This window comes from Streptomyces sp. NPDC044064 (genome assembly GCF_056434245.1).
Genome location: NZ_JBWKFN010000001.1, coordinates 367,534 through 424,681, shown reverse-complemented (window position 1 = coordinate 424,681; position 57,148 = coordinate 367,534). Strand labels below are relative to the sequence as shown.

Here is a 57,148-nt window from a genome sequence, read left to right as displayed (position 1 = left end):
CGAAGAGCTGCCGGGCGGCACCTCCCGTGGGCATGGCCCAGGTGAACGAGATCGGTGTCGTACCGGAGGCATCGAAGGCGGCCTGGTTCAGCATGACCGGGGAACCGAGGTAGTCCCCTCCCAACCCAGGTTCGGTGAAGGAGTCGCCGAAGACGTAGCCCCAGGTGTTGTCGTGCTCCCGGTAGTAGGGGATGGCGAGATCCCCCGATCCCAGGCCCTGCGAGCTCGCCGAGTCGCCGGGCTGCTCGCACAGGGGTGCACCGCGCTGGGCCGCCGCAGCGCTGGGAGCGGCGGCGATCGAGCTGCCCAGCACGCCGGCGCCCAGGGTGACGCCCGCGCCTGCCCTGAGCAGCGATCTGCGGGTGAGCGGGAAGCGGTCGGGGCGTGGGGGGTTGGACATGGTCGGCCCTCCAGGGTCGGCTCACCGCGGCGAACGCGGTGTCAAGTCGGGGGATGCGGTCCGCGAGCGCTGTGCCGGGTGTTCCACGTGTTCTCCTCACGCCTCGGTCATCGCCGGGGCATCACACGGCGCCCGTTGCGCCACGGTTCCGGGAACGGCCCGGGCGGTCCGCAGCGGCACGTTCATCCTGGCGAGGGGCGTTGAAAGGACGATGAAATACCGGTTCACCGCCGGTGTGTGGGTGTCCGGCGGTGCGTCGGCGCATGGTGGGCTTGCGGTCCGGGCCGCGGTATCGCCTGCTCGTGCTCCTCCTGCCGGCGCAAGACCGCGGCCGACCGGGCCGCCGCCCGCGTCACGGGCCGGATCGGCCCGGCCGGACTGCGGCTGCGCCGCAAGCACCGCACACCATCGCGGACCCGGTCGCCGCGAGGGCAGCCGACCGGCTCTGCCGCAACTTCACTGCCGCGGTGGTGCACACGAAGTACGTCGTCGGCATCGCTCATCTCCCGCCGACCGGAGGCGAGTTCCGTTGTCCGGCCCCGGTCGTCGGCCTCGCCTCCCGGCGCCTGGTCGGCTGGGCGATCGCGGACCACATGCGCGCCGACCCCGTCGACGACGCCCTGGGGCGCGGCGGCATCATCGAGATTTCATCGCTTCTCCCTAGCCTGGCCGCGTCCAGACAAAGGCCGCTACCGCAGGGGAAGGACGGCTTGATGGTGCGGAGGAGATTCAGAGCGAGGCTGCCGATGGCGGTCATGGCCGCGGTCGCGATGCTGAGCACGATGGCGGCTACCGGGTCACCTGCCGCCGAACAGGGGCCGGACGAGCCGACGATCCGTTACACCGAATACGGAATCCCGCACATCATCGCCTCGACCTGGGAGGGGCTGGGAACGGGATACGGATATGCCGCGGCCAAGGACAACATCTGCACCCTGGCCGACACGTATCTGACGGTCAATGCCCAGAGGTCCCGCTATCTGGGGCCCGACGGCAAGGCGAGCCCCGGCGAGCACCAGAACATGACCACCAATCTCAACAGCGACCTGTACTTCCAGCGGATCAATGACAACCGGGTGGTGGAGCGGCTGCTCGAGCAGCCCGCACCCAAGGGGCCGGAGCCGGAGGTCAAAGAGGCGATTCGCGGCTATGTCCAGGGATACAACAGGTACTTGGCCGAGACCGGCGTGAACAACATCTCCGACCCGGCCTGCCGTGGCGCGGCCTGGGTGCGGCCCATCACGGAGCTGGACGTCTACCGGCACGCGCACGCCGAGATCATCATGGGCAGTGCCGATGCGCTGCTGGACGGTGAGGTGAACGCCGCACCCCCGGGGGCGTCGGCCGCCGCGCGGCGGGCGCCCTCCGCGGCGAAGACCGCGAAGAAAATCCGTGACGCGATGGCGGTGAGCCGCCAACAGAGCATGGGCAGCAACGCGTTGGCGGTCGGTTCGCAGGGCGTGTCCGGCGGCACCAGCATGATGCTGGCCAATCCGCACTTTCCGTGGCAGGGCAAGAACCGGATGTGGGAGAGCCAGCTGACGATCCCGGGGAAGGCCAATGTCTCCGGGGCCAGCCTGCTGGGGTTGCCTGCGGTGACCATCGGGCACAACAACGACGTCGCCTGGAGCCACACGATCGCCACGGTAGCGCCGTTCGGGCTGTTCGACGTGCAGGTGGATCCGCTGAACCCGACCAACTACCTGGTGGACGGCACCTGGCAACGGATGACCTCCCAGCAGGTCGGTGTCGATGTGCTGAACGCGGACGGCTCCATCGGCAAGGTCACCAGGACGTTGTGGTCCACCCGATACGGCCCGATCACCACTTCGATCCAGGGCGTCCCGTTGCCCTGGGCAGTCAGCGCCCACGCGGTACGCGACGTGAACATGGACAACCTGCGGGCCTTGAACACCTGGTTCCACCTCGACCAGGCCAAGGACGTCAACGACGTGGTGAACACTCTGGAGACCACGCAGGGCGTCCCCTTCTTCAACACCGTCGCCTCCGACCGCAAGGGCAACGCGCTGTACGCGGACATCCAGGCCACCCCGAACATCACCGACGAGCATGCTCGGTCGTGCCTCACCGAGACCGGAAAGATCCTGTTCAACCAGTCGCTACGCCGACCGAACGTGCCGCCGGTCTCCATCTTCGACGGCAAGCGCAGCGAGTGCGACTGGCCCGACGATCCGAACGCGGTCGCGCCAGGTCTGCTGGACCCGCACAAGCAGCCACGCCTCATCCGGTCCGACTTCGTGGGCAACGCCAACGACAGCGCATGGCTGGCCAACCCCGAGCAGCCGCTGTCCTTCCCCCGGGTCATGGGCGACACGGCGGCGCCCCGGTCGCTGCGTACCCAGGAGCTGATCCTGACCGCGCAGAACCGGATCAACGGCACCGACGGCCTGGCCGGCAAGGGCTTCACGCCGGAGAACATGCGGCAGTTGCTGTTCGCCGACAAGAGCAGGGCGGCCGATCTGGCCCTCAACTCCACGGTGACGGCGTGTCAGAACGTCCCCTTCGGGACCGTCCTGGTGGACGGCAACCTGGTCAACGTGAGCGAGGCATGTCCGATCCTGGCCGCCTGGAAGGATCACGCCTACACGGCGGACAGCCGCGGGTCCTGGCTGTTCGCGTACTACTGGTCCTACCTGGCCAGTGGGCAGCCTGTCGAGAATCTTCCGTGGCGGGTTCCCTTCGACCCCAAGGACCCGGTGCACACGCCCAACTCGCTGGACTCGGGAAGCTCCGCCGTCCGCGACGCGTTGGGCCGTGCGGTTCTCGCGCTGCGCAATACGGGCATTCCGCTGAACGCGCCGCTCTCGGACATCCAGAAGATCACCCGCAACGGTGAACAGATCCCGATCCACGGCTCGATCAGCGAACTGGGCGTGCTGAACGTGATCACTCCTGGCCAGGTCGACGGCAAGCTGGACGTCGTCTTCGGGTCCAGCTTCATCCAGGAGGTGCGGTTCACCGCAGACGGTCCGCCACAGGCCTCCTCCGTACTGGCCTATTCCCAGTCGGCCAACCCGAACTCGCCGCACTACGCCGATCAGACCAAGTTGTTCTCGGCGGGCCAGTGGGTGCCCGAGCGGTTCACCGAGGAGCAGATCGCGGCCTCACCGGCCTTGGAGGTCAAGGTCCTGGACTGAGATCGGCGTGTGAGCACGCCGGAACGCCGATGGCGGTCTCCGGCGTGCTCCCGCATCGGGATGCCACCACTTCCCGGTACATCTCGCGCCACGCAACCAAGAAGCTCACGAGGGGGCACGCTGTGACAAGGACATCGAAGAGTTGGCGACTGGCGGCGGTATGGATCGTCGCCGCCGTGGCCATGGTCATGCCCGCCGGACCGGCGCAGGCCGCCGACAGCACCACGCCGCCACCGATGACGAACGGATTCGGCCTCACCCAGGTCGACACGGCCGTCGGCGGTCCCACCAACTTCTACATCACGGTGACCACGCCCGAGGTCACGGGCAAGCACCACATCAAAATCATTCTGCCGAGCGGCTACTACGACGACCCGGACAGGCGCTACCCGGTGCTGTACTTCCTGCACGGTTCACCGGACGACCCGGTCCAGCAGACCTATCCGGCGCTGACCGAGTCGGACTCGATGATCACCGTCATTCCGGACGGCGGCGCTCGGGGCTGGTATGCCAACTGGCTCAACCAGAAGACTCAGCTCGGAGCCCAGAACTGGGAGAACTTCCACCTGAAGCAGGTGATCCCGTTCATCGACGCGAACCTGCGGACCATTCCCACCAAGAAGGCCAGGGCCATCGCCGGTGTCTCCATGGGCGGGTTCGGCGCCTTCCACTACGCCCAGGACCGTCCCGACCTGTTCAGCCAGACCGCATCCCTGTCAGGGGACACCGATCTGTCGGTCAGGTCCATGGACCTGAGGCTGGCCGTCGTCGCCTCCGTCACCGACACGCTCGGCGCGGTCTGCGGCTCGTCGTCCGGATACTGTGACCCCGACGACTCCCCCTACAAGCCCGGCGTGGACAGCGACGCGTTGTTCGGCTCGCCCTACCCGGTGTTCAACGCCGACTGGCGGTGGAACGAGATCGACCCTGCAGCGCACATGGACAAGCTCGCCGGCATCGGGGTCTCCATCTACGTGGGCAACGCAGGACTGGAGTTCTGGCTCGAAGGCGCGGCCAAGCACGCCAAGGAGAGCATGGACGCTCTGGGCATGCCCTACTACTACGTCGACTACGGCGACGGTTCCGGCTGGGGCACCCATTGCAACGGCGACCACAACGCCGGCTGCTGGGAACAGGACCTCAGGGACCTGATCCCCAGGCTGGAGAGGGCCTTCGCCTCCTGACCGCCCGAACGGCTGGAGGTGGGTGCGACATCCCGGGAACACGTACGGCTCGCCTCTGCCGGATCACCTGCCCGATCCGCCCTCCCGACGTCTCGGTCGCCCCGGCGCAGCGGTGCACATCCGCCGCGCCGGGGCCCACCGCGACGGCGTCATGTCGGCGTCCTCGGCCGGCCGGAGCCTCCGGGGCCCGGTTGTCCGTGACGCTGCAGGCCGTCGATGGTGCGGGCGAGTTCCCCGGAGTCGGTACGAGAACGGGCGACGGCCCGCTCGAACCGGTCGCGCGCCCGGGTGAGGTCTTCCGTCGCGGCGTGGCGCCAGCCCAGCCGGTTTCGGATCTCGGCCTCCAGCCTGGTGCCGGTGCGTTCGCCGACCGCCGCGAGCGCCCGGTAACGGAGTTCCGTCGCCCCGGCCAGGTTGCCCAGGCACTCCTCGGCGGCGGCCAGCCTGCCTAGGACCGCGGCGTACAGCGGAATGTCCCCCACACGCTCGGCGAGTCCGGCGGCCCGGCGGAGCGCGTCGGCAGCCTCCGCGTACCGTCCACGGTCGAGCTGGAGTGTCCCCATGCGGAACAGCGTCTTGCTCAGGATCCTGGGTCTGCCGATCTTCTCGGCGAGGACGACCGATGCCGCGTAGCAGTCGTGCGCCGTCTCGAGCTGTCCCACCTGATGGTGGATGGCGCCGACGTTGGCCAGGTACATGACCGTGAGCCAGTCGTCCTCCGCTGCTCCGGCAAGGTTCGCGGATTCCGCCAGGAGCGCGGCGGCCTCGGCCGGTTCCCCCGCCGCGGTGGCGAAGATCCCGAGGGAACCCAGGGCCCGGGCCTGCTCGATCAGGTCCCCGGTTCGGCGGCTGATCTCCAGGGCGTCCCTCAGCCAGCGGCGCGCCTGCTCGTACTGGCCCTGCAGGCCGTGCGCTATGCCCATGCAGGTGCGCAGCTCGGAGACCATCCGCTGGTCGGTGGCCTGCTCCGCGAGCGGCAGCGCGATCTCGATGGCCGCCCGGCACTCGTGGTACCGGCCTTGCCGGGTCAGGTAGTCGCACAGTCCCTCGGCGAGCCGGCAGGCGTCGTCCACGTGCTCCACGGCCGCCGCATGGGCGACCACGTCGACCAGCTCGCCGCCTACCGCGTCCAGCCAGGCCGACGCCTCCTCCCCGTCCGCGAAGGGCGCGGTGTCCGGCCGCGGGCCCGTCGGGAAGGCAGAGGGGCCCCAGTCGCTCGCGCGGCGAGCGGCCACCACGTAGAGCCGGGACACCCCGGTCCGGGCCGCCGCGACTTCCGCGGGGTACGCGGCGGCGACGCGCCGGGCGTAGACCGCGACCAGGTCGTGCAGGCGGTAGCGGCCCGTGGCCGCCTGCTGGACGAGACTTGCCTCGACCAGGCTCTCCAGGGCGCGCTCGGCGTCGGGTGGTGTGAGGTCGAGCATGGCGGCCAGCGTCAGCCGGTCGAACTCTACGGTCGGCGACAGGCCAAGCGCGCGGAACGCACACCGTTCGGCGTCCGGAAGCTGGTCGTAGGAGACCTGGAAGGCCGCCTCCACGCTGCGGTCCTCCACGGCGAGCTCGCCGAGCCGGTGCTCGTCGTCAGCTAGCCGGGCCGCCATGCGCTCCAGCGCCCACGACGGGCGGCTCTGTAGTCGAGCCCCGACGACGCGCAGGGCCAGCGGCAGCCGGTCGCAGAGGCGGGCCAGCTCGCGCACCGCCGCACGCTCGGGATCGGAGCCCGGACCGCCGACGATGCGGGTGAGCAGGGCCACCGCCTCGTCGATGTCCAGCGGCGCCAGCGAGATCCTGCGGTCGGCATCCAGTCCAGTCAGCCGCTGACGGCTGGTCACCAGCACGAGGCTGCCGGGACCGGCGGGCAGTAGGGGGCCCACCTGATCGGCAGCGGATGCGTCATCGACCACCAGGATCAGCCGGAGGACGGCGGTCGCGGCCCTCCATGACGCGGCCAGCCCGTCGAGGTCCTCCGACGACTCGTCGTCGCCTTCGCCGGTGTCGCCGACCGCCCGCAGCAGCCGGCGCAGCACGCGGTGCGGGACCGCTGCCTCCCGCCCGTCGCGGTGACCGTGGAGGTCCACGAACAGGCAGCCGTCCGGATAGCGCTCCGACATCCGACGCGCGGCGCGCACCACCAGCGCGGTCTTGCCGACCCCGGCCATTCCGTCCACGGCGCGGACCGTCACCATCTGCTCATCGGCCTGCGCGAGGAGCATGTCGAGTTCGCGGTTCCGCCCGGTGAAGCCGCCGACGTCGACCGGTAGTTCATTACGCACGCGTCGGGATGGGCGAGCGGCCGCGGGCGGTGGGGCCGCCGATCGGCGTGGCTGTGGCGATGCGCCGTCCGCCGACCGGCGCGGCCGTGACGACGTGCCGATGAGGAAGGCTTCGTCAGCGCGCAGCACCGCCTCGTGCACCCGCCGCAGTTCACCGCCCGGCTCCGCCCCCTGTTCCCTCACCAGACGGCGGCGCGTCCTGGTGAAGACAGCCAGCGCGTCGGCCTGCCGGTTGCCGGCGTAGAGGGCACGCATCAACAGAGCGGCCAGGGCCTCGTTGTGCGGGTGCGTCTCGGTCAGGGCGAACAGTTCTCCCACGACCTCGGCGTGGCGGCCCAGCTGCAGCTGGCACTCCACTTTGTCCCGCACCAACACGAGCCTGTGTTCCGTCAGCCGTAAGCGCTCTCCCTGGGCGAACGGCCCGGGAATCTCGGCCAGGGGATCGCCCCGGAACAGCTCCAGGGCGGTGGACCACGCGCCTGCTGCGGCGTCCAGGTCACCGGAGTTCCGCGCGGCGTGCGCCTCGGCGACGATCTCCTGCAGCCGAGCCACGTCCATAGAGAGGTTCTGCGGGTCGAAGCGGTAGCCACCCCGGTCGGTGACGATCACGGAGTCGGAAGGGCTCTCTCCCTCGGCGCCCAGACGTCTGCGGAGCTGGTGCACATAGACCGGGATCACCTTGGCGCCCGTGCCCGGCGGCTCCGGACCCCATACTCCGTCGAGCAGCTGCTGCCGGCTGACGGTAGTGCCCGGCCGCATCAGGAGCGCCGTCAGCAAGGCCTGCTGGCGAACCGGACCGAGCTCCAGCCGTACGTCACCGCGCCAGGCCCGGAGCGGACCGAGAACAGCGAACCGGAGCCGACTGCCGGCCGTCGATAACTCCCCCTTCGATGACACGCAGGGGAGTATAGGCCCAGGATCCTCCGTTCCCGGGGCCTTCGAGCCCTGATGGCCTGGAACCACTCACCCGCAGCAACTGGGCCGACGGCACACGGCCGTTGCCTTCCTGGCGCCTCCGGAGGCCCGAAGGCCCTTCGGCGCGGGGGCCTCATGTGTCAGCTCAGCGCACCCGACCCCGCGGTTTCAGCGGCACAGCCGGCGTCTCGGGCGCAGGCAACGGCTCCCCGTCGTACCCCTTCACCTCGCCGAACCTCGACCCGCTCATCCAGTCCGTGCGGGCCTGCTCGATCTCCTCCTGAGTGCGCGCGACGAAGTTCCACCATATATCGCACTACGTCGCTGTTTTCGCAGGTCAAGGGCCTGCGCGACTGCTCCTGGTCAGCAAAAGGTCAGAATCGGTCGCGAGGAGTCGGTCGGCCGTGGCGCGGGATCAGTTGGTTCGGGGGATGGGCCCGTTCTTCAAGGAGTGCGAGCATCCGCGGTCTCGGTGGTCAAAGTGCCCGCGCCCTTACAAGATCCGATACCGGACGGCGGCCGGGAACGAGGTGGAGGAGTCGGGGTTCGCGGACCGCGACAAGGCCATCGGGCGATTGACGGAGGTCTACAAGGAGAAGAAGGCGGCACCGCGTTCTCAGTCGAGGGCGGAACGCATCCAGAAGTACGGGACGATGCGGTTCGAGGAGTACGCCGAGGAGTGGAAGGCCGGACAACGACCTGATGAGCGGCTGTGGCTTGCGGAACGGCGAAGCGGCCGCCGTGAACCTAGACAACAAGCTGGCCCCGCCTATACGGACGGCCTGGCCCGGCAGCTCGCCGTGATCTTCGAGGGCGCGGCGGCGTATGCCGCGTCGTGCAACGACCCCGGGTAGCCGCCGACGCGCGCACCGCGACCGCCACGGTCATCCAGGCGGCCCTGGGCAGTACCGCCGCGTGGGCCGTTCGCGGGTTCAGCCTGCCAGCGTGTGGACGAGCTCCGCCGTGGTGACGATGGCGTGGGCGTAGGTGGGACCGTTCAGCTCGTGTGCGGCGTGCATCATGTCGGCGCTGTACGCCGCGGTCGCGTCGGTGACGAGGGTGACGTGGTAGCCGAGCTCCATCGCGAAGCGGCCCGTGGACTCGATGCAGGTGTTGGCGAGCAGCCCGATCAGGACGACGTACGTGATGCCGTGCTGCTTGAGCCGGAAGTCCAGATCGGTGTTGGCAAAGCCGCTCTGAGCCCAGTGCTCCTTGATCAGCAGGTCTCCCAATAGAACTTTAAGGGCTGAGGTTACGGCGGTTGGAGGTCGAGCCCGGTCTTGGAGATGAGACCTTCGACGAGGCGGGGACGGTACTGCAGCCCCTCGGCCTGGCCCCGGTGTACCAGCTCGTCGATCAACTGGTCGTCCACAGCCTTCGTCGACACGGTCGCCGTCGGCTCGACGGCCTCGTGCTCGGTCACGTTCTCACTGGTCATCGATGCATCTTCCATGATCGGGAGTTACACCGAACGATTTACAGTCCCGCTGGAGCCGTGTTCGGTGAGCAGCAGGGCGATGTCGTCGGCCCGGTAGGGGGAGCCGCGGGCGTGGTGCAGGAGACGGTCGGCGAGTTCGTCCAGTGAGTCCGCGCGGGCGTGGGCCAGTGATACTCGCAGGCGGTCGATCTCCATGCCGATGTCGGTTCCGGGTTTCTCCACCAGGCCGTCGGTGTAGAGGGCGAGGACGGATCCCGGCGGGAGATCGATACGGGTTGGAGTGTAGGCGCTGGCGTGGTCCACGCCGAGGAGCGTTCCGACGTCGAGGTCGAGGGCGCTTGTCGTGCCGCTGGGGAGGCGGAGCAGAGGGGCGGGGTGGCCGGCGGTGACTGCGTCGGCGTGATCGCGGTGGGTTTCGAGGCGGATGTAGCAGCAGCTGGCCAGCAAGTCGCTGTCGAGGTCGATGAGGGTGCGGTTGACGCCTGACATCACGTCGCCGGGTGCGTGGCCGGCGGCCGCGAACGCGCGTACCGCACTGCGCAACTGGGCCATGGTGGCTGCGGCTGCGATGCTGTGCCCCTCCACGTCACCGATGACGAGGCAGACCCCGCTGCCGGTGGGGATGACGTCGTACCAGTCCCCGCCTATGTCCATACCGCTGGTGGCGGGCAGGTACCGGGCGACGGTCCGGATGCCGGGGACTTTCGGCAGGCGGTGCGGCAGGAGCGCCTGCTGCAAGCCGTGCGCGACTGCGAACTCCGAGTCGTACAGCCGTGCTCGTTCCAGAGCCTGGGCGATCAGCCCGGCGAGTGCGGTCAGGACGCCGCGGTCCTTTTCCGTGAAGTGATGGGGCTCGTCGAAGCCGAGGACACAGGTGCCGACCGGGCGGCCGGAGGCGAGCAGGGGCAGATACACCCAGGAGCTCACCTGTCCCGTGGGGATCCCCGGGTAACCCCGCGCGAGATCCCTCTGGGACTCGATGAAGAGGGGAGCACCGGAGGTGAGGGCTTCCGTGCCCGGCAGACGGGCGTGCAGGGGCACACCCTGCAGCCAGTCGAGGAAGGTCTCGTGGTGGCCGGTGTGGTGGAGAAGGTGCATCGCTTTGTTGCGGACCACATAGATCGCCATTTGCTGGCCTCCGAAGGCCGGCAGGAGCTGGTCGGAGACGACTTCGCAGACTTGGCGTGTGGTGACTGCCTCGGTCAGCGCGCTGCTGAGCTGCAGGACGTGGTACATCGCGCCCAGGCGCGCTGGTGCGGTGGTGGGTGCAAAGGTCGGTGGGGGCGCGGGGGCTGTCCCGGCCGATGAGGGACGGGTTGTGGGAGTCACCCGTCCGGTCACCCCGTCGGGCTGCGGGTGGAGGGAGAAGGCGAGCCACTGGTCGGGCGGCCGGCTCACCAGGAAGGAGGACGGCGCCTGCGAGATCATTGCGGAGCGGTGCCGGTACTCGACGCTGGGGTCGGACAGCCACGGCAGCACGTCCCACAGGCACTGGCCCAGGACCTCGTCGGCGGAAACGTCCAGCAAGCGCAGGGCACGGCGGTTGGCGTAGGTGACCCGCCCGTCGGGGGCGAGGGAGAACAGCCCGTCCGGCAGCCGTTCGACTGCTGCGACGGCCGCAACCCCCGCCCGGGCATCCACGACCGCGCCCACCAGATGAGTGACCGCGCGCGCGTCGTCGCCTTCCGGTACCCGGCCCCACAGCTCGACCGCGCGATATGTTTCACCGCCGCCGCTGCTCTCGTGGACGCGCAGGCGCCGTGCGGTGATCCGGCCCTCGGCCGCCTCGCGCGCGCAGGCCCGGAAGGCGGCACCATCACCGGGGTGCAGGCACGCAGCAAGGGTTTCGGGACGTCCGTCGAAAGCGCCGGGGTCGAGACCGAAGATCGCGCAGAACACGTCATCGGCGCTGAAGATGCCGGAGCCGAGGTTCCAGTCGAACAAGCCCACCTGCACGGCCGCCGCCGAGTAAGCCGGGGCCTCGACGGCAACCGTCCCCGGTTCGCACTCCACCGGATCACCGGTACGGGCACGGAGTTCGGCCAGGGAATCACCGAGCCGGCCGGCGACGCTCCGCAGGTGGCGCCGCTGGGCCTTGGACAGCCCCTCGCTGCCCGGCGAAGCCGGCCACACGATCGCCAGCGATCCGAAAAGCTCCCCACCCGCGCGCACCGGCACCGAGCAGGAGCCGAAGGCATAAGGCAGAGCCACCGCGAGCTGCGGATAGCGCCGCATCGTCTCCTCGGCGTTTGCCAGGTGGACCGTGCGCCCGGACGTGTACGACACGGCGACCGGAATGGGACTGCTCGCCGCGACGAGGCGCCAGCCACCCAGCAGCGAGGGCGGCACGCCGCACGTCGCGACGAGAACGATCGACCGGCGGTCGCGGGAGCGAAGGAAGATGCTCCCCGCATACGCGCTCGTTCCCTGGACGGCCTCCATGACGGCGGCCGCGAGTACGTCCTCACGTTCCGCCGCCTCGCCGGCGGTCAACCCGCGCATACATCCAGTGTGCAGGTCAGAGCACGGCAGCCCAGCGGAGTGCAGTTTCTAGGGCAGACCTTGGTCTGTTGCCGTCCTCGAAGTGCGGCACCGAGAGCGGCTGCCGCCGTAAGAAGCAGCAAAGGTTGTCGCATGCCCATGGCCCTCTCGGCCGGACCTGGCTAGGAGAGCGGCCATGACACCGTGCCGCCGTCACCGGAGAGCGCCGACACGTTCGAAGCATCGTGTCGCCCAGTCCGCGATCACACTCTGAGCAGGGACACGCCGCGCGTCACGCGTTTAGGGGGTTCATCTCGCCCCAGACTCGCGCGGCGAGACACGATCTTCGTCTGTGCCGCAGACGGATCTGTGCGCGCTCGACCGTCCGCCGCGAGGGGCCGGACGTTCCTCCCACTCCGCCTGAACTTGTTGGATACCCACAACCACCCGGGTGTTCGGCATTCGATGACGGGCCCCCAAAGTCAATCGATTCCGGAGGCGGATCAGCTGACAGCGGCATGCATTCGATCTATCCGTCTCGCCGGACTCCGAGAGACGACGGCACCGCATTCACTATGTCCTGACTGCCCGTCAGTAAAGTCAGCATTGGGGTCAGCATTCGTCCGGCCAAAGCTGACCTCACATGCCCACACCTTGGAAACGCGGACAGTCTTGGAGGTGTCCGTGCGGCAGCATCCAAGGGCCTCACCGCCAGAGATCCTCTGTGCAAGGCCGGCGGAGAGATCGCCTCGAGCTCCATGAACCGGAAGTCCGGATACTCCCAGGTCAGCGCACCCTTCCTCGTGGTTTCAGCGGTACTCCCGGCAGTTCTGGTGCGCGCAGCGGAGCCCCGTCGTAACCCTTCACCTCGCCGAAACGGGCCCCCTTCATCCAGTCCTCACGAGCCTGCGCGATCTCCGCCTGGGTCCGGGCCACGAAGTTCCACCACATGATCAGCTCCTCGGCGAACGGCTCGCCGCCCAGCAGCATGATCCCGGCGTCCGACTCGGCGCGCAGCGGAAGTTCGGTGCGGCCGCAGCCGAGGTAGAGCAGCGAGCCGGGCAGTACCGGCACGCCGTCCACGTGCACCTCGCCGGACATGGCCAGCACGCCGTACTCGAAGTCCGGTACGAGGGGCAGACGGAGGTCGGCGCCCCGGCTGAGGGCGAGGTCGGCGCCGACGATCGGGGTGAACGTCGTACCGGGGGAGGACGATCCGTCGAGGTCGCCGAGGATCACGGTCGCGGTCAGGCCGGGCGAGGTGACCGTGGGCAGTTCGGAGTGGTACTCGAACCTGGGGTCGGTGTGGCGGTGCTCGTCCGGGAGCGCGACCCACAGCTGGGCGCCGTGCAGGAAGCGGGCGTGCGACTTGGGGCTTTCCTCGGAGTGGCTGATGGCCCGGCCCGAGGTCATCAGGCCCAGCTGCTTGGGCCGGATCGTCTGGAGGCTGCCGGTGGAGTCCCGGTGCAGCACCTCGCCCTCGTGCAGCCAGCTGACCGTCTGCAACCCGAGGTGCGGATGCGGCGGGACCTGCATGCCGGGCTCGTCGGCGATGTCGTCGGGGCCGTAGTGGTCGACGAAGGCCCACGCGCCGATCATGCGCCGGCCGAGGTTCGGCAGCAGTCGGCGGACCTCGGTCGACTCCCCGAGTTTCACCACGCGGGGGCTCAGCAGCTCGCGGACGGGTTCGGCGACGACGAATCCGCGGCCGCCGCACACGCTCGGTACGGGAGCGCGGTCAAGGTTGCTCATGCCGCCCAACTTAGCGTCAGGTCGACTTCGTTGCCGAGCGTGTGGACGGGTGAGGCGCGAGGGGTGCACGGGGCGGAGAAATCCGGACCCACTTGGGTAAGTCAATCAACTGACTTGCAGTCAGGACTCGCCCGCACCGGGGCGTAGTTCACCGGACTACGGCGTCGGGGAGGCCGGGGTCGGCACGGCCGTGGACGGGCGGACGGGGCTGGGGACCGGGGAGGGGGTGCCGATCGTCGGCCGGGGGGAGCGGGCCGGCTCGGTCGGGTGGGTCGGGCGGCCGCGGACCGTGAAGAACACCAGGGCGGCCACCGCGGCCAGGGCCAGCAGACCCACCGCGGCCCGGCGCACGAGCACCCGGCGGGGGCGGACCGCCCCGGTCGGCGGGCGCAGCGGCCGCAGGTCGGCCGGGCCGACGGAGTGTGCCCGGGCGGCGAGGGCGGCCCGCAGCCGCTCCTCGACCGGCGTCGGCGCGGTCCCGGTGCCGGACTCGTTCATCGCAGACCCTCCAGACGTCGGCCGAGGGCGTCCAGCGCCCTGCTGGCGGTGGACTTGACGGCGCCGCGCGACAGACCGAGCGTCGCCGCGATCTCGGCCTCGGACAGGTGCGACCAGTAGCGCAGGACCAGCACCTCACGCTGACGCGGGGTCAGTGTCCGCAGGGCCGCCAGCACCTCACGGTGGTCCTCGTGGAGCAGGACGTCCTCCTCCGGTGCGGGGGCGTGCTGCTCCGGTTCGGGGGTGTGCGCCCGTACGGTCCTGCGCCGCCGCAGCACCGAGCGGGCCCCGTTGACGACACTGGTCCGCAGGTACGCCTCCGGGTCGTCCAGCGAGCCGAGCCGGTGACCGTGGCGGCGGAACAGTGCCGTGAAGGCGTCCTGCACGACGTCCTCGGCCGTCGGCAGGTCGTCCACCAGCAGCACCGCCAGGCGCACCAGGGACAGCCGGCGGTGGTGGTACAACTCCTCGATGCCGGGACGGCGTTCGGGGACGACCGCGCCCCGTGCCGCGGTGCCGTCACCGGCGTCGCGGGGTGCGGGGTCCGCGGTCGCACCGGCGCGTACGCGCGTGAGGACGCGGGCCCGCAGCGCATGCGTGAACCTGCGCCAGGCCGGTGCGGACTCCGGAGTACCGGCCCGGTCCCAGGGCAGGGCCGCCGCCGGTGGTGTCGCTGTCGTCATGGATCTCCCGACCGGGTGCGCGGGGAGCCGCACCGGGCGCCTCCCCGCACACCGGCATGCCTCAGTGGTGCTGCGGAACCGGCGAGGGCGTCGCGTACCCGGTCACGGGGACCGGGCTCGGCGACGCAGACCCGTGGCCGTGGCCGTGGGTGGGGCGCGGTACCGGCACCGGGGCCGGAGCTGCCGTGGACGGGACCGGTGAGGGGGTGGCCGGCACGGGCTGCGGCGTCCCCGGGTTCGTGGGGGACGGCACCGGAGTGGGAGTGCCTGTGTGGGGGACGGACGGCACCGGAGTCGGAGTGCCTGTGTGGGGGGCCGACGGCACCGGCGTCGGCGTCGCCGTACGGACCGGGGACGGCACGGGCGACGGCGTGGCATGGGCGCTGCTCTGGACCGCCTGGGCGGTCACGGTGCCGCCTACGGCCAGGGCCGCGCCCACGGCGGAGACCCCCAGGACGGTACGCAGCCTGCGGATGCGGCGAGGGCGGGGGACACGGTGTGCGGACATGTGTTCCTTCGGTTGCTCGGGTCGCTCGGACATCGGTCGAAGTGGAGGCCTCCACCCCGACAGACGTCCGGCCCCGGGCGAGGTTGCAGGCGACGGCCGACCAATTTTCCGCACATGTGGTCGGCCGCCGCTCAGCAGCGCCGCGGCATCGGCCCAGCCGCAGCAGCCGGCTGCTTCAGCTCAGCTTCTTCAGCAGCTCCTCGGCGACCGGTGCGGAGGAGGCCGGGTTCTGACCGGTGACCAGGTTGCGGTCGACGACCAGGTGGGGCGCCCACGGCTCGGCCACCTGGACCTCGACACCCGCCTCGGTCAGCCGGTCCTGGAGCAGCCACCTGGCCCGGTCGGCGAGCCCGCCCTGCGTCTCCTCCTCATTGGTGAAGGCAGCCACCCGGTAGCCGGCGAAGGCGTTCGAGCCGTCCGCCCGCACCGCCGCGAGCAGCGCGGCCGGACCGTGGCAGACCACCGCCAGCGGCTTGCCCGAGTCGAGGGTCGCGGTCAGCAGGCGGCCCGAGTCGGCGTCCACGGCCAGATCCTCCATGGGCCCGTGCCCGCCGGGGTAGAACACGGCGGCGAAGTCGTCGAGGTCGACTTCCGCCAGCTTCACCGGTTCCCGCAGCTCGGTCATCTCCTCCAGGGCGCGCGCCGTCCTGTCGGCCCCCTCCTGACCGCCGTTGAACTCGGGCGCGAGGCTCGCCCGGTCGACCGCGGGCACCACACCGCCCGGCGTGGCGACGACGACCTCGTGGCCTGCGGCCTTGAGGGCGCGGTACGGGACCACGGCCTCCTCGGCCCAGAAGCCGGTCGGGTGCCGGGTGCCGTCGGCGAGCGTCCAGTGGGTGGCGCCGGTCAGTACGAAAAGGATCTTCGACATGGGTCTTCTGCTCCCTGAACATTGCGCTTGTGGAACGTGCGCTCGTGTCGCAAACGTAGGCGACACCACTCATAGGCAACCAATGAAGCGGCGAATGGCAGACATAGGATCCCCTATGGGTCGCGCGGAGCGCGGTCCGGTGAATACTCGGCCCCGTGGACATCCCTGCTCTCGACCTGAACCTGCTGCGCACCTTCCTCGCGGTCTACCGCTCCGGCTCCTTCACCGGCGCCGCCCGCCTGCTGGGCCTGTCGCAGCCGACGGTGACGACGCAGATGCGCACGCTGGAACGGCAGACCGGCCGGGAACTGTTCGAACGGCTGCCGCGCGGGGTGGCGCCGACGCAGGTGGCCGAGGAACTGGCCGCCCGGATCGCCGTTCCCCTGGACGAGCTGGCCGCCGTCGCCGGTCCCGAGCCACGCGAGGGGGTGCGTCCGGAGCCCGTTCACCTCGCCGGGCCCGCCGAGTTCCTCTGCACGACCGTCCTGCCCGCCCTGGCCCCGCTCGTCGCCGAGGGCGTACGGCTGCGGGTGGCCACCGGCCTGACCGATCCGCTGCTGGACGAGCTGCGCGCGGGCCGCCACGACCTGGTGATCGCCACCGCCCGCCCGCGCGGCCGCACGCTCCACGCCGTGCCGCTGGCCGACGAGGAGTTCGTCCTGGTCGCCGCGCCCGTCTGGGCCGAGCGGCTGAGGGACCGGCTGCCCGTCGAAGGGCCGGCCGCCCTGCACTCCGTACCCCTGATCACCTACGCCGAGGACCTGCCGATCGCCCGCCGTTACTGGCGGCACGTCTTCGGCCGGCGTCTGTCCTGCTCCGCCGCCGTGACCGTGCCCGATCTGCGCGGGGTGCTGGCGGTGGTGGTCGCGGGCGCGGGGTTCAGCGTGCTGCCCCGCTATCTGTGCGCGGACGGGCTGGCGTCAGGCGCGCTCGTGGAACTTCTGGCACCGCAGGACCCGCCGATCAACACGGGCTTCCTCGTCCAGCGCCCCGGCGCCTCGGACAACCCCGACGTGGTCCGCGTCCGCGAGCTGCTGCTGCGGTCGGGGCGGACCTGGTAGCTCACTCGCCGGGGCCGGACAGCCACTCCGGTGCCAGCACCGACCAGATCTCCTCGTCGTGCCGCTCACCCCGGTAGAGGTAACTCTCCCTGAGAACGGCGTCCTTGTGCATGCCGAGCCGCCTGGCCACCGCGATGCTGGGCGCGTTCTCCGGCGACACCCACCACTCGACGCGGTGGATGCCCCGCTCCCGGACCGCCCAGTCGATGAGCACCCGGGCCGCCCGGGTCACCAGCCCCCGGCCCACGGCCGCCGGCTCCAGCCAGCAGCCCGCCTCGGCGGTGCCCTGCGGCACGTCCATCCGGCGCAGGATCACCGCCCCGACGAGCGTGCCGCCGTACCGGATCCCGCAGATACGGCCGGCGTCGGCCGCCTCCTTCTCGGCGTACGCCTGAAGGAACGCCCGGGCCGACGCCACATCCGTGACCACGTCCGGCAGCCCGTTGTACCGCCCGACGAACTCCCGCCCCCGGTCCACATGGGCAAGGAACTCCCCGGCCTGCCAGGGCCCGAGAGGACACAGCTCGGCACCGTCGTCACCGAGGGGGATCGCGTACATGGTCACCTTCGAGCGAGGGGCTGGGACATCTGCCACGCCAGCCTACGGCCGGCCCCCTCCCCGATCCCCACGAGGACCTCGTCCAGCTCCAGAAACCACTCCCAGACCGCCCGCCCATCGACTCCGGCCAGCCGGCCCACGATCAAGTCCTCCAGCTCCGGTACGCGTTTGTCCTTCCACACCTTGTCGGCGAGGCTCACGAGCAGGTCCTCCACGCCGTTTTGGGCCGCGGTCCAGGAGGCGTGCGTTCCGGCGAACCGGGCCAGTCCGGGCTCCACACCGTGGTCCAGCAGCAGTTGCCTTCCGGCCTCCTCGTGCCGTGCGCCCGGGCCGGACAACTCGGCCACGTGCACGGCCTTGCCGATGTCGTGCGTCGCGGCACCGAAGAGCACGGCCTCGGCGTCGAACTCCAGCCCTGGGCAGTGCCGTTGCACCCAGTCGACGAGCTGTGCCGCCACGTCGTGCACCGCCCAGAGGTGCGCCACCAGACGTGGTGGGGCGTCAACTCGCGCCAACAGGGCGGCGGCCCGTTCGGGAAGCGGCCGCAGCGGGGGGTCGACGGTGTCATCCATCGCGATCGACGCTGTGCTCATGGCTGTCACCGTGTCAGAGTAGGCACCGTCGGCCGTGACGGAATGTGTACGGAGGGCGTTCGTGGACGCGGTGCACACAGGATTTCTGCTCGGAACCGGGCTCTTCTGGAGTGTCGCGTACGTGCTGCTGATCCGCACGGGGCTGCGGGAGCGCACGTTCGGGATGCCGGTCGTCGCGTTCGCGACGAACATCAGCTGGGAGTTCATGTTCGCGTTCGTGCGGCCGCCGTCCGGGGTCATGCACGTGATCAACATCGTCTGGTTCTGCTTCGATCTCGCCATCGGCTACACCGTCGTACGCTTCGGGCGGTCCGAATTCCCCTACCTGCCCGACCGGTTGTTCCTGCCCGCGCTGGCCGTCCTGCTCGCCCTCGCCTACCCGGGCATGAACTACGCGTCCGAGCAGTTCGACGAGGGGGTCGGTGCGCTCACCGCGTTCGGCAGCAATCTGGCCATGTCCGGGATGTTCCTGGCGATGGCGGCTGCACGCCGCGGCACGCGCGGCCAGTCGGTGGGAATCGCCGTGACCAAGCTGCTGGGCACCGCCTGCGCCTCGCTCTCGATGCTCACCGACCCCGACGGGGATCCACGCTATGACAACGCCCTCATGTACTACCTCTACATCGGCTGTCTCGTCCTCGATCTCGCCTACGTCTACGCGGTGTTCACCGTGGGGCGCGTCGAGCGGACCGGCGACGGGGACGGGGTGCCCGCGCAGAGCGCCGTGTGGGGCTGACACGTATCGGGAGACGGTGCGGAGCGGAAGTGCCGGCCAGAGCGAGACAACGTTGTCTTCGGGTGGCTTCGCCGTGCGCCCGAATGGCGGCTCCCAGTTGACGGGCACACGATGGTTTCGTGGGGTGCGGCCGCCGCCGGAACGCCGGTGCCGCCGGGGACGGTGACCCGCCCCGGCCGTGGTGAGCGGCAGGAAGGGAGGACACCGTCATGTTGGAAGTGAAGACGGTAGACAAGCCCGACGAGCGGCGTGACTTTCCCCGGGGCCATCTCGAAGCGGTCCACCTGACCGGGCTCGACTTCGCCGTCGGCACGTTCGAACCGGGCTGGCGCTGGTCCGAGTCCGTGGCACCGATCGCGGGCACCGAAAGCTGTCAGTTCCCCCACAGCGCCTATGTCGTTCAGGGCCGGCTGCACATCCGCATGGACGACGGCGGTGAGGGTGAGGTGGGCCCCGGTGACGTCTTCATGTGCCCGCCCGGGCACGACGCGTGGGTCGTGGGAGACGAGCAGGTCGTGGTGTACGACTTCGCGGGACCCACGGCGACGGACTACGCGAAGGCGAAGGGGACCTGACCCGTCCCGCACGTGCCCCGCGGTGGGCCCGTCACCGCGGGGCATCCGTGTGCCGGGGCACCCGTGGCGTCGAGGCCACCCCGTCAGACCGTGACGACGACCTTCCCGCGCGCGTGCTCCTCCTCCAGGTACCGGATGGCCTCGGGCGCCTCACTCAGCGAGTACGTCCGGTCGATCACCGGGGCGAGCCTGCCGGAGTCGGCCAGCTCGCGCAGCTCCGCCAGCACCGCCTTGCTCGGCGCGGGGCCGACGAGCGGGCGCAGCCGCTGACGGACGAACGGGGAGAGCACGAGCCCCTGGAGGATGAGGACGGTAGCCCCGAGGAACTGCCCCGCGCTGCCCCCGCTGCCGAGCACGAGCGTCCCGGTGGGCGTGAGGGCGCGCCGGAGGCCGGCGATCCGGTGGCCGGCCGCGAGGTCGAGGACGACGTCGTACCGCCGCCCGCCGCGCGTGAAGTCCTCCCGCGTGTAGTCGACGACGTGGTCCGCGCCCAGCGAGCGGACCAGCTCGGCGTTGCGCGTGCTGCACACGCCGGTCACCTCCGCGCCGAACGCCTTGGCGATCTGCACGGCGAACGTGCCGACCCCGCCGGAGGCCCCGTTGATCAGCACATGCTGCCCCGACCGCAGCCCCGCCACGTCCCGCAGGCCACGCAGAGCGGTGTTCCCGGCCAGCGGCAGGGTCGCCGCCTGCGCGAAGGTCAGGGTGGCGGGTTTGCGCTCCACCCAGGCGTCCGGGACGCACACGTACTCCGCGAACGTGCCGTCGACCTCGCCGAACACCTCGTCGCCCAGCCGGAGATCCCGTACGTTCCGGCCGACCGCCGCCACCTCGCCCGCGAAGTCCCGGCCCCGGATCCGGGCCCGGGGCGCCCGCGGTCCGAGCGCCAGCCGGGCGACGTACGGATCACCGCGCATGAGGTGCCAGTCGTACGCGTTCAACCCGGCGGCCCGCACCTGCACCAGCACCTCGTCGTCACCGGGCACCGGCGTGTCCACGTCCCGCAGTTCCAGCACGTCCGGTGAGCCGTACCGGTCCTGGACCACTGCCTTCATGATCTCCCCCCTCGCTCCGTACCCGCAGGCTAGAGCGAGGCACGCCGGCCGGACATCGGGGAAGCGCCGTAGTCCGCGGGAAGGACGAGCCCGGGTGCGTGTAGGGGACCGGTGTCTCAGCGGGGGTGGGTGACGGCCCCCTCCTCGGCGTCCGCGACGGCGTCCGCGTGCCCGAACAGGCCGGGCAGCCCGCCGGTGTGCACGAACACGGTCTTCTCGCCCGGCCGTACGTCACCCTCCCGCACGGCGGCCGCCAGCCCGGCCAGGGCCCGGCCGGTGTAGGTCGGGTCGAGGACGATCCCCTCGGTGCGGGCGGCGAGCCGGAGCGCATGAGCCACCGGACCGGTCAGCGCCGCGTAGCCGCTGCCCACCTGGTCCCGGCGCACCCGCAGCCGGTCCGCCACGACCTTCTCCGCGGTCAGCGGGGCCGCGAACTCCTCGACCGCGGCGGCCGGGTCGGCCAGCGCGCCCACGTCGACACCGAGCACCGACTCCGTGCCGAGGGCGGCGACCAGCCCCGCCATCGTGCCGCCCGAGCCGAGCGCGACCACCGCCGTCCGCAGGCCGGGTACCTGCGCGTGCAGTTCCTCGCCGCACCGCACATAGCCCCGTGCGCCCAGCGTGCTGGACCCGCCGAACGGGATCAGCGCGGGGCGGGCACCGCCGGCCCGCAGCTGCGCGCACACCTCGGCCGCCGCGGCGTTCAGTCCGGCCTGGTCCACGTCGCCCGCCCAGGCGAGCCGGGCTCCCAACAGGCCGTCCAGGGCGAGGTTCCCGGACCGGGACCGTCCCGGCGAGCCGCGCAGTACGAGGACGGCGTCCAGGCCCAGCCGGGCGGCAGCGGCGGCCGTCAGCCGGGCGTGGTTGCTCTGCGCGGCGCCCGTGGTCACGAGCGTGTCCGCGCCCTCGGCCAGGGCCGCGCCCGCGAGCCACTCCAGCTTGCGGATCTTGTTCCCGCCACCGCCCAGGCCTGTCAGGTCGTCCCGCTTGACCCACAGGTCGTCCGGACCGAGCCCCAGTGCGGCGGCGAGCCGGGGCGCCGGTTCGACGGGCGTCGGGAAGGTGCCGAGCTGCACGGGCTGGTGGCTCATGTCGTACGTCCTCGTCTGCCGGGCGGATGCCGGACGGCGGCTTGGGAGCTGGTGGACCGATGAGATGGCGAGCGGCTGCCGAGCGTACGGCGGCCGGCTGGGCCCAGTCGATCATGCCGGGCCGTTGCGCGTCACACCGGCAGCAGCCGCCCGATCAGCGCGCCGAGCTGCCGGGCCGTGCGGCACTCGTGCATCTCCACCAGCTCGGCGTAGGCGGGCGCCGCCGAGTCGCCGGTGCCCCACTGGGCGCGCGGCTCGGGGTTCAGCCAGTAGACGCGCCGGGCGCTCCGGGCGAGTTCGCGGACGGCGGGCAGGTTCGGGTCGCTCATGTTGGTGCGCGCGTCACCGAGGACGAAGACGGTGGTGCGCGGCCCGACGGCGGCGCCGTACCGCTCGGTGAACTCGCCCAGGGCGACGCCGTAGTCGCTGCTGCCGTGCCAGCCGGTGAGCACGGCCTCGGCGTGGATCCGGGCGCCGAGCCCTTCCGGGTCGGCGCGGCCGTGGTCGAGCAGACCGGTCACCTCGTCGAGGCGGTTGACGAAGGCGAACACCCGTACCTTGCTGAACTGGTCGTGCAGCGCCTGCACCAGCAGCATCGTGAAGTCCGAGAACCCGGACACCGACCCCGACACGTCGCACAGCAGCACCAGTTCGGGCCGGGCCGGACGGCGCCGGCGCAGCACCGGCCGCATCGGCACCCCGCCCGTGGACAACGAGGAGCGAACGGTGCGGCGCAGATCGATCGTGCCGCGCGCGGCCCGGCGTCGGCGTGCGGCCAGCCGGGTCGCGAGCTTGCGTGCCAGCGGCTGCACCGTCCTGCGCAGCTCGGCCAGTTGGTCCCGGCCGGCGTACAGGAAGTCCACACGGTCGGCGGTCGGCGCCACGGCCCGCCGGGCGATCTCGTCCCGTCCGCGCAGTTCGGCGACCCGGCGCCGCGCCTCCACCGCGACCAGCTGCCGGAACGCCTCGATACGGCGCCGGATCTCGTCGTCCAGCAGCCGGTCGGCGAACCCCGCGCCCCCGTCCCGGCCCCTGATGTCGGCCCGCACCCGGGCCAGCAGGGTCTGCGGGCGGAGCCGGTCCAGGGTCTGGTACGCAGACCAGCCGTCCGACCCCGGTGCGTTCCCGTACCCGCCCATGCCGTCCACCGCCTCGGCCGCCAGCCCGGCCATCAGCGACCGGTCGTCGGCGGCCAGCGCCTCGGCGAGCCGGTCGCGCAGCTCGTCCCGGCCCGCCTGTTCCGTGCCCGGACCGCCGACGCCGCGCGGGAAGTAGAGGTCGAAGACCGGATCGAACACCGCCCGCTGTCCCGGCCCGTGCAGCAGGGTCGCGGCCAGCCCCTCCCGCAGCAGGTCCCGATCGGTGAAACCGAGGGCCTTCACGGCGAGGGCCGCGTCGACGGTCTCGCCGGTGCCGATCCGGACGCCGTGCGCGCGCAGGGCCCCCACCAGACCGGTGACCCGCTCCTCGACACCGCTCACAGCGCGTCCAGGTCCAGCTTGGCCGCGGCCTTCTGCACGTCGTCCTGGTGCTTGAGGATCACACCCAGGGTGTCGCGCACGACGGTCTCGTCCAGGGTGCCGGCGCCCAGAGCCAGCAGGGTGCGTGCCCAGTCGATGGTCTCGGCGACCGACGGCACCTTGCGCAGGTCCATCGCGCGCAGCGCCCCGACCACCCGCACCACCGACTCGGCCAGCGCCGCGTCGAGTCCGGGCACCTTCAGCCGGACGATCCGCCGCTCCAGCTCCTCCTCGGGGAACCCGATGTGCAGGAACAGACAGCGGCGGCGCAGCGCCTCGGACAGTTCGCGGCCCGCGTTGGAGGTGAGCACGACGAAGGGGCGGCGGGTCGCGGCGATGGTGCCCAGCTCGGGGACCGTGACCTGGAAGTCGCTGAGCACTTCCAGCAGCAGGCCCTCCATCTCCACGTCGGCCTTGTCGGTCTCGTCGATCAGCAGCACGGTCGGCTCGTCGCCGCGGATCGCGGTGAGCAGCGGGCGGGGGAGGAGGAACTCCTCGCTGAAGATGTCGGTGCGGGTCTCGTCCCAGCTCTCGTCGCGGCCCGCGCTGATGCGCAGCAGCTGCTTGGCGTGGTTCCACTCGTACAGCGCCCGGGACTCGTCCACGCCCTCGTAGCACTGCAGCCGTACCAGCCGGGCCTCCGTGACCTGGGCGACGGCCTTGGCCAGCTCGGTCTTGCCGACGCCTGCAGGGCCCTCCACCAGCAGCGGCTTGCCCAGCCGGGCGGCGAGGAAGACGGTCGTGGCGACGGCGGGCGAGGCGAGGTACCCGGTCTCGGCGAGGCGCGCGGAGACGTCGTCGACGGATGAGAACAACGGGGCCTCCGGCTGGGTCGGTATCTGTGTCCGGTCTACGTAGGGAACTATCTAAGCGCTTGTTCACCTTCCTTGTCACGGAATTCCTCGGGCGTCCGGCGGGATGTATACCGATCGGTTTCCTTTCGTCCCGGACGCGGTAACCTCGCCGTATGGCCACCACGGACAAGGCGTCCCCCCGAGACCGGCTGCTCGACGCGGCCGATCAGCTCTTCTACCGCGACGGCGTCTCCATCGGCGTCGAGGCGCTGTGCCGTACGGCCGGCGTCTCGAAGCGGTCGATGTACCAGCTCTTCGAGAGCAAGGACGAGATGCTGGCCGCGAGCCTCGAGCGACGCCTGCCCCGCTACCAGGCCCTGCTGATGCCACCCGACCCGGTGGCCGGGACACCGCGCGAGCGCATCCTGTACGTCTTCGAACAGGTCGAGAAGTCCTCCGCCGAACCCGACTACTGCGGCTGCCCCTACCTGGCCGTACTGGTCGAGCTGAAGGACCCGGAGCACCCGGCGAGCCGGGTCGCCCGCGCGGCCAAGGAGCACCTCGCGGAGATCTTCCGCACCCAGGCGGAGGAAGGCGGCGCCCGGGACCCCGAGCTGCTCGCCCGCCAGCTGATGCTGGTCTTCGACGGAGCCGGCGCCCGCGCCGGAGCCCGCGTGGAACGACTGGACGACGGACTCGCCACCGCGACGGTGACCGCGCTCATGGACGCCGCCGCAATGCGGTAGCCCGCACCCGACGGCCCCCACCCCGTACGGGCCACCACAACGCGCCGCCCCGCTCGCCCGCCCGGTGCAATGGATGCGTGACCGCGCCCCCGGACGACTGCCTCGCGCGCAACGAATGGATCTGCGGCGCCTATCTGACCACCCGCCGCCAGATCCTCCTGGACGCGGTCGTCCAGCACCTCCAGCTGACGTCGGTGTCGGTCCTCATCGGGCTCGTCATCGCCCTGCCGCTCGCGGTACTGGCCCGCCGCTGGGGCTGGGCGGCCGGTCCGGTACTCGGCGTGACCACGATCCTCTACACCATCCCGTCCCTGGCGATGTTCTCCCTGCTCCTGCCCCTCTACGGCCTCTCGGCGACCCTGGTCGTCGCCGGGCTGGTGCTCTACTCGCTCACCCTGCTGGTGCGCAACATCCTGGCCGGGCTGCGCGCGGTCCCCGAGGAGACCCGGCAGGCGGCGCGCGGCCTCGGCTACGGTCCGGTCCGGCTGCTGCTCACCGTCGAGCTGCCCCTGGCCCTGCCCGCCGCGATGGCCGGGCTGCGCATCGCGACCGTCTCGGCGGTCTCCCTGGTCACGGTCGGTGCGATCGTCGGCTTCGGCGGCCTCGGCAACCTGATCTACTCGGGCATGAACACCTACTTCAAGGCCCAGGTGCTCACCGCGTCCGTGCTGTGCGTACTGATCGCCGTCACCGCCGACCTCCTCCTGCTCGGCATGCAGTGGCTGATCACCCCCTGGGCGAGGGCGGCCCGCGGATGAACACCCTCGGCGCCGCCTGGGACTGGCTGGCCGACCCCGCCCACTGGTCCGGCGACGACGGCATCTTGCACCGGCTGCTCCAGCATCTGGTGCTCACCGTCGTCTGCCTGGTCATCAGCTGCCTGATCGCGCTGCCCGTCGCGCTGGTCCTCGGCCACCTGGGCAGGGGCGGCGCGCTCGCCGTCAACATCTCCAATGTCGGCCGGGCCGTCCCCACCTTCGCGGTCCTGGTCCTGCTCCTGCTGACCCCGGTCGGGAAGTGGGGCGAGGGGCCGACCGTGGTCGCCCTGGTGCTGTTCGCCGTGCCGCCCCTGCTCACCAACGCCTACGTCGGCATGCGCGAGGTCGACCGGAGCGTCGTACAGGCGGCGCGGGGCATGGGGATGACCGGGCGGCAGATGCTGTTCCATGTGGAACTGCCCCTTGCGCTCCCGATGGTCCTCAACGGGGTGCGGATCGCCGCCGTCCAGCTCGTCGCCACCGTCACCATCGCCGCACTCGCGGGCGGCGGCGGACTGGGCCGGATCATCACGGCCGGCTTCAACCTGGCCAGCACACCCATGGTGGTCGCCGGGGCCCTCCTCGTCGCCGTGTTCGCGCTGATCGTCGAGGCCGTCTTCGAGGTCACCGAACGCCTGGCACCGGCCTGGGCCAGGGGCGGCCGATGAGAGGCCGCCCCGCGATCACGGCGGCCGGGCTCCTCGCCCTGACCGCCTGCTCCACCGGCCCCTCCCTGGAGAACCGCGGCGCGGTCACCGCATCGCCCGGCGACAGTCACCACCTGACCATCGGCACGGCCGGTTTCACCGAGAGCGACCTGCTCGCCCAGCTGTACGCCCAGCTGCTGAACCAGGCCGGTTACAAGACCTCGATCATCACGGTCGCCAACCGGGAGCTGTACGAACCGGCCCTGGAGGCCGGCCAGATCGACGTCGTGCCCGAGTACGCGGCCACCCTCGCCGACTGGCTGAACGCCAAGACCCACGGCGCCGACGCGAAACCCGTCGGCTCACCCGACCTCGACGCCACGATGAAGGCCCTGCGGAACCTCGCCGCACCCCGCGGACTCACCGTCCTACCGCCCGGACGCGCGGTGGACCAGAACGCCTTCGCGGTGACCGCCGACTACGCCCGCCGGCACCACCTCAAGACGCTCAGCGACCTCGGCGCCTCGAAGCTGAAGGTACGGCTCGCCGCCGGTGACGAGTGCGTCCAACGTCCCTACTGCGAACCGGGGCTGAAGAAGGTCTACGGCATCGACATCACCGGGATCGACCCGAAGGGCGTCGGCACCACCCAGGCCAAGCGGGCCGTGCAGGACGGCCGCGACCAGATGGTGCTGACCACCTCCACCGACGCCACCCTCGACCAGTTCGGCCTGGTCCTGCTCGCCGACGACAAGCACCTGCAGAACGCCGACTACGTCGTCCCGGTCGTCAACCGCGCCCGCGCGGGCAGCACGGGCGTGGCCAAGGCACTGGGCAGGCTCAACGACGTCCTCACGACCGCGGACCTGGCGGACATGAACCGGCAGGTCGACAGCTGGCGCCGGCTGCCGGCCGACGTGGCCCGGACCTACCTGCAGGACAAGGGCCTGCTGAAGTGACGGCCCGCCTCACGCGTCCGAGACCGAGTCGAACGCCACCTGCCCCCGCGCGACACCCCGGGCGTCCGCGTCCACCGAGCGGCGCAGCGCCTCGTGCAGCTTCGCCGGGGTCAGCACGCCAAGGAAGCGCGCCCCGTCCAGCACGGCGACCCACCCGGCGTCGTGCTGGAGCATCACCCCGAACGCCTGCTTCAGCGGGGCACCCACCGGCACCCATGCCGTCATCCGGTGCGCGCGGTCCCCGACCGTGCCGCCCGCGACCAGCTCGTCGATGCCGACCCAGCCGTGCAGATCGCCGTGCGCGTCGAGGACCACCGCCCACCGGGCACCCTCGGCCCGCAGCCGCTGCACGGCACGCTCGGCGGGCTCGGCGGGCCGGGCCACCGGCGGCTGTTCGAGATCGCTCGGCTCGATCTCGGTGACCGACAGCCGCTTCAGCCCCCGGTCCGTGCCCACGAACCCGGCGACGTACGGCGTGGCGGGCGAGCCGAGCACCGCACCCGGCGTGTCGAACTGCTCGATGCGCCCCTGGCCGTACACGGCGATACGGTCACCGAGCCGGACCGCCTCCTCGATGTCGTGCGTGACCAGCAGCACCGTCTTGCGCACCGCGGCCTGCATCCGCAGGAACTCGTCCTGCAACTGCTCCCGCACCACCGGGTCGACCGCGCCGAACGGCTCGTCCATCAGCAGCACCGGCGGATCGGCCGCGAGCGCCCGCGCCACGCCCACGCGCTGCCGCTGGCCGCCGGAGAGCTGCTCCGGATAGCGCGGCCCGTACGTCTTCGGGTCGAGGCCCACCAGATCGAGCAGCTCGGCCGCCCGGGCCCGCGCCTTCGCCCGCTTCCAGCCGAGCAGTGCCGGCACCGTCGCCGTGTTGTCCAGCACCGTGCGGTGCGGGAAGAGGCCCACCTGCTGGATGACATAGCCGATCCGGCGGCGCAGCCGCACCGGATCCACCCGCGCGATGTCCTCTCCGTTCACGAAGATCCGGCCGGAGGTCGGCTCGATCAGCCGGTTCACCATCATCATGGTCGTCGTCTTGCCGCAGCCCGAGGGACCCACGAGCGTCACGAGTTCACCTTCGGACACCTCGAAGGAGAGGCCGTCCACGGCCGTCGTACCGTCCGGATACCGCTTGGTGACCTGCTCGAACCGGATCATTCCCTCACGCTAGCGGGACCGCTCGCGCCGGCGCGCCAAGGAGAGGGTGGCGGAGTGTCAGCCCAGGAGGACGACCTCCAGGGTGCGGGGGCCGTGCACACCCTCGACCCGGTCCAGTTCGATGTCACTCGTGGCCGACGGGCCGGAGATCCAGGTCAACGGGCGGGTGGGGGATAGGCGTGCGAGGGCCTGCGGGACCGAGGAGACCACCTGGCCGGGCACCCGCACCACACAGATGTGATGGTCGGGGACGAGACTGATCCGGCGCCGGCCCTGGTCCGGGCCGCCGTCCAGCACGATCGTTCCGGTCTCGGCGATCGCCACCGCACAGGCCGTGACCACGCTGTCCACGCGGTCCAGCTCGTGCGGCGTGCTGTCGGCCCGGTCGGCGACCCGCGTCACGTCCGCCTCCGCGAGCCAGCTCTCCGTCAGCCCCGGCGGCACCAGCACCGAGCCCGCCTTCCGGTCCGTGAGCAGCCGGGCGATCAGGGCCGGGAGTTCGTCCTCCGTGCAGCGGTGCACGATCGCCCGGTAGTCCGCCAGGTTCTCCGCCAGCAACTCCACGGTCTGCTCGGCACTTCGCTCGCCGTGCTCGGCGAGGTAGGTGCGCGGGACGGCCTCGTCGTCCGGCGTCACGTCCGCGAGCGCGCGCCGCACCCGGCCCAGGATCCGTTCCCTGCTGCTCACTTGGTGCCGCCCTTTCCGCCGCGCGTCCGCTGCCACCAGTCCCGGAAGGGTTCCGTGGGCACCGGAGGCAGGTCCCGGGTGCCGGTCCACGCCCTGCCCGGGCCCGGAAGGGTGCGGGGGTGCAGCCGGCGGGTCCGCGAAACGATCCGTTGCCCCGCCCGCAACACCCCCGGATGTGCGAACGCCCAGCCGGCCGCCCGCATGGCCGCCCGCTCGGCCGCATGCCCCCTCGCGGGCTTCAGGACCACCCTGTTGCCCTCCCGGACCGCCGGACCGCCCTCCACGACCCGCTCCCGCAGATGCACCAGCACCTCGGGGATGTCGATGGCGACGGGGCAGACCTCGTAGCAGGCGCCGCACAGCGAGGACGCGTACGGCAGCGAGGCGTCGATCTCGCTCGCCGTGCCCCGCAGTTGGGGGCTCAGGATCGCCCCGATCGGGCCCGGGTAGACCGACCCGTACGCGTGCCCGCCCGCCCGCTCGTACACCGGGCACACGTTCAGGCAGGCCGAGCAGCGGATGCAGCGCAGCGCCTGGCGGCCGACCCGGTCGGCGAGGGTGTCCGTGCGGCCGTTGTCGAGCAGGACCAGGTGGAAGGCCTGCGGTCCGTCCTCGTCCGTCGTGCCCGTCCACATGCTCGTGTACGGGTTCATGCGCTCGGCCGTGGAGGAGCGGGGGAGGGTCTGCAGGAAGATTTCCAGGTCGCGCCAGGTGGGGACGATCTTCTCGATGCCGACGACCGAGATCAGCGTCTTTGGGAGGGTGAGGCACATCCGGCCGTTGCCCTCGGACTCCACGACCACCAGCGTTCCGGTCTCCGCGACCATGAAGTTGGCGCCGGAGATGCCGACCTTGGCACGCAGGAACTTCTCCCGCAGGTGCAGCCGCGCGGCCTCGGCGAGTTCGGCGGGTGAGTCGGTGAGGCCTTCGGGGGCGGGTCGGCCCCACTCGCCCATCTCCTTGCGGAAGATGTCCCGGATCTCGCCCCGGTTGCGGTGGATGGCCGGGACCAGGATGTGCGAGGGCCGGTCCTTGCCCAACTGCACGATCAGCTCGGCGAGATCGGTCTCGTAGGCGCGGATGCCCTCCGCCTCCAGAGCCTCGTTGAGACCGATCTCCTGCGTGGCCATGGACTTGACCTTGACGACCTCCGACTCGCCGGTGGCCAGGACGAGTTCGGCGACGATCCGGTTCGCCTCGTCGGCGTCCGCCGCCCAGTGGACCGTACCCCCGGCGGCCGAGACCGCCTCCTCCAACTGCACCAGATAGCGGTCCAGATGGCGCAGGGTGTGCTCCTTGACGGCCCGGCCCGCCTCCCGCAGCTCCGCCCAGTCGGACAACTCGGAGACCGCTCTGGCCCGTTTGGCGCGGATGGTGTGCGTGGCGTGTCGGAGATTGCCGCGCAGGGTCTGGTTGCCGACGGCATCGTGTGCCGCCTCCGGAAAGGCCGGCATGCCGACGAACGTCCCGCTCATACCGCCGGTTCCTCCTCCGTGCTCGCCAGGATCTCCGCGATGTGCACCGGCCGCATGCCCACCCGGAGCCGGGTCATGGTCCCGCCGATGTGCATCAGGCAGGAGTTGTCGGCCGCGCACAGCACCTCGGCGCCGGTCGACTCCGCGTTGCGGACCTTGTCGGCGCCCATCGCCGCCGACACCTCGGCGTTCTTCAACGCGAAGGTCCCGCCGAACCCGCAGCACTCCTCGGCCCCCGGCAGCTCCGCCAACTCCAGCCCCTCGACGGCCTGCAGGAGCCGCCGGGGCCGGTCGCCGAGCCCGAGACCGCGCAGGCCGTGACAGGTCGGATGGTAGGTGACCCTGTGCGGGTAGTACGCGCCCACGTCCGTCACGCCCAGCACGTCCACCAGGAACTCGGTCAGCTCGAAGGTCCTGGGGACCACGGGCGCCAGCGTCCGGGCGAGGCCGTCTCCGCGCCCCTCGGCCCGCGCCCGCTCGCCCATCCTCGGATACAGCTCCCGCACCATCGCCCCGCACGACCCGGACGGGGTCACGACGGCCTCGTACTCCCCGAAGACATCGGAGAAATGCCGGGCCAGGGGTTCCGCCTCATGCCGGTAACCGGTGTTGTAGTGCGCCTGTCCGCAACACGTCTGCGCCATCGGGAAGTCGACCTCGACACCCAGCCTGGTCAGCAGCTTCACCACCGCTCGGCCGGTGTCCGGATAGAGCGTGTCGTTGACACAGGTCAGGAACAGGGCGACACGCATCGCGGCTCCTCGGGGTCGGTCATCGGACGAGTGCAGGGTAATGGGCGGACACCGCCGGGGGCAGAGGGCGACTCACCGCGTGGCGAGCCGGGCCTGGGCCTCCCGCCAGCGCGCCGTGTCACCACGGGGCGCGTACCGGGTCAGCGGCTGGGTACGGACGATCAGCCGGCGCATGCCGTCGAGGTCACCGACCAGCCCGTGGGTGCGGGCCTGTACGAGCACGTTGCCGAGGGCCGCAGCCTCCGTGGCGCCCGCCACCACGGGCAACCCGCACGCGTCGGCCGTCAGCTGACACAGCAGCGCGTTACGCGTTCCGCCCCCGACGACGTACACGACGTCCACCGGATGGTCGGCCAGCCGCCGCGCGTCCTCGACGGCCCTGCGGTGGGCGAGGGCCAGCGAGTCGAGGATGCACCGCGTGATCTCGGCCCGCGTGCCGGGCAGCGGCTGTCCCGAGGCGCGGCACGCCTCGGCGATCCGCTCCGGCATCCGCCCCGGAGCCAGGAACGCCTCGTCCCCCGCGTCGACGACCGACCGCAGTGCCGGCACGCCGGCGGCCTCGCGCAGCAGCAGCCCCAGATCGGGCTCGCCCCAGGCCCGTACGCACTCCTGGAGCAGCCACAGCCCCATGATGTTGCGCAGATAGCGCACCGTGCCGTCGAGCCCCAGCTCATTGCTGAAGTTCGCCGCCCGGCTCTCCTCGGTGAGCACCGGCGCGTCCAGCTCCAGGCCGGCCAGGGACCAGGTGCCGGTGCAGATGTAGGCGAAGCGTTCACCGGCTGCCGGTACCGCGGCCACCGCCGAAGCGGTGTCGTGCGACCCGACGGCCGTCACCGGCACCGGACCCGTGAGCCCCGTCTCCGCCAGCACCGCCGCCCGCAGCACACCCGACGGGTCGCCCGGCTGCCGCAGCGGCGCGAACAGCCCGAGGTCGATCCCCAGCCGCTCGGCGACGTCGTACGACCACGAGCGCGTCCGGGGATCGATCAGCTGGGTGGTGGAGGCGTTGGTCAGCTCGGTTCCCTGCTCGCCGGTCAGCCAGTACGTCAGCAGGTCGGGGATGAGCAACAGCCGCTTCGCGTGGGCGAACCGGGCGGTCGAGCGGGCCGCCGCGAGCTGGTACAGCGTGTTGAAGGGGGCGTACTGCAACCCGGTCGCCGCGTACAGTTCGGCGGCCGGCACGCTCGCCCACACCTTCTGCGCGACGCCCTCGGTGCGGGCGTCGCGGTAGTGCACCGGGTTGCCCAGCAGCGCCCCGTCGGCGTCCAGCAGGCCGTGGTCCACGGCCCAGCTGTCGATGCCGACGGAGTCGAGTCGTCCACCGCAGTGGGCACCGGCCGCCCGCAGCCCGTCCAGCACTCCGGCGTACAGCGCGAGGACGTCCCAGCGCAGCCCCTCCGGGACCCGCACCGGCCGGTTCGGGAAGCGGTACGCCTCGCTCAGCTCCAGCGTGTCGTACCCGACCCGCCCGACCATCACGCGCCCGCTGGACGCGCCCAGATCGACGGCGGCGTACGACTTCACGCCCGCGCTCACCGAAGGAACGCGGCCGCCACACCCGCGTCGACCGGGATGTGCAGCCCGGTGGTGTGCGTGAGGTCCCCGCCGGTGAGCGCGAAGACCGCGTTCGCCACATGCTCCGGCAGCACCTCCCGCTTCAGGATGGTCCGCTGCGCGTAGAACTCGCCCAGCTTCTCCTCCGGCACCCCGTACACGGCGGCCCGCCGAGCTCCCCAGCCGCCCGCGAAGATCCCGGACCCCCGCACCACACCGTCCGGGTTGACCCCGTTCACCCGGATCCCGTGCTCGCCCAGCTCGGCAGCCAGCAGCCGTACTTGATGAGCCTGGTCGGCCTTGGTGGCGGAGTAGGCGATGTTGTTCGGGCCGGCGAAGACGGCGTTCTTCGACGCGATGTAGACGATGTCCCCGCCCAGTCCCTGCGCGATCATCACGCGGGCCGCTTCCCGCGAGACGAGGAAGGAACCACGGGCCATGATGTCGTGCTGGAGGTCCCAGTCCCTGGCCGAAGTCTCCAGCAGCGGCTTGGAGATGGAGATGCCGGCGTTGTTCACCACGAGGTCGACGCCGCCGAAGGCGAGCGCGGCGGCCTCGAACGCACCGGCGATCTGTGCCTCGTCCGTCACGTCCACGGTGACGGCGACGGCCCTGTCGGGGCCGCCCAGCTCTTCCGCCACGGCGGACGCGTTCTCGCCGTCGAGATCGGCGACGACGACACATGCCCCCTCGGCCACGAGCCGGTGCGCGATCGCCTTCCCGATCCCGCTGCCCGCACCGGTCACGAATGCCACCCGGGTGGCCAGCGGCTTCGGCTTCGGCATCCGCCGGAGCTTGGCCTCTTCGAGCGCCCAGTACTCGATGCGGAACTTCTCCGACTCCTCGATCGGCGCGTACGTGGACACGGCCTCGGCCCCACGCATCACGTTGACCGCGTTGACGTAGAACTCACCGGCCACCCGGGCGGTCTGCTTGTCCCTGCCGAAGGAGAACATGCCCACGCCGGGAACGAGCACGATCGCCGGGTCGGCGCCGCGCATGGCGGGGGAGCCGGGCAGCGAGTGCCGCCGGTAGTAGGCGGCGTACTCCACCCGGTAGGCGGCGTGCAGTTCCCGCAGCCGGGCGACGGCCTCCTCCAGGGGCGCGCTCGGCGGCAGGTCCAGCACGAGCGGCCGCACCTTGGTGCGCAGGAAGTGGTCGGGGCAGGAGGTGCCCAGTGCGGCGAGCCGGGGATGCCCGGCCCGCGCCAGGAAGTCGAGAACGATCTCGGGGTCGTCGAAGTGCCCGACCTGCGGCCGGTCCTGGGAGGCGATGGACCGCACGAACGGCGCGAGGGCGGCGGCCCGCTCCCGCCGCTCGCGCCCGGGCAGCGCCTCGTACCCCTCGATCACCGCCCCGAACGGCTCCGCCTTCCCCTTCTCCGCCAGGAAGGCCTCGGCGGTGCGGATGATGTGCAGCGAGTTCCGCTCGCACTCCTCGGACGTCGATCCCCAGGCGGTGATCCCGTGCCCGCCGAGGACGCATCCGACGGCCTGCGGGTTGGCCTCCTTGATCGCGGCGATGTCCAGCCCCAGCTGGAACCCGGGCCGCCGCCACGGCACCCACACCACACTGTCGCCGAAGCACTCGGCGGTCAGCTTCTCCCCGTCGGCGGCGCAGGCGAACGCGATGCCGGAGTCCGGGTGCAGATGGTCGACGTGCGGGGCGTCCACGAGTCCGTGCATGGCGGTGTCGATGGAGGGAGCCGCCCCGCCCTTGCCGTGCAGGCAGTAGTCGAAGGCGGCGACCATCTCGTCCTCGCGCTCGACACCCGGGTACACGCCGGCGAGTGCCCGCAGCCGGTCCAGCCGCAGCACGGCGAGCCCAGCGTCGGTGAGCGTGCCGAGGTCACCACCGGACCCCTTCACCCACATCAGCTCGACGTCACCGCCGGTGACCGGGTCGGTGCCGGTGCCTTTGGCGGAGGCGTTCCCGCCGGCGTAGTTGGTGTTACGGGGATCGGAGCCGAGCCGGTGGGACCGGCCGAGAAGAGCGGCGGCTTCGGGATGCGGTGCCATGAACTTCCAGTCCTAACTTGAAAGGGGATCAGTGCAGTTCCTCAGGGGCGCGGGGAACTGCGCGACCAGCCACACACGGCCCGCACCCCGCAACGAACAGAACCGGGCAGACGCTTACGCTCAGGCCCCCCACCCCGCCTGCTCCCCACCAACCCGCTCGGCAACGATCCTCTCCGCCCACCCCGACCGCGCATACGCGGCCAAGGGATCCGCGTCCAACCCCATCTCTTCCCGAACCTCCGCAAGCAGCGGCCGCACATCCGTGTTGTACGCATCCATCAACACGGCATTGGCGCCCAGCACATCACCGGAAACCTGCGCCGCGGCCAACGCCGACCGGTCGACCAGCAGAGCCTTCGCCGTCGCCTCCTGCACATTCATCACCGACCGGATGATCGCCGGGATCTTCGCCTCGATGTTGTGGCACTGGTCGAGCATGAACGCGACCTCGGAGGTGAACCCACCCCCACGCACGACCTCGTACATGATCCGGAACAACTGGAAGGGATCAGCGGCCCCCACCATCAGGTCGTCGTCCGCGTAGAACCGCGAGTTGAAGTCGAACCCCCCGAGCTTCCCCTCCCTGAGCAGTGTGGCCACGATGAATTCGATGTTGGTCCCGGGCGCATGGTGCCCCGTGTCCACCACGACCTGTGCCCTGGGCCCGAGCTTCAGACAGTGGGCGTACGCCGTACCCCAGTCCGGGACGTCGGTCGTGTAGAACGCCGGCTCGAAGAGCTTGTACTCCAGCAACATCCGCTGCCCGTCCCCGAGCCGCGCGTACACCTCGGAGAGCCCCTCTGCGAGCCGGTCCTGCCGCGCCCGTACGTCGTCCTGCCCCGGATAGTTGGTACCGTCGGCGAACCACAGCTTCAGATCGGCGGAGCCCGTCGCGTCCATGATGTCGACGCACTCCAGCAGATGACCGACGGCCTTGCGGCGCACCGCCGCATCCGGATGACAGATGCTTCCCAGCCTGTAGTCGTCGTCCTGGAAGGTGTTGGAGTTGATCGCGCCGAGCCTCAGGCCGTGCTCCCCGGCGAACTTCGCCAGGGCCGCGTAGTCCTCGACCTTGTCCCAGGGGATGTGCAGGGCGACGGTCGGGGCCACGCCGGTGAGTGCGTGCACCTGTGCCGCGTCCGCCAGCTTCTCGTGCGGATCGCGTGGCACGCCCGGCCGGGCGAACACCTTGAACCGGGTCCCCGAGTTCCCGTACGCCCATGACGGTGTCTCGACGGCCTGGGTCTTGAGCGCGGCCTTCACCGCGGCGAGGTCGGTCACTGAAGGGCTCCTGTGGGGTCCGGTCGAACGACGGAACATGTGAAACGATTCAGAACAGCAAGCTATGAGCCCTCCCGAGGGGTGTCAAGCGCTCCGGCCCGCCCTGTTATCCGTGCCCCGACCGTGAACTTCGGCTATCGAAATCTTTTCGACACGGACCCATTGACGTGACATGGCCGGGATGCCTAACGTCCCGGCCATCCAGTTGAAACCTTTCACGACGCCGTGGGGACCGCCGCGGGCGTCGTCGAGGAGCCATCCATGACCCACCCGCCTGACCCGGGACCGGCCCCGGTGCTGGCCCTGAGGGACGTGTCCAAGTCCTTCGGCGCCGTACGCGCCCTGCGCGGCGTCTCCCTGGAGCTGTTCCCCGGCGAGGTGCACGCCCTCGCCGGCGAGAACGGCGCGGGCAAGTCGACCCTGATCAAGACGCTCGCCGGCGTGCACCGACCGGACGCCGGTCAGGTGCTGCTCGACGGCGAGCCCGTCGTCTTCCACGGACCCGGTGACGCCCGCGACGCCGGTATCGCCGTGATCTACCAGGAACCGACCCTCTTCCCCGACCTGTCGATCGCCGAGAACATCTTCATGGGCCGCCAGCCCCGCCGTGCCCTCGGCCGGATCGACCACAAGGCCACGCACGCGGCCACCGCGGCCCTGATGCGGCGGCTCGGCGTGGATCTCGACCCCGACCGCCCGGCCCGTGGTCTGTCGATCGCCGACCAGCAGATCGTGGAGATCGCCAAGGCCCTCTCCTTCGACGCCCGTGTCCTGATCATGGACGAGCCCACGGCCGCCCTGACCGGCGGTGAGGTCGCCCGCCTCTTCGGCGTCGTGGGCGCCCTGCGCGAACAGGGCGCCGCCGTCCTGTTCATCTCCCACCGGCTGGAGGAGATCTTCCAGATCTGCCGGCGGGTGACCACGCTGCGGGACGGGGCGTGGATCGCCGGCGAGCCCCTCGACGGCATGACCGAGGACGACCTGGTCCGCCGCATGGTCGGCCGCGACCTCGACGAGCTGTACCCCAAGCAGGACGTCACACCCGGCGAAGTCGCGCTGAGCGTACGCCGGCTGACCCGGGAGGGCGTCTTCACCGACGTCTCCTTCGAGGTCCGGCGCGGCGAGATCGTCGGCCTCGCCGGGCTCGTCGGCGCGGGTCGCACCGAGGTCGCCCGCGCGGTCTTCGGCGTCGACCGCTGGGACGCGGGGGAGGTCGAGGTCGACGGCCGCGGGCTCACCAACGGCGCGCCCTCCACCGCGATGGCCGCCGGGCTCGCCCTGGTCCCCGAGGACCGGCGCGCGCAGGGCCTGGTGATGGGCATGTCGATCGAACGCAACATCGGCCTGACCGGGCTGAGTACGACGGTGAAGGCCGGACTGGTGGACCGTGGCGCCGAACGCAGCCGCTCCGTCGACTGGGCGGTGAAGCTCCGGGTGAAGTACGCCCGGATCGCCGACGCCGTCTCCACGCTCTCCGGCGGCAACCAGCAGAAGGTCGTCCTCGCCAAGTGGCTGGCCACCGGCCCGAAGGTACTGATCGTGGACGAGCCCACCCGCGGCATCGACGTCGGCACCAAGGCCGAGGTGCACCGGCTGCTGTCGCAGCTCGCCGCCGACGGGGTCGCCGTCCTGATGATCTCCTCCGATCTGCCCGAGGTCCTCGGCATGGCCGACCGCGTGCTGGTGATGCACGAGGGCCGGATCACCGCCGAGATCCCCCGCTCCGAAGCCACCGAGGAAACCGTGATGGCCGCAGCCACCGGGAGGGCCGCCGCATGACGGTGACCGCACCCGACCACGCACCGCCCGCCGAGGTTCCGGGGGCCGGCGGCACCCGGCTGGTCGACCGCCTCCTCAAGATGCGCGAACTCGCCATCCTGGTCGTCTTCCTGGTGATGATCGCCGTCACCCAGGCGGGCAACAGCGAGTTCCTGTCCGAACAGGGCGTCAAGGACCTGCTGCTCAACGCCACGATCCTGGTGCTGGTCGCCACCGGCCAGTCCCTGGTGGTGATCACGAGGAACGTCGACCTGTCCGTCGGCTCCACCCTCGGCATCAGCGCCTTCGCGGCCGGCACCTACCTCCACGGAGGCGGGAACCCCGTCGTCGGGATCGCCCTCGCCGTCCTGCTCGGTGTCGGCTGCGGCCTCCTCAACGGCCTGCTCGTCAGCCTCGGCCAGGTGCCCGCGCTGGTCGTCACCCTCGGCACCCTCTACATCATCCGCGGCATCGACTCGATCTGGGTGGGCTCCCGGCAGATCACCGCGGCCGATCTCCCCGGCGGATTCGTCGACTTCGGCTCCGGCGGACTCTCGGCGATCCCGTGGCCGGCCCTGATCGCCCTCGCCGTACTCGTCGCCACCGCCTACTACCTCAGACACTTCGCCGGCGGGCGTGAACTGTACGCCCTCGGCTCGAACCCGGAGGCCGCCCGCCTCGCCGGCATCCCCGTCCGCAAGCGGATCCTGGCCGCCTACACCCTCTGCGGCGCACTGGCCGGACTCGCCGGAGCCCTGTACCTGGCCCGGTTCGGCAACGTCGACTCCGGCACCGGCAACGGCTACGAACTCACCGTCGTCAGCGCGGTCGTGGTCGGCGGCGTCGCCTTCACCGGCGGCTCCGGCAGCGTCTACGGCGCGGCCCTCGGCGGACTCCTGCTCACCTCGATCAACAGCGTGCTGCCCGCCCTCGGCGTCAGCTCAGTCTGGGTGCTCGCCATCAACGGCGTCCTGCTGCTGCTCGCCATCGCCGTCGACCGGATCGTCGCGCTGCGGGTGGCTGCCGCCCTGAAGAAGAGGAGGGTCCGCCATGTCTGAGTCCCTGACACGCGCGGTCCGCTGGGACACCGTGGTCGGCGCGCTCCTGGTCCTCCTGTCGCTGGTGTCGTTCGGCACGGTCGACGGGTTCGGCAACGCCCTCAACCTGTCGTTCCTGATCGGCAACACGCTGCCCATCGCCCTGATCGCCCTGCCGATGACCCTCCTGGTGGTGGCCGGAGAGATCGACCTTTCCGTGGCCTCGACGGCCGGCCTGTCGGGCGCGGTGATGGGCAGGCTGTGGAACGAGGGCATGGCCATCGAGACGACCATCCCGGTCTGTCTGCTGCTCGGCATGGTGTGCGGGCTGGTCAACGGTCTGCTCGTCACCCGGCTCGGACTGCCCTCCCTCGCCGTCACCATCGGCACGCTAGCCGCCTACCGGGGCATCGCGCAGATCGTGCTCGGCTCGGACGCGGTGACCGACTTTCCCGCGCAGTACCTGGACTTCGCTGCGGGGCGGATCGGGAACACGTTCATCCCACAGGCCTTCCTGCCCTTCCTGGCGCTGCTCGCCGTCGCCGTGGTCGTCCTGCACGCAACCCCGTTCGGGCGGTCGCTGTTCGCGATCGGCGCGAATGAGGAGGCGGCTCGGTTCGCCGGCATCCGAGTCAAGAGGCACAAGTTGATCCTCTTCACGGTGACCGGGCTGATGGCCTCGCTCACCGGCATCTTCTGGGCGCTGCACTACGCCAGTGCGCGGTACGACAACGCCACCGGGCTCGAACTCTCCGTTGTCGCCGCCGTGTTGCTCGGCGGGATCGACTTCGACGGGGGCAAGGGCACGTTGGGCGGTGCGATCGCGGGTGTCTTCCTGCTCGGTGCGCTGCAGAACGTGATGAGCCTGTCGAACGTCTCCGCGCAGTCGCAGATCGTCGTCACCGGTGTTCTGCTCGTCGTATCCGTGCTCGGCCCGCGGGTCGCACACCAGGTGGCCATCGCGAGGGCGGCTCGCTCCGCCGGATAGGCCGTTCGAAAGCTGCGGGCCGTCTGTGGCCGGTCGCGCAGTTCCCCGCGCCCCTCAGGGCGCGTCCACTCATCCTCGTATCAAAGGACCCCGCCATGCGCACAGCAGCCCTCCGCCGCTCCGGCGCCGCCCTCGCCGCGCTCACCTCCCTCGCCCTCGCCCTCGCCCTCACCGCCTGCGGCGGCACCACCAAGAAGGACGTCGAGGACGACAACGCCTCGGCCGCCTCCGCAGGCAAGGCCGACCCGAACGCGGCCACCAAGAAGGGGCTGACCGTCGGCTTCCTGCCCAAGCAGGTCAACAACCCGTACTTCACCACCTCCGACAGGGGCGGCGAGCAGGCCCTCGCCGAACTGGGCTCCACGTACAAGGAGGTGGGCCCCAGCAGCGCCACCGACACCGCCGGACAGGTGAGTTACGTCAACACCCTCACCCAGCAGCAGGTGAACGCGATCGCCGTGTCCGCGCAGGACCCGGGGGCGCTGTGCACCGCGCTCAAGCAGGCCATGAGCAACGGCATCAAGGTCGTCAGCTACGACTCCGACACCGACCCCGGCTGCCGCAACGCCTTCGTCTCCCAGGCGTCCGCCGAGGACCTGGGCCGTACCGAGGTGCAGCTGCTGGCCGAGCAGATCGGGTACAAGGGCGAGATCGCGGTCCTGTCCGCCGCGCAGACCGCGACGAACCAGAACACCTGGATCGGCTACATGAAGGACGAGCTGAAGGACCCCAAGTACAAGGACATCAGGCTGGTCAAGATCGCCTACGGCAACGACGACGCCCAGCAGTCCTTCCAGCAGACCCAGGGCCTGCTCCAGGAGCACCCGAACCTGAAGGGGATCATCTCTCCGACCACCGTCGGCATCAAGGCGGCAGCGCAGTACCTGTCCGGCTCCAAGTACAAGGGCAAGGTCAAGCTGACGGGCCTCGGCACGCCCGACGACATGCGCAAGTACGTCAAGAACGGCACCGTCGACGCCTTCGAGCTGTGGGACCCGGCCAAGCTCGGCGACCTCGCCGCCCGCACCGCCGTCGCCCTGGTGTCCGGGCAGATCACCGGCAAGGAGGGCGAGACCTTCAAGGCCGGCGACACCACGTACACCATCGGCAAGGACGGTGTGATCAACCTGGGCAAGCCGACCGTGTTCGACGCAAAGAACATCGACCAGTTCAACTTCTAGCGATCGAGGGGCCGTTGATGCAACGCGTGTGCTTCCTGCTGAAGGTCCGGGCGGACCGGCTCGACGAGTACCGCGAGCGGCATGCCGCCGTGTGGCCACAGATGCTCGACGCCCTGCGGGCGGCCGGCTGGCACAACTACTCGCTCTTCCTGCGCGAGGACGGCCTGCTCGTCGGTTACCTGGAGACCGAGGACTTCGCCGCCTCCCGGGCCGGCATGGAGGCCACCGACGTCAACGCCCGGTGGCAGGCGGAGATGACGCCGTTCTTCGAGTCGCCGGCCGGCGCCCGGCCCGACGAGGCCATGGAACCGCTCACCGAAGTGTTCCACCTGGCCTGATCCCTGGAGTCCCGCTGATGAGAAGGCACACCGTGCAGGCGTCAGCCCGTCCGGCCGCCGCGGCGGCCCCCGGCCCGTCCGTCACCAAGAAGGGCATCACCCGACTCGACGGCCGGGCCGTCTACTTCGTCTCCTACGACGGCCTGGTCAACAACAACTCCTTCCAGAAGAACGGTCTGCTGACCTACCAGGGGCACCAGTACGCCGCCTGGTACACCTCGACCCGCAACGCCGTCGTCGCCCGCCGCGTCCTCGGCGGCTCCACCTGGTCGGCCGTCACCCTGCCCCACACCCTCAAGAGCGACGACTCCCACAACGTCGTCTCCATGGGCGTCTCCAGGACCGACGGCCGTCTCCACCTCGCCATGGACTCGCACAGCGACGGCTTCTTCTACGTCAAGTCGGTCGCCGGACTCCTCGACGACCCCGAGTGCACGTCCTGGACCTCGTCCGTCTTCGGCGCCGTGCGGACGACTCTCGACGGACTCGCGCTCACCCCGCAGTTCTGCTACCCCCAGTTCGTCTGCACGCCCGAGGGCAGGCTCCAGCTCGGCTACCGGGTGGGCGTCTCCGGCAACGGCCGCAACGCCCTTGCCGAGTACGACGGTTCGGCCTGGACCGCGCTGGGGGAGTGGACCAGCTCCACCGGCACCTATTCGAGCCCGCACGGCTCCAGCACCGCCCGCAACATGTACCTGCACGGCATCGACTACGACGCGAGCGGCCGGCTGCACGCCTTTTTCACCTGGCGCGAGCAGAACGCGGCCGTGATGCGCCACAGCGGCGGCATCACGAATCACGACACCGGCTACGTCCACTCCACCGACCGGGGCCGCACCTGGCGCAACGACGCGGGCACGGTCGTGGGCACCACCGGTACCTCGGACACGGTCGCCGTCGGCGACGCCGGACTCGTCGTCGACGCCCTGGACCCGGACCACTGCCTGATGAACCAGGAGAGCCAGACCACCGACTCGTCCGGCCTGCCGCACGCGATCATCAGCCACGTCCCAGGCCGCCTCGGCCCGTGCACCACGAACTACATCGCCGACCGCACCGCGGGCGGCCGCGCCTTCCATCTCCGCAAGAACTCCGCAGGCAGCTGGCAGAAGACCGAGATCCCGGTCGCACTGAACTCCAGCCAGCGCACCAAGCTGGTCCTGGACAGACACGACAACGCCTACGCGATCTTCCCGTACGGCCGGATCGCGGGTGCCTCGAAGTCCTCCGGGTACACGGACTGGGCACTGCTGTACGACGGCGGTGACCTGCACGCGTTCGGGGAGGTCGTGATCGACGAGATGCGCGTGCGGGCCGACGACGTGCTGTCCTTCATGTACCAGGAGAAGTCGAGCGGCACCACCCCCTCGCCGCTGCATGTCGTGGACTTCGCACTCCCCGCGTGACCGGTCTGTTCTGGGCGGCGATGACGGTAATGTGAAGGCCTTCCCGCCGCCCCTCGTTCCCTGGAGGTCCCCGCCCGATGGCCCAGTCGGTGGGTATCAAGGACGTCGCCCGCGCCGCCGGAGTGTCGGTGGGCACGGTGTCGAACGTCATCAACCGCCCGGACACCGTCGCCGGCGAGACCCGGGCCCGGGTGCTGTCCGCGATCGACCGGCTCGGCTACGTCCGCAGCGAGTCCGCACGCCAGCTGCGCGCGGGCCGCAGCCGGATCATGGGCCTGCTCGTCCTGGACATGGGCAACCCCTTCTTCGTGGACGTCGCACGCGGGGCGGAGCGGGCCGCACGCGAGGCCGGGGTCGGCGTGATGGTCTGCAACAGCGCGCAGAGCGCGGCCGAGGAGGCCGAGTACCTCTCCCTCTTCGCCGAGCAGCGGGTGCGCGGGGTGCTGCTCACCCCGGCCGACGCCACCGGCCGCAACATCGAGACCTTCCGCCGGCACGGCATCCCGTTCGTGCTGGTCGACCGGGTCGCCGAAGGCACCACCGAGTGCTCGGTCTCCGTGGACGACGTGGCGGGCGGCGCCCTCGCCGTCCGGCACCTGGTCGACGCCGGGCACCGCTCCGTCGCCTACGTCAGCGGCCCGCCCGGACTCAACCAGGTCCGCGACCGCCGCACCGGCGCGCTGAACGCCCTCGCCGAGGCCGGACTCGGCCCGGACGCGCTGCGCGAGCTGCCCACCGAGCGGCTCGACGTGGCCGCCGGCCGGGACGCGGGCGCCCGCCTGCTCGGCCTCGCCGATCGCCCCACGGCCGTCTTCTGCGCCAACGACCTGCTCGCGCTCGGAGTCCTGCAGGCCATGTACGCGGCGGGCGTCACCGTTCCCGACGACCTCGCGATCGTCGGCTACGACGACATCGAGTTCGCCGCCGCGGCCGCCGTACCGCTGACCTCCGTACGGCAGCCCGCCGTCACCATGGGCGCACTTGCCGCCGAGCTGCTGCTGGAGGAGACCGAGACCGAGGGCGGAGCCGGCGCCCATGAACACCGGCGCGTGGTGCTCCAGCCGGAGCTGGTGGTGCGCCGCTCCAGCCTGGCCGCCCGCTGACCGGAAGTTCAGTAACGAACCATGATCCCGGGGCTCGGCTCACCGCCGTCCATGTGCTGAACTGGGACGCGTCCGACCCATCCGTCCCGGGAGACCCGTTGAGCATCAGTTACCGCCAGCCCGGCGTCGTCCTCACCGACCGTCACTTCACCGTGCCCCTCGACCACGGCGACCCCGACGGCGAGACCATCGAGCTGTACGCCCGGGAGGCCGTCGCCAGTGACAAGGCGGGCCAGGACCTGCCCTGGCTGCTGTATCTGCAGGGCGGGCCCGGCTTCGGGGCGAACCGTTTCGCCGGACGGCAGGCCTGGCTCGACCGCGCCCTCGAGGACTACCGCGTCCTCCTGCTCGACCAGCGCGGCACCGGCCGCTCCGCCCCCGCCACCCGGCAGACGCTCCCGCTGCGCGGCGGACCCGCCGAGCAGGCCGGTTACCTCACCCGCTTCCGCGCCGACTCGATCGTCCGCGACTGCGAGGCCATCCGCACCGAGGTGACGGGCGGCGCCCCCTGGACCGTGCTCGGCCAGAGCTTCGGCGGCTTCTGCACGGTGTCGTACCTCTCCACGGCCCCCGAGGGGCTCAGCGCCGCCGTCATCACCGGCGGACTGCCCTCCCTCGACGCCCACGCCGACGACGTCTACCGGGCTGCCTACCCGCGCATCGAGCGCAAGGTCGCCGCGCACTACGCCCGTTACCCCCAGGACGTGGAGCGGGCCCGCCGTATCGCCGACCACCTCCTCACCCACGACGTCGTGCTGCCGGGCGGCTACCGCCTCACGGTCGAGGCGTTCCAGTCCCTGGGCCTGATGCTCGGCGCGAGCGACGGCAGCCACCAGCTGCACTACCTCCTGGAGGACGCCTTCGTCCGCACTCCCGGCGGCTTCGACCTGTCCGACGCCTTCCAGGAAGAGGTCCAGGGCCTGCTGTCGTATGCGGGGCACCCGCTGTACGCGCTCGTCCACGAGGCGATCTACGGCCAGGACGCCCGCCCCACCGCCTGGGCCGCCGAGCGGGTCCGCTCGGAGTTCCCGCAGTTCGACGCGGCCAAGGCGATCGCCGGCGACGCCCCGGTGCTGTTCACGGGCGAGACGGTCCACCCCTGGATGTTCGACACCGACCCGGCCCTGTGCCCGCTGCGCGAAACCGCCGAACTGCTCGCCACCCGCACCGACTGGCAGCCGCTGTACGACCCCGCCCGCCTCGCCGCCAACGAGGTCCCGGTCTCCGCGGCGGTCTACCACGACGACATGTACGTGGACACCGCCCACTCCCTGCAGACCGCCCGCGCCGTCCGGGGCCTGCGCACCTGGGTGACTGACGAGTTCGAGCACGACGGCCTGCGCGCCGGAGCACCCCGGGTCCTGGACCGGCTGCTCGCGCTGACCCGCGACGAGGTGTGAGGCAGGTTGCTGCAGACCGGGTCCTCCCCGAGGGCCCTGCCGTACGTGGCCGTCCTGCTGAACACCGGGGGAGCGTCCGCCGACCCGCACACCGCCGCCGTACCGCCCGCTAGAAACCCACGCTGAAAAAGGAGTTGCGCCATGGGTTCGGCCGCATAGTCTGCGCCCATGAGCGAGCCGAAGATCACCCAGCTCCAGCCTTTGCCCGACGACTGGCAGCGTGCCCTCGCGGTGGTCGCGCACCCCGACGACCTGGAGTACGGGTGCTCGGCCGCGGTCGCCGCCTGGACCGACGCCGGCCGGTCGGTCGCCTATGTCCTGGCCAGCAGCGGCGAGGCGGGCATCGACACCCTCGACCCCGCGACCTGCGGTCCGTTGCGCGAACGCGAGCAGCGGGCGAGCGCTGCCGTCGTCGGCGTCACCACCGTGGAGTTCCTCGGCCACCGGGACGGTGTCATCGAGTACGGCCAGGCGCTGCGCCGCGACATAGCCGCCGCGATCCGCCGCCACCGTCCGGAACTCGTCGTCACCCTCAACCACCGCGACACATGGGGCGGTGTCGCCTGGAACACCCCCGATCACGTCGCCGTGGGCCGCGCCACCCTGGACGCGGCCGCGGACGCCGGCAACCGCTGGATCTTCCCGGAACTCGAGGAGCAGGGACTGGAGCCCTGGAACGGCGTCCGCTGGGTTGCCGTCGCCGGTTCCAGCAGCCCCACGCACGCCGTGGACGCGACGGCCGGCCTGGAGCGCGCGGTGGGCTCTCTGCTGGAACACCGCACCTACATAGAGGCGTTGACCGAACAGGACCCGGAGACGTACGTCCGCGCATTCCTGACCGAGACGACCACCGCCACCGGGGAACGCTTCGGCGGGAAGCCGGCGGTGGCCTTCGAACTGTTCCGCCGATAGCCGAGCCGACGAACCACCACCGAACGGGGACCCCATGAACGGCACCGACCTCCTGGCCGACCGCTTCGAGGAGCACCGCGGGCAACTGCGCGCGGTGGCCTACCGGATGCTCGGCTCGCTCGCCGAGGCCGAGGACGCGGTCCAGGAGGCGTGGCTGCGGCTCGGCCGCAGCGACACGCAGGAGATCAGGAACCTCGGCGGCTGGCTGACCACGGTCGTCGGCCGGGTCTGCCTGGACATGCTGCGCTCGCGCACAGCCCGCCGCGAGGAGCCGATGGACGACACGTTCGTCCCCGACCCGATGGTCCGCCCGCTGTCCCAGGTGGATCCGGAGGCGGAGGTGCTGGAGGCGGACTCGGTCGGGCTCGCCCTGCTCGTCGTCCTGGAGACCCTGGACCCGGCCGAGCGGCTGGCGTTCGTCCTGCACGACATGTTCGCGGTGCCGTTCGACGACATCGCCGCGATCGTGGAGCGCACCCCGGCGGCCACCCGGCAGCTGGCCAGCCGGGCCCGCCGCCGGGTGCAGGGGGCGGCTCCCGCGGTCGACCCGGATCTCGGCAGGCAGCGGCAGGTGGTCGACGCCTGGCTGGCCGCCTCGCGCGGCGGCGACTTCGACGCGCTCCTCGCCCTGCTCCACCCGGACGCGACGCTGCGTGCCGACGCCGGGTCCCTGGTGCGCGGTGCGGCCGCCTCCAAGACCGTGCACGGGGCGCGGACGGTCGCCGAACAGGCCTCGATGTTCTCCCGGTTGGCGGTGTACGCCCGCCCGGCGCTGGTCAACGGTGCGGTGGGCCTGGTCACCGCGCCCGAGGGACGGCCGGTGTCGGTCACGGCGTTCACGATCGTGGACGGACGGATCACCGGCCTGTACATCCTCGCCGACCCCGACCGCATCGCCGGGCTGGACCTGCCCGAGCTGGAGGGATGACCGTACCGCCGTGGTCAGGACGGTTTTGCAGGTCAGTAGGCTGGACGGCATGCCGGATCAGACCACCGACCGTTCCGCCCTGCGCGGCGACTGCGCCCAGTGCTTCGGGCTGTGCTGCGTCGCCCTGCCCTTCGCGGCCTCCGCGGACTTCGCCCTCGACAAGCCCGCGGGCAAGCCCTGCCCCAACCTCAGGGGCGACCACCGCTGCGGCATCCACGCGGACCTGCGGGACAAGGGCTTCACCGGCTGCACGGTCTACGACTGCTTCGGCGCGGGGCAGAAGGTCTCGCAGATCACCTTCGGCGGGCAGGACTGGCGTACGGGCCCGAAGGAGCACGCCCGCCGGATGTTCGACGTGTTCCCGGTCGTGCGCCAGCTCCACGAACTGCTCTGGTACCTGACCGAGGCACTGGGCCTCGACGCCGCCCGGCCCGTCCACGCCGATCTGCGCCGGGCGCTGGAGGAGACCGAGCGACTCACCCGGCAGAGCCCCGAGGACCTGGCCGCGCTGGACGTGGCCGCCCACCGGCAGCAGGTCAACGTGCTCCTGCTGCGCACCAGCGAACTGGTCCGGGCGAGCGTGACCGACGCCAAGGGGAGCAAGGGCAGGAAGGGCAAGGGGAAGGACCGGCGCGGCGCCGACCTCATCGGGGCCCGGCTCAGGGGCGCCGACCTGCGCGGTGCCAGTCTGCGCGGTGCCTACCTGATCGCCGCGGACCTCACCGGCGCCGACCTGCGCGGAGCCGACATGATCGGCGCCGACCTGCGCGACGCCGACCTCACCGACGCCGACCTCACCGGCGCCTTCTTCCTCACCCAGCCGCAGCTGAACGCGGCCCGGGGGAGCGCAGGCACCAGGCTGCCGGAGTCACTCGCCCGCCCCGTGCACTGGGCAGCGGCCGGCTGACCCCGAGCCGTCGTCCGGGACCGTGACCGGTGCGGCCGGCACCGGGGCGGTGCGGCGCTCCAGGTGCATCCGCAGGCCCTCCGGCATCAGCGTCAGACGCTCGGTGACCCGGAGCCGGTAGTCCGGGTCCGGCCGCAGCTCGTAGCGGCGCAGCAGCAGGCCGAGGACGAGAGTCGCCTCGTGCAGCGCGAACTGGCGGCCGATGCAGGCCCGCGCGCCGGTCCCGAACGGCTTGAAGGTGTGCGGGGGACGGGCGCGTACGGCGGCGGCGTCGAACCGGTCCGGGTCGAACCGCTCGGGGTCCTCGCCCCACACCTCCGGGTCGCGGTGCAGCATCGGCAGCAGCACCAGCGCCCAGGCGCCGCGCCGCATGGGGTGCTCGCCGGCCAGCACCGTGTCCTGCCGGGCCTCCCGGGCGTAGCCGGGCGCGGTCGGCCACAGCCGCAGCGACTCGTCCAGCACCCGGCGGACGTAGCGCAGCTTGGCGACCTGGTCGTAGCCGGGTTCCGGGGTGTCGCCCCAGACGCGGTCCACCTCGGCGCGGGCCCGGGCGGCGACCTCCGGGTGCCGGGCCAGGTAGTACAGGGCGAAGGAGAGCGCGCCCGAGGTGGTCTCGTGGCCCGCCACCAGGAACGTGATCACCTGCTTGCGGACGTTCTCCGGCGACAGCCGCTCCCCGGTCTCGGGGTGGGCCGTCGCCAGCATGCGGTCCAGCAGGTCCCCGTCCCCGCCGCCCGTGCGGCGCCGGGCCGCCACCAGCTCGTCGACCGTGCGGTCGAGATGGGCGATGTCGGCCGCGTTGCGCCGGGAGGCGCCGCGCAGCAGCAGCGGCGCCAGCGGCCCGGGCACGCTGTTCAGCCGCTGGGCATAGCTGAGCGTGCCCACCATCGCCGACACGAAGGGGTGCGGCCGGTCCCGCTCGAAGGAGCCGAAGTCGTGCCCGAACCCGGTGCGCGAGATCGTCTCCAGGGTCAGCTTGGTCATGTCGCCGGGGACGTCCACCGCCCGCCCGGCCGCCAGCTCCCGGTCCCAGTGGCCGGTCAGCCGCTCGGCGACCGCCAGCATCATGCCGTGGTAACCCTCCATGGCCTCCCGGGTGAAGCCGGGCGCGAGGACGTCGTGGGCCAGCTGCCAGTTCGGCTCGTGGTTGTACGCCGTGAACAGGCCGTCGCCGGCGACCGGGCGCAGATTGGCGATCCCGAGGCCCACGTGCTTGGCGAACCGGGACTCGTCGGCGAGATCGGCGACCAGGCGTGAGCCCCACAGGAACACGAACTCGTTCCCGAACGCCCGGCGCCGGAAGACCGGGCCCAGTTCCCGCCCGAAGCGCATCGAGTCCTGCACGGGCCTGCGCCGGTCGACGCCCAGCACGTCACCGGCCAGCGGCAGCCGGCGCGGCGGATGCGGGATGCGGTGCAGCTCCGGCCAGCCCTGCTCGGCACCCCGGAACCCCTTGGGCAGCCCGGTCTCCCTCGTCCCCGCCATGACGCGATCTCCCTTGATCCAGCGGATGGTCGAACCTGTGACGCGCGTGTTGTACGTGGGTTCAATAACGTGTTTCAGTGTGGTCCGCTTGTTGAACCCGCGTCAAGTAAGGTGACGGCATGGCCGCGAATCAGGGGGAGCGAGCCCGGCGCAGACTCAGCACCGAGGAACGCCGTGAGCAGCTGTTGTCGGTCGGGGCGTGCCTGTTCTCGGAGAGCCCCTACGACGACGTGTGGATCGAGCAGGTCGCCGAGATCGCCGGAGTCTCCCGCGGGCTGCTTTATCACTACTTCCCGACCAAGCGGGACTTCTTCGCGGCGGTCGTGGAGCGCGAGAGCGAGCGGATGCTGCGCATGACGGCGGCGGTCCCCGGGGTGCCGGTGCGCGAGCAGCTGGCCGCCGGCCTCGACGTCTATCTCGGGCACGTCGAGGCCCACGCCCACGGCTTCCGTGCCTTCCATCGCGCCGACGCGGCCGGCGACCAGGCCGTGCGCCGCGTCTACCGGCGGGCCCTCGCCGCCCAGGAGCAGCAGATCCTCGCCGCGCTGGCCGCGGACCCGGAGTTCGGTCCCGTCCTCGACAGCGCCCCGCACGTGCGCCTGGCCGTGCGCGGCTGGCTCGCCTTCACCACGGCCGTCTGTCTGGAGTGGCTGCGCGACGGCGGGCTGACCCGGGAGCAGGTGCGCGACCTGTGTGCGCGTGCCCTGCTGGGTGTCCTCGCGTAACTCCCCGTCCTTGCCGGGCGTGGTTGGCGCGCGCCCGGATCTTCGATAGGTTAGGCAAGGCTTACCTAAGGAGGTCTCGGGATGGGTGACACGCAGGACTGGGCGGCCGGACCCGGCGCGGCGGAGCGGGCACGGTCGGTGCTCGCCGCCGCGTGGTCGTGCCGGGTGACCGCGGACGGTGCCCGCGAGGAGTACGTCGGCGCGCACTCCGTGACCGAGGACGGCGGGGTGCTGCTCGACGTGCCCGAGGACGGCGCCCTGCTCGCGGCCGCGCTGTGCGCCCCGCGCGGGGAGCCGTCGGCCGTCCTGGAGTTCGCCGACGTGGCCCCCGTCCCGGTACGGCAGCGCATCCGGGCCAGGCTGTGGCTGGCCGGCTGGTTCGCGCCCGCCGACGACGGCTCGCTGCTCTTGCGGCCCACGCGTGTGGTGCTGCGGCAGCCGTCCGGTGCCGTCCTCGTCGACCTGGACGAGTTCGCCGCCGCCCGGCCCGACCCGCTGGCTCTCGCCGAGGCCCGGCTGCTGACCCACCTCGCCGACGCGCACGCGGATGCCGTCGAACGGCTCACCCGGCTCGTGCGGCCCGAGAGCCTGCACGCCGCGACCCGGGTGACGCCCCTCGCCGTGGACCGGCACGGCCTCACCCTGCGTGTCGAACGCACCCGCTCCCACGGTGATGTACGCCTGACGTTCCACACGCCCGCCGACGACGTCACCCAGCTCACCGAACGCATGCACGCGCTACTGGCCCAGGCGAGCGCCGCGGCCTGCCCGCGCGCGCTGCAGCGGCAGCGTGCGGAGGGCGACAGGTGAGGCGAACGGCCCGCGCTTGAGGGGAGGTCCGCCCCGTTCGGCGGCCGCTCGGCAGGCGCCGGCCGGTTGCGGTGCGTTCCCTCGGCGGCGCTACAGCGGCAATGCGCAGACAGCGACCGGCGACGCGAACGGCTCGCCCGTCAGCTTCAGTTCGCCGCTCTCGGCGTCCACCTGGAAGACGCTGACCGTGCCGGAGCGCTGGTTCGCCGCGAACAGCAACCGGCCGTCCGGCGAGAAGGCGATCTGGCGGGGGAAGTCCCCGGCCACCGGCACCGTGCCGAGCAGCCGCAGCCGGGCGCCGTCCGCCTCGACGGCATAGCGCGCGATGCTGTTGTGGCCGCGGTTGGCCAGGAAGGCGTACGAGCCGTTCGCGGTCACCAGGATCTGCGCCGGGTAGTTGGTGCCGGAGCCGGAGCCCGTGGGCTGCGCGGCGCCGATGGTGAGGCGCCCGGTGGCCGGGTCGTAGGCGCAGACGGTGACGGTGTCGTCCACCTCGTTGGCCAGATAGGCGTACCGGCCACCGGGATGGAAGGTCAGATGGCGCGGGCCCGCGCCCGGACGGGCGCGCGCCTGGGCCGCCTCGGTGAGCGTGCCCTTCGCCGGGTCGAGGCGGTAGGTGTAGACGGTGTCGGTGCCGAGATCGACGGCGAGGACATGACCGCCGTCGGGGCTCGTGAGGAACTGGTGCGCGTGCGGGCCCTGCTGTCCCGGGCCGGGTGCCGGGGTGGTGTGCGTGACCAGGTCGGTGCGCTCGCCGAGGGCACCCGAGGAGTCGATCGGGTGCACGGCCACGCTGCCCGACGCGTAGTTGGCGCTCAGCAGCCAGCGGCCGCCCGGGTGGACCGACAGATGGCAGGGGCCCGCCCCGCCGGTGCTCCGGCTGCCGAGGATCCGCCGGTCGGCGACGCGTACGGCGGTGACCGCACCCTCCTGGCGCTCGTCGACCGCGTACAGCGTGCGGCCGTCCGGGTGCAGTGCCAGATACGACGGGTCGGGCACATGGGGAATCGTCCCCGAGCCCGTGATCCGGCCCGACGCCGGATCGTAGGCGGCCAGTCCGATCCCGGTGCCGCCGCCCTCGACGGAGGTGTAGGTACCGAGGTAGAGCGGGTGGGGGAGGGGGTCCTTCCGACCCGGCCGGGACGCCGGCCGGGTCGCCGGTCCCCCGGCCGCCGGTGCGCCGTCCGCAGGCGGGGCCGCCGGTGCGGGCACCGCCACCACGGCGGCCGTGCCCGCCACCACTCCGACGAACCGGCGCCTGGTCCAGCCTCCCCCGGGCTCCCGGCCGCGCTCGGGCAGGGACGATCCCCGTCGCGTCGCCCGCGCGTCCCTGTCCATCCCGCACCTCAGGTCATCGGTTGCCCCGCTCGTGACAGCCACCTTGGCGTGGATCCGGCGCGAAAGGCAAGAACGGCAACAGGCGTTGCGCAGGATGCAATTTCTGTCCCGGCTACCACTCCCCGTCCTCGACCGCCTTGCCCGGCGCGTCCTTCAGTGGTGCCACCTGGCCCGGGTGCGGCTCCTGCCAGGGCTCCAGGTCGTCCCCGAGCCAGTCGCCGACCGGCTTGACGCCCTCCAGGGTCTCCGTGGGAGCGAGGTCCTCGGCGTCCTCGTCGTAGTAGTCGAACCAGGGCAGGCCCGCGCTCGTGTAGGCCGCCCGGTCCACCGGTGACGGAGGCGGTGCCTCGCCCGTGATGCGGCGCCACTCCGGAGGCGTGACCAGGTGGACGAACACGCGCCCGGAGGGGGTCCCGGACCAGTCCGCGAGAGGCCGGTCGTCCTCGTACACCTCCTGGCGCATCGAGCCGCCGACCCCCAGACCCATCGCCGCCGCGCGCCGCGGGGGCGCCGCGGCCGGCCCGCCGGAGGCGGCCACGGCGCCCGGGGCGGAGGGAGGCGGCAGGGGTCCGCCGGGCGCGGCGGCGGCCATGGGGAGGGGGGCGCCGTAGCCGTGCAACTTCCCGGCCGCCCGCGCCTTTCGCTCCCGCTCCCGCTCCAGGCGCCGCCATTCGCCCAAGGCCTCGTCCGTCAGCGGGAACGACTGCAACTGCACGCCGCCCCACACCTCCTCGCCGGTGACCTGCCCCTCCACGGTCGCACCGAGACCGAGCGGCACGGCGACGAACTGGCGGACCGTCCCCTTGCCCGAGTTGATGCCGTCCAGCCAGGGCTGGCGCGGCAGCACCACGTAGTTCTGCGGATCACGGGAGAGACGGTCGCGCCACGGCTTGCCGGAGACGGCGCACACCTTGCCCACGCCGACCTGGAGGGCGGCCGGCTCCTTCGTACCGGCGAAACTCAGCCACATCGCCTCGCGCAGATACACCGGCAGCATCACGCCACCGCGCGCCCGCCACTCCGCGGGGACCCGGTCGGCGTAGTCGGACACCCGTCTGACCGGGAACTCGCCGAGCCCCGGCGGCAGCGGATGCGTGCCCGTCTCCGGCAGCCGCAGCGTGCGGATGAACCGCACCGCCACCCCGCCGGGCAGCCGCAGTGTGTTCCCGTCGATGCGTACCCCGGTGTCGGCCACAGACCCGCTCCCTCGCCCTTCGGTGCCGGCCCCGCCCCGGCGCTCCCTCACCGAGAACGCCCGCTGACCCCCGTACGGTTCCGCCACAGCTCCTCCTGGACGCCGAGGCGCTCGCGCAGCCGGTTCATCCTCGGCAGCTTGGCCCGCTGCTCCCGGGGCACCCGGTCCAGGTCCTCCAGCAGGCGGCGGGTGCGGTGCTCGGTGTCGAGTTCGTCGATGATCCGGTTCACCTCGGTCAGTACGGCACCCATCAGGTGCCAGTTCGTCGGGTCCTCGCCGATCTCCTCCCGGAGCAGCTCGGCCAGCCGGTCGCGGGTGCCGGCCGCCGTGGTCAGCTCGGCCGACAGGCGTGCCTCCGCCGACTCGGCGTTCTCGCTCAGATGGGTGGTCACCAGCACCGCGAAGCTGACCACGGCGTCGGCGATCTCGGACAGCAGCTGTTCCACGGTCGCCCCGACCCGGGGCGGGAACAGTTCCTCGGAGCCGCGGGTCTTCGCCAGGTCCGTGAAGGTGCGGGCCAGCACCCGCAGCACGACCGTGCAGATCTCCAGCGTGTCCAGTCCGGTGCGCAGCACCACCCGGTGCAGCAGGCCCTCCTTGACGCGCGGATTGAGCCGCAGGCTGTCCTCGGCCTGCCGCAGCGCCGCGTCCACCTGGACGATGTCATGGTCCAGCCGGCGTGCCTCGTGCAGTCGCTCGGCCGCCTGCTGCCAGGGGGTGCGGCCCGCGGCCTCCTCACCCATCCGCAGCATCAACTGCCGTACCCGGCGTGCCAGGCCCTCGATCGACCGGCCCGCCTCGTCCACCCAGACCGGGGGCGGGAGCAGCAGGTTGCAGGCCATGCCGACGACCGCGCCGATCAGCGTCTCCACGATCCGCGCCCAGGCGGTGAAGCCGACGGTGGTGACCCCGAGCACCAGCATGGCGCTGATCGCCACCTCGGCCACGTACTCGTCGACGCGCACCAGGTGTCCCACGGCCAGTGAGGCGACGATCAGCAGCGCGAGGCTCCACCAGGTCAGCCCCACCAGCAGGCTGAAGGCGATGGCGACCAGCACCCCGGCCACCACCGAGTTCACCCGGCGGATGCCGTTGGTGAGCGTGGCGTAGAAGGTGACCTGGACGACCAGCAGGGCGGTCAGGGGTGCGGTCAGCGGGGCCGGCTCGGGGCTCAGGCGCAGCGCGATGACGTAGGCGATCGTGGCCGCGGCGGCCGACCGCAGCGTCTGTACGACCACCGGTTCACCGCGGCGTCCCACCAGGCGCAGGAGTGGCTCGCTCCACTTGCGTACGTCGTGCATCCCTTGGCCTGTTCCCATTCCGGCGGTGGGTCGAACGTGATCGGCCGAGGACCGGATCTGTCTGCAACGACCTTTACGTCGCGCTGGAGGTCCACTACCCGAGGGTGCACGGCGTCTTCCCGCGTGACCGGCTCGGCTCGGCCATGTGGGCGTGGGTCAGCGCGTCGAGGCGGCCCGGTTGCGCGACCGGTAGCCGGCGACCTTCGCGAGGTTGCCGCACCGTTCCATCGAGCACCAGCGGCGCCGCCGGGCCTGGGAGTCGTCGAGGAACAGCAGCGAGCAGTCGGGGTTCCCGCACTCCTTGACGCGGTCCAGGAGCGGGCCGCCGACCAGCTGGACGGCGTCCCGGGCCACGGTCGCCAGGGCGGCGCGCACCGGGTGCCGCGCCGTCCAGGGCCAGGGACCCAGCTGGGGCGCGAGATCCGGCCGGGCCGCCGCCTCGTTGACCAGCTGCACATCGTCCGCGTCCGGCTCCTGCCCGGCCATCGCCGACCGTACGACGCGGTACACGGCCTCCCGCAGGGTGCGGGCCTCGGCCAGCTCCCGCGCGGTGGCCGTGAGCGGGCCGTCCTCCGCGGCCAGTCCCGCCTCCGTGATCCAACGGCCCAGGGCGCCGGGATCGGGAATCCGCTCCAGGGGCGTCGCGTGCCGTTTGCCGAGTGTGGCGACGAAGTCAAGGCAGAAGCGGCCGCCGAGGAAGGGGAAGGCGAGAGCCGGGTCGGATGGCTGGGTCATGGGGGCAGCTTACCTCGCGACACTGCTTCATGAGGTGACTTGACACCGGATGAACAGGTGTCGCATCGTGACACTCGTTCAAGCGGTGTCAGGGAGCTGTTTCGCGAGTGAGGCGGTACGGGATGCGTGCGGTGCGGATCGAGGAGTTCGGCGGGCCCGAGGTGCTGGTGCCGGTGGAGGTGCCGGACCCGGTGGCCGGACCCGGCCAGGTGCTGGTGTGGATCGAGGCCGCGGGGGTGAACCGCGCGGACGCGCTGGTCCGGGCCGGTGCCTACCACCGGGCCGGGCGGCCCCCGCTGATCCCCGGCGCGGAGGCCGCCGGGACGGTGGCGGCGCTCGGGGAGGGGGTGAGCGGGTTCGAGATCGGACAGCGGGTGATGGCACTCGACGGCATCGACTCACCCGGGTTCTACGCCGAGTTGGCCGCCGTGCCCGCCACGCGCGTCACGGCCCTGCCCGACGGCCTGGACCCGACCGAGGCGGCGACCCTGCCCGTCGCCTGGCTCTCCGCCTGGTACTGCCTGCGCCGGCTGGCCCGGGTCGCCAAGGGGGACACGGTCGTGGTCAAGGCCGCCGCGAGCGGTGTCGGCACCGCGGCGGTGCAGATCGCCGCCGAGGCCGGCGCCCGGGTGGTCGCCCTCGCCGGATCGGCCGAGAAGGCCGCCTGGGCAGGAGGCTTCGGGGCGGCCGAGGTCGTCGACACCTCCCGGCACGCCGACGAGGCCGAGGTCGAGGAGGTGCTGCGGCTCACCGGCGGGCGCGGCGCCGATGTCGTCCTGGACACCGTGGGCGGCCGGGCCTTCGGACGGAGTCTGCGCGAGACGGCGCACGGCGGCCGGGTGGTCTCCCTCGCCAACGTCGCCCTGGAGTCCAGCACCGTCGACACCCGCGACTTCTACCCGAAGAACATCGCGATCCTGGGCTTCCAGCTCACCAACCTGCAGATCCACGGCTGGGATCCGCGCCCCGACCTGCGTGAGCTGGCCGAGCGGGTGGCCGCGGGTGCCTACCGGGTGCCGGTCGAGACCGTGCTGCCCCTGTCCGAGGCGCGCGTCGCGCACGAGCGGCTGGAGAGCCGCGACAACCGGGGCAAGATCGTGCTCACCCCGGGTGGCTGAACGGGGCCGGGAGGCGTCGGGCGCCGAGCCCGCCGGGGTCAGGCGGAGCGGGTTCCGGGAGCGTCAGACGTAGAGCTTGTCGACGAAGGCGGACAGATTGCCCGTGGTGCGGGCGATCTGCTCCTCCAGGGTCAGGCTCTCCTCGAACCGGCTCCCGGACTCCGGCACCTTCTTCCCGCGTACGTACAGCGAGCACGCCAGGTCGGTGCACATGTACAGCCCGACCGAATTGCCCTCCCGCCCCGCCGCGCCGGCCTTCCGGGCGGTCATCAGCGACACCCCGCCGCCGGGATGCGT

At 71.6% G+C, this 57,148-nt stretch carries 51 protein-coding genes and 2 pseudogenes (2 of these 53 running past the window's edge); 24 read left to right on the top strand and 29 right to left on the bottom strand.

The features are described from left to right. Positions 1-400, bottom strand: partial view of a DUF4185 domain-containing protein gene (locus AC07DS_RS01930; protein WP_479141723.1) — the start only. 791 nt of this gene lie to the left of the window's left edge; only the first 400 of its 1,191 coding nucleotides appear in the window; its start codon is at positions 398-400; its stop codon lies off the left edge, out of view. Between the two features lie 467 nt (positions 401-867). Between AC07DS_RS01930 and AC07DS_RS01925 the strand changes: the two genes are divergently transcribed. Both AC07DS_RS01925 and AC07DS_RS01920 read left to right on the top strand, forming a co-directional pair. Then, positions 868-3,558 (top strand): penicillin acylase family protein, encoded by a 2,691-nt coding sequence (locus AC07DS_RS01925; protein WP_479141721.1) that lies wholly within the window; start codon positions 868-870, stop codon positions 3,556-3,558. A 122-nt stretch (positions 3,559-3,680) separates the two neighbouring features. Further along, the gene (locus AC07DS_RS01920; RefSeq protein WP_479141720.1) at positions 3,681-4,742 is read left to right on the top strand and encodes an alpha/beta hydrolase; all 1,062 of its coding nucleotides are present in this window, start codon (positions 3,681-3,683) and stop codon (positions 4,740-4,742) included. 149 nt (positions 4,743-4,891) lie between these two features. Here the strand turns inward: AC07DS_RS01920 and AC07DS_RS01915 are convergent, their stop codons facing one another. Further along, a complete protein-coding gene (locus AC07DS_RS01915) occupies positions 4,892-7,912 on the bottom strand; it encodes an AfsR/SARP family transcriptional regulator (protein WP_479141717.1) in 3,021 nt (1,006 codons plus the stop codon). Positions 7,913-8,075: 163 nt separating this feature from the next. Further along, positions 8,076-8,234, bottom strand: a pseudogene (locus AC07DS_RS01910) (pirin family protein); the annotation flags it as partial. Between the two features lie 226 nt (positions 8,235-8,460). Here AC07DS_RS01910 and AC07DS_RS01905 point away from each other — a divergent pair. After that, complete coding sequence (locus tag AC07DS_RS01905) at positions 8,461-8,784, top strand: hypothetical protein (RefSeq protein ID WP_479141716.1); 324 nt, start codon at positions 8,461-8,463, stop codon at positions 8,782-8,784. A 78-nt stretch (positions 8,785-8,862) separates the two neighbouring features. Here the strand turns inward: AC07DS_RS01905 and AC07DS_RS01900 are convergent. From AC07DS_RS01900 to AC07DS_RS01870, 7 genes and pseudogenes are all read right to left on the bottom strand, one after another. Then, positions 8,863-9,165, bottom strand: a pseudogene (locus tag AC07DS_RS01900) (isochorismatase family protein); the annotation flags it as partial. Between the two features lie 17 nt (positions 9,166-9,182). Continuing rightward, a complete protein-coding gene (locus tag AC07DS_RS01895; RefSeq protein ID WP_479141714.1) occupies positions 9,183-9,368 on the bottom strand; it encodes a hypothetical protein in 186 nt (61 codons plus the stop codon). Positions 9,369-9,392: 24 nt separating this feature from the next. Beyond that, positions 9,393-11,870, bottom strand: coding sequence for a SpoIIE family protein phosphatase (locus AC07DS_RS01890; RefSeq protein ID WP_479141712.1), 2,478 nt, complete (start codon positions 11,868-11,870; stop codon positions 9,393-9,395). Positions 11,871-12,635: 765 nt separating this feature from the next. Next, positions 12,636-13,601, bottom strand: a complete 966-nt coding sequence (locus AC07DS_RS01885) for a pirin family protein (protein ID WP_479141710.1) — start codon at positions 13,599-13,601, stop codon at positions 12,636-12,638. A gap of 156 nt (positions 13,602-13,757) precedes the next feature. Next, complete coding sequence (locus AC07DS_RS01880) at positions 13,758-14,099, bottom strand: hypothetical protein (RefSeq protein WP_403948986.1); 342 nt, start codon at positions 14,097-14,099, stop codon at positions 13,758-13,760. Next, positions 14,096-14,782, bottom strand: a complete 687-nt coding sequence (locus AC07DS_RS01875; protein WP_479141707.1) for an RNA polymerase sigma factor — start codon at positions 14,780-14,782, stop codon at positions 14,096-14,098. Before AC07DS_RS01875 ends, AC07DS_RS01880 begins: the two co-directional genes overlap by 4 nt. 683 nt (positions 14,783-15,465) lie before the next feature. After that, positions 15,466-16,161, bottom strand: coding sequence for a type 1 glutamine amidotransferase domain-containing protein (locus tag AC07DS_RS01870; protein WP_403948990.1), 696 nt, complete (start codon positions 16,159-16,161; stop codon positions 15,466-15,468). A 155-nt stretch (positions 16,162-16,316) separates the two neighbouring features. Between AC07DS_RS01870 and AC07DS_RS01865 the strand changes: the two genes are divergently transcribed. Further along, the gene (locus AC07DS_RS01865) at positions 16,317-17,222 is read left to right on the top strand and encodes a LysR family transcriptional regulator (protein WP_479141704.1); all 906 of its coding nucleotides are present in this window, start codon (positions 16,317-16,319) and stop codon (positions 17,220-17,222) included. Between the two features lies 1 nt (position 17,223). Here the strand turns inward: AC07DS_RS01865 and AC07DS_RS01860 are convergent, their stop codons facing one another. Together AC07DS_RS01860 and AC07DS_RS01855 are read right to left on the bottom strand one after the other, a co-directional pair. Next, positions 17,224-17,781 carry a GNAT family N-acetyltransferase gene (locus AC07DS_RS01860; protein ID WP_479141702.1) on the bottom strand — a complete coding sequence of 186 codons (558 nt, stop codon included), beginning with the start codon at positions 17,779-17,781 and terminating at the stop codon, positions 17,224-17,226. Between the two features lie 2 nt (positions 17,782-17,783). Beyond that, positions 17,784-18,374: an HD domain-containing protein gene (locus tag AC07DS_RS01855; RefSeq protein WP_479141700.1), complete on the bottom strand. Its 591-nt coding sequence runs from the start codon at positions 18,372-18,374 to the stop codon at positions 17,784-17,786. A 61-nt stretch (positions 18,375-18,435) separates the two neighbouring features. Here AC07DS_RS01855 and AC07DS_RS01850 point away from each other — a divergent pair, with 61 nt between their 5' ends. Next, complete coding sequence (locus tag AC07DS_RS01850) at positions 18,436-19,110, top strand: transmembrane-type terpene cyclase (RefSeq protein WP_479141698.1); 675 nt, start codon at positions 18,436-18,438, stop codon at positions 19,108-19,110. Between the two features lie 209 nt (positions 19,111-19,319). Beyond that, positions 19,320-19,685, top strand: a complete 366-nt coding sequence (locus AC07DS_RS01845; RefSeq protein ID WP_479141696.1) for a cupin domain-containing protein — start codon at positions 19,320-19,322, stop codon at positions 19,683-19,685. Positions 19,686-19,768: 83 nt separating this feature from the next. Here AC07DS_RS01845 and AC07DS_RS01840 read toward each other — a convergent pair whose 3' ends face one another. The 4 genes from AC07DS_RS01840 to AC07DS_RS01825 all read right to left on the bottom strand — a co-directional run bounded on the left by AC07DS_RS01840 (position 19,769) and on the right by AC07DS_RS01825 (position 24,166). Then, a complete protein-coding gene (locus AC07DS_RS01840; protein ID WP_479141694.1) occupies positions 19,769-20,740 on the bottom strand; it encodes an NAD(P)-dependent alcohol dehydrogenase in 972 nt (323 codons plus the stop codon). Positions 20,741-20,856: 116 nt separating this feature from the next. Beyond that, positions 20,857-21,831: a pyridoxal-phosphate dependent enzyme gene (locus AC07DS_RS01835; RefSeq protein WP_479141692.1), complete on the bottom strand. Its 975-nt coding sequence runs from the start codon at positions 21,829-21,831 to the stop codon at positions 20,857-20,859. A gap of 131 nt (positions 21,832-21,962) precedes the next feature. Further along, positions 21,963-23,312 carry a vWA domain-containing protein gene (locus AC07DS_RS01830; protein WP_479141690.1) on the bottom strand — a complete coding sequence of 450 codons (1,350 nt, stop codon included), beginning with the start codon at positions 23,310-23,312 and terminating at the stop codon, positions 21,963-21,965. After that, entirely contained in the window at positions 23,309-24,166 is an 858-nt protein-coding gene (locus AC07DS_RS01825) for an AAA family ATPase (protein WP_479141688.1), read from the bottom strand. Before AC07DS_RS01825 ends, AC07DS_RS01830 begins: the two co-directional genes overlap by 4 nt. Before the next feature lie 152 nt (positions 24,167-24,318). Here AC07DS_RS01825 and AC07DS_RS01820 point away from each other — a divergent pair, with 152 nt between their 5' ends. The 4 genes from AC07DS_RS01820 (at position 24,319) to AC07DS_RS01805 (ending at position 27,255) form a co-directional block, all read left to right on the top strand. Continuing rightward, on the top strand, positions 24,319-24,891 hold the full coding sequence (locus AC07DS_RS01820) for a TetR/AcrR family transcriptional regulator (protein WP_479141686.1): 573 nt from the start codon (positions 24,319-24,321) through the stop codon (positions 24,889-24,891). Positions 24,892-24,968: 77 nt separating this feature from the next. Then, on the top strand, positions 24,969-25,649 hold the full coding sequence (locus tag AC07DS_RS01815) for an ABC transporter permease (protein ID WP_479141684.1): 681 nt from the start codon (positions 24,969-24,971) through the stop codon (positions 25,647-25,649). Continuing rightward, positions 25,646-26,317 (top strand): ABC transporter permease, encoded by a 672-nt coding sequence (locus AC07DS_RS01810; protein WP_479141682.1) that lies wholly within the window; start codon positions 25,646-25,648, stop codon positions 26,315-26,317. The genes AC07DS_RS01815 and AC07DS_RS01810 overlap by 4 nt, the downstream gene beginning before the upstream one ends. Continuing rightward, positions 26,314-27,255, top strand: a complete 942-nt coding sequence (locus AC07DS_RS01805; RefSeq protein ID WP_479141680.1) for an ABC transporter substrate-binding protein — start codon at positions 26,314-26,316, stop codon at positions 27,253-27,255. Before AC07DS_RS01810 ends, AC07DS_RS01805 begins: the two co-directional genes overlap by 4 nt. Positions 27,256-27,264: 9 nt before the next feature. Here AC07DS_RS01805 and AC07DS_RS01800 read toward each other — a convergent pair whose 3' ends face one another. The 7 genes from AC07DS_RS01800 to rhaI form a co-directional block, all read right to left on the bottom strand. After that, positions 27,265-28,419: a betaine/proline/choline family ABC transporter ATP-binding protein gene (locus tag AC07DS_RS01800; protein WP_479141677.1), complete on the bottom strand. Its 1,155-nt coding sequence runs from the start codon at positions 28,417-28,419 to the stop codon at positions 27,265-27,267. A 57-nt stretch (positions 28,420-28,476) separates the two neighbouring features. Continuing rightward, a complete protein-coding gene (locus AC07DS_RS01795; RefSeq protein ID WP_479141675.1) occupies positions 28,477-29,106 on the bottom strand; it encodes a LutC/YkgG family protein in 630 nt (209 codons plus the stop codon). Next, on the bottom strand, positions 29,103-30,581 hold the full coding sequence (locus tag AC07DS_RS01790) for a LutB/LldF family L-lactate oxidation iron-sulfur protein (protein WP_479141673.1): 1,479 nt from the start codon (positions 30,579-30,581) through the stop codon (positions 29,103-29,105). The genes AC07DS_RS01795 and AC07DS_RS01790 overlap by 4 nt, the downstream gene beginning before the upstream one ends. Further along, complete coding sequence (locus tag AC07DS_RS01785; RefSeq protein WP_479141671.1) at positions 30,578-31,333, bottom strand: (Fe-S)-binding protein; 756 nt, start codon at positions 31,331-31,333, stop codon at positions 30,578-30,580. The genes AC07DS_RS01790 and AC07DS_RS01785 overlap by 4 nt, the downstream gene beginning before the upstream one ends. 72 nt (positions 31,334-31,405) lie before the next feature. After that, entirely contained in the window at positions 31,406-32,857 is a 1,452-nt protein-coding gene (locus AC07DS_RS01780; RefSeq protein ID WP_479142136.1) for a rhamnulokinase, read from the bottom strand. A gap of 8 nt (positions 32,858-32,865) precedes the next feature. Beyond that, on the bottom strand, positions 32,866-34,905 hold the full coding sequence (locus AC07DS_RS01775) for a bifunctional aldolase/short-chain dehydrogenase (RefSeq protein ID WP_479141669.1): 2,040 nt from the start codon (positions 34,903-34,905) through the stop codon (positions 32,866-32,868). 120 nt (positions 34,906-35,025) lie between these two features. Next, entirely contained in the window at positions 35,026-36,186 is a 1,161-nt protein-coding gene (rhaI, locus tag AC07DS_RS01770; protein ID WP_479141666.1) for an L-rhamnose isomerase, read from the bottom strand. Positions 36,187-36,447: 261 nt separating this feature from the next. Between rhaI and AC07DS_RS01765 the strand changes: the two genes are divergently transcribed. The 11 genes from AC07DS_RS01765 (at position 36,448) to AC07DS_RS01715 (ending at position 48,144) form a co-directional block, all read left to right on the top strand. Next, positions 36,448-37,965 (top strand): sugar ABC transporter ATP-binding protein, encoded by a 1,518-nt coding sequence (locus tag AC07DS_RS01765; protein ID WP_479141664.1) that lies wholly within the window; start codon positions 36,448-36,450, stop codon positions 37,963-37,965. Beyond that, positions 37,962-39,002, top strand: a complete 1,041-nt coding sequence (locus tag AC07DS_RS01760; RefSeq protein ID WP_479141662.1) for an ABC transporter permease — start codon at positions 37,962-37,964, stop codon at positions 39,000-39,002. Before AC07DS_RS01765 ends, AC07DS_RS01760 begins: the two co-directional genes overlap by 4 nt. Beyond that, entirely contained in the window at positions 38,995-39,969 is a 975-nt protein-coding gene (locus AC07DS_RS01755; protein ID WP_479141660.1) for an ABC transporter permease, read from the top strand. The genes AC07DS_RS01760 and AC07DS_RS01755 overlap by 8 nt, the downstream gene beginning before the upstream one ends. 95 nt (positions 39,970-40,064) lie before the next feature. After that, positions 40,065-41,150 (top strand): rhamnose ABC transporter substrate-binding protein, encoded by a 1,086-nt coding sequence (gene rhaS / locus AC07DS_RS01750; protein ID WP_479141658.1) that lies wholly within the window; start codon positions 40,065-40,067, stop codon positions 41,148-41,150. A 17-nt stretch (positions 41,151-41,167) separates the two neighbouring features. Then, the gene (locus AC07DS_RS01745) at positions 41,168-41,488 is read left to right on the top strand and encodes an L-rhamnose mutarotase (RefSeq protein ID WP_479141656.1); all 321 of its coding nucleotides are present in this window, start codon (positions 41,168-41,170) and stop codon (positions 41,486-41,488) included. 17 nt (positions 41,489-41,505) lie between these two features. Continuing rightward, positions 41,506-42,894, top strand: coding sequence for a BNR repeat-containing protein (locus AC07DS_RS01740; RefSeq protein WP_479141654.1), 1,389 nt, complete (start codon positions 41,506-41,508; stop codon positions 42,892-42,894). 77 nt (positions 42,895-42,971) lie between these two features. After that, positions 42,972-43,997, top strand: a complete 1,026-nt coding sequence (locus tag AC07DS_RS01735) for a LacI family DNA-binding transcriptional regulator (protein WP_479141652.1) — start codon at positions 42,972-42,974, stop codon at positions 43,995-43,997. A 98-nt stretch (positions 43,998-44,095) separates the two neighbouring features. Beyond that, entirely contained in the window at positions 44,096-45,397 is a 1,302-nt protein-coding gene (locus tag AC07DS_RS01730) for an alpha/beta fold hydrolase (protein WP_479141650.1), read from the top strand. Between the two features lie 168 nt (positions 45,398-45,565). Then, positions 45,566-46,309 carry a PIG-L deacetylase family protein gene (locus AC07DS_RS01725; protein ID WP_479141648.1) on the top strand — a complete coding sequence of 248 codons (744 nt, stop codon included), beginning with the start codon at positions 45,566-45,568 and terminating at the stop codon, positions 46,307-46,309. 34 nt (positions 46,310-46,343) lie between these two features. Next, the gene (gene sigJ / locus AC07DS_RS01720; protein WP_479141646.1) at positions 46,344-47,237 is read left to right on the top strand and encodes an RNA polymerase sigma factor SigJ; all 894 of its coding nucleotides are present in this window, start codon (positions 46,344-46,346) and stop codon (positions 47,235-47,237) included. A gap of 49 nt (positions 47,238-47,286) precedes the next feature. After that, positions 47,287-48,144, top strand: coding sequence for a pentapeptide repeat-containing protein (locus tag AC07DS_RS01715; protein WP_479141644.1), 858 nt, complete (start codon positions 47,287-47,289; stop codon positions 48,142-48,144). Here AC07DS_RS01715 and AC07DS_RS01710 read toward each other — a convergent pair. Then, positions 48,106-49,629, bottom strand: coding sequence for a cytochrome P450 (locus AC07DS_RS01710; protein WP_479141642.1), 1,524 nt, complete (start codon positions 49,627-49,629; stop codon positions 48,106-48,108). The two genes, AC07DS_RS01715 and AC07DS_RS01710, sit on opposite strands and share 39 nt — an antisense overlap. A 119-nt stretch (positions 49,630-49,748) precedes the next feature. Here AC07DS_RS01710 and AC07DS_RS01705 point away from each other — a divergent pair, with 119 nt between their 5' ends. Both AC07DS_RS01705 and AC07DS_RS01700 read left to right on the top strand, forming a co-directional pair. Then, a complete protein-coding gene (locus AC07DS_RS01705; RefSeq protein WP_479141640.1) occupies positions 49,749-50,354 on the top strand; it encodes a TetR/AcrR family transcriptional regulator in 606 nt (201 codons plus the stop codon). Between the two features lie 81 nt (positions 50,355-50,435). After that, positions 50,436-51,164 (top strand): DUF2470 domain-containing protein, encoded by a 729-nt coding sequence (locus AC07DS_RS01700; protein ID WP_479141638.1) that lies wholly within the window; start codon positions 50,436-50,438, stop codon positions 51,162-51,164. 90 nt (positions 51,165-51,254) lie between these two features. Here AC07DS_RS01700 and AC07DS_RS01695 read toward each other — a convergent pair whose 3' ends face one another. From AC07DS_RS01695 to AC07DS_RS01680, 4 genes are all read right to left on the bottom strand, one after another. Beyond that, on the bottom strand, positions 51,255-52,403 hold the full coding sequence (locus AC07DS_RS01695) for a lactonase family protein (RefSeq protein ID WP_479142135.1): 1,149 nt from the start codon (positions 52,401-52,403) through the stop codon (positions 51,255-51,257). A 211-nt stretch (positions 52,404-52,614) separates the two neighbouring features. After that, entirely contained in the window at positions 52,615-53,697 is a 1,083-nt protein-coding gene (locus AC07DS_RS01690; protein WP_479141636.1) for a hypothetical protein, read from the bottom strand. A 47-nt stretch (positions 53,698-53,744) separates the two neighbouring features. Further along, the gene (locus AC07DS_RS01685; RefSeq protein WP_479141634.1) at positions 53,745-54,998 is read right to left on the bottom strand and encodes an FUSC family protein; all 1,254 of its coding nucleotides are present in this window, start codon (positions 54,996-54,998) and stop codon (positions 53,745-53,747) included. Between the two features lie 156 nt (positions 54,999-55,154). Continuing rightward, positions 55,155-55,733 carry a CGNR zinc finger domain-containing protein gene (locus AC07DS_RS01680; RefSeq protein ID WP_479141632.1) on the bottom strand — a complete coding sequence of 193 codons (579 nt, stop codon included), beginning with the start codon at positions 55,731-55,733 and terminating at the stop codon, positions 55,155-55,157. Positions 55,734-55,855: 122 nt separating this feature from the next. Here AC07DS_RS01680 and AC07DS_RS01675 point away from each other — a divergent pair, with 122 nt between their 5' ends. Further along, positions 55,856-56,851: a quinone oxidoreductase family protein gene (locus tag AC07DS_RS01675; protein ID WP_479141630.1), complete on the top strand. Its 996-nt coding sequence runs from the start codon at positions 55,856-55,858 to the stop codon at positions 56,849-56,851. Positions 56,852-56,914: 63 nt separating this feature from the next. Here AC07DS_RS01675 and AC07DS_RS01670 read toward each other — a convergent pair whose 3' ends face one another. After that, a protein-coding gene (locus AC07DS_RS01670; RefSeq protein ID WP_479142133.1) for an FBP domain-containing protein crosses the window boundary here: on the bottom strand, positions 56,915-57,148 show its final stretch. The gene runs 261 nt beyond the window's last position; 234 of the gene's 495 nt are visible here — the last part of the coding sequence; the start codon falls outside the window, past its right edge; it ends in the stop codon at positions 56,915-56,917.

Bases quoted from the DNA above. Each gene is read 5' to 3' on its own strand.
- AC07DS_RS01895 (WP_479141714.1), bottom strand. From the start codon at position 9,368: ATGACCAGTGAGAACGTGACCGAGCACGAGGCCGTCGAGCCGACGGCG.
- AC07DS_RS01890 (WP_479141712.1), bottom strand. From the start codon at position 11,870: ATGCGCGGGTTGACCGCCGGCGAGGCGGCGGAACGTGAGGACGTACTC.
- AC07DS_RS01885 (WP_479141710.1), bottom strand. From the start codon at position 13,601: ATGAGCAACCTTGACCGCGCTCCCGTACCGAGCGTGTGCGGCGGCCGC.
- AC07DS_RS01880 (WP_403948986.1), bottom strand. From the start codon at position 14,099: ATGAACGAGTCCGGCACCGGGACCGCGCCGACGCCGGTCGAGGAGCGG.
- AC07DS_RS01875 (WP_479141707.1), bottom strand. From the start codon at position 14,782: ATGACGACAGCGACACCACCGGCGGCGGCCCTGCCCTGGGACCGGGCC.
- AC07DS_RS01870 (WP_403948990.1), bottom strand. From the start codon at position 16,161: ATGTCGAAGATCCTTTTCGTACTGACCGGCGCCACCCACTGGACGCTC.
- AC07DS_RS01860 (WP_479141702.1), bottom strand. From the start codon at position 17,781: ATGTACGCGATCCCCCTCGGTGACGACGGTGCCGAGCTGTGTCCTCTC.
- AC07DS_RS01855 (WP_479141700.1), bottom strand. From the start codon at position 18,374: ATGAGCACAGCGTCGATCGCGATGGATGACACCGTCGACCCCCCGCTG.
- AC07DS_RS01845 (WP_479141696.1), top strand. From the start codon at position 19,320: ATGTTGGAAGTGAAGACGGTAGACAAGCCCGACGAGCGGCGTGACTTT.
- AC07DS_RS01840 (WP_479141694.1), bottom strand. From the start codon at position 20,740: ATGAAGGCAGTGGTCCAGGACCGGTACGGCTCACCGGACGTGCTGGAA.
- AC07DS_RS01835 (WP_479141692.1), bottom strand. From the start codon at position 21,831: ATGAGCCACCAGCCCGTGCAGCTCGGCACCTTCCCGACGCCCGTCGAA.
- AC07DS_RS01820 (WP_479141686.1), top strand. From the start codon at position 24,319: ATGGCCACCACGGACAAGGCGTCCCCCCGAGACCGGCTGCTCGACGCG.
- AC07DS_RS01810 (WP_479141682.1), top strand. From the start codon at position 25,646: ATGAACACCCTCGGCGCCGCCTGGGACTGGCTGGCCGACCCCGCCCAC.
- AC07DS_RS01805 (WP_479141680.1), top strand. From the start codon at position 26,314: ATGAGAGGCCGCCCCGCGATCACGGCGGCCGGGCTCCTCGCCCTGACC.
- AC07DS_RS01800 (WP_479141677.1), bottom strand. From the start codon at position 28,419: ATGATCCGGTTCGAGCAGGTCACCAAGCGGTATCCGGACGGTACGACG.
- AC07DS_RS01790 (WP_479141673.1), bottom strand. From the start codon at position 30,581: ATGAGCGGGACGTTCGTCGGCATGCCGGCCTTTCCGGAGGCGGCACAC.
- AC07DS_RS01785 (WP_479141671.1), bottom strand. From the start codon at position 31,333: ATGCGTGTCGCCCTGTTCCTGACCTGTGTCAACGACACGCTCTATCCG.
- AC07DS_RS01775 (WP_479141669.1), bottom strand. From the start codon at position 34,905: ATGGCACCGCATCCCGAAGCCGCCGCTCTTCTCGGCCGGTCCCACCGG.
- AC07DS_RS01765 (WP_479141664.1), top strand. From the start codon at position 36,448: ATGACCCACCCGCCTGACCCGGGACCGGCCCCGGTGCTGGCCCTGAGG.
- AC07DS_RS01760 (WP_479141662.1), top strand. From the start codon at position 37,962: ATGACGGTGACCGCACCCGACCACGCACCGCCCGCCGAGGTTCCGGGG.
- AC07DS_RS01755 (WP_479141660.1), top strand. From the start codon at position 38,995: ATGTCTGAGTCCCTGACACGCGCGGTCCGCTGGGACACCGTGGTCGGC.
- rhaS (WP_479141658.1), top strand. From the start codon at position 40,065: ATGCGCACAGCAGCCCTCCGCCGCTCCGGCGCCGCCCTCGCCGCGCTC.
- AC07DS_RS01745 (WP_479141656.1), top strand. From the start codon at position 41,168: ATGCAACGCGTGTGCTTCCTGCTGAAGGTCCGGGCGGACCGGCTCGAC.
- AC07DS_RS01740 (WP_479141654.1), top strand. From the start codon at position 41,506: ATGAGAAGGCACACCGTGCAGGCGTCAGCCCGTCCGGCCGCCGCGGCG.
- AC07DS_RS01735 (WP_479141652.1), top strand. From the start codon at position 42,972: ATGGCCCAGTCGGTGGGTATCAAGGACGTCGCCCGCGCCGCCGGAGTG.
- AC07DS_RS01725 (WP_479141648.1), top strand. From the start codon at position 45,566: ATGAGCGAGCCGAAGATCACCCAGCTCCAGCCTTTGCCCGACGACTGG.
- sigJ (WP_479141646.1), top strand. From the start codon at position 46,344: ATGAACGGCACCGACCTCCTGGCCGACCGCTTCGAGGAGCACCGCGGG.
- AC07DS_RS01715 (WP_479141644.1), top strand. From the start codon at position 47,287: ATGCCGGATCAGACCACCGACCGTTCCGCCCTGCGCGGCGACTGCGCC.
- AC07DS_RS01710 (WP_479141642.1), bottom strand. From the start codon at position 49,629: ATGGCGGGGACGAGGGAGACCGGGCTGCCCAAGGGGTTCCGGGGTGCC.
- AC07DS_RS01705 (WP_479141640.1), top strand. From the start codon at position 49,749: ATGGCCGCGAATCAGGGGGAGCGAGCCCGGCGCAGACTCAGCACCGAG.
- AC07DS_RS01700 (WP_479141638.1), top strand. From the start codon at position 50,436: ATGGGTGACACGCAGGACTGGGCGGCCGGACCCGGCGCGGCGGAGCGG.
- AC07DS_RS01685 (WP_479141634.1), bottom strand. From the start codon at position 54,998: ATGCACGACGTACGCAAGTGGAGCGAGCCACTCCTGCGCCTGGTGGGA.
- AC07DS_RS01680 (WP_479141632.1), bottom strand. From the start codon at position 55,733: ATGACCCAGCCATCCGACCCGGCTCTCGCCTTCCCCTTCCTCGGCGGC.
- AC07DS_RS01675 (WP_479141630.1), top strand. From the start codon at position 55,856: ATGCGTGCGGTGCGGATCGAGGAGTTCGGCGGGCCCGAGGTGCTGGTG.